This window comes from Pseudomonas poae (assembly GCF_001439785.1).
In the GTDB taxonomy this organism is placed as follows: Bacteria; Pseudomonadota; Gammaproteobacteria; order Pseudomonadales; family Pseudomonadaceae; genus Aquipseudomonas; species Aquipseudomonas poae.
The window spans coordinates 343,383-401,053 of record NZ_JYLI01000003.1 but is presented as its reverse complement, the minus strand read 5'-3'; the positions used below and the strand labels follow the sequence as shown (position 1 = coordinate 401,053).

The window sequence follows — 57,671 nt, the reverse complement described above, 5'->3', positions numbered from 1 at the left end:
CGTCAACCCTAGTAAGAATCAGTTTAAAGTCTACTCTAAGTCAGACAAAGTTCAATATCTAAAAATTTATGTAAAACAGGTATTGAATCCGGCAACCCCGGAGGAAAAAGAAGTTAACGTTTCGATTCTCAGCGGAAACGGAATTATAGCGTCGCCGCAAAAAATTATTTTGCCACCTGGAGGAGAGCATACTGTTCGGTTGCGCAGTCTTTCAAGTCCGAGCAAAGAACTACTGTATCGCGTGTATGTTGAACCTGTGGCCGCAAACTCGGATGACGCTCAGGTGACTACTGAGGATGGTGCCAGTGTGGGCATCAGCCTGACATGGGGAGTATTGGTTTACAGCAAACCACAAGATCCTGAAGTCAAACTAGGTGTAGACATTAAAAATAAGATTATCGAAAACACGGGTAATGTTCATGTATGGATTAAAGATATCTCAGTGTGTTCGGGAGCGACACAAAGCACTTGCAAAAAAACCATGATCGAAAAAAGTGTGTTCCCCGGACTGTCTCTGCAAATACCCAAAGAAACGACAGGCGTGAAGTCTATTGTTGTTAACTATCAAACTCAAGATTCCGACTTGAAATCACAACACTGGGATTTCTAGTCTGATCAGCGCCTGCCATTGCCTGCTAGAAAATGGTCATCTTAAATAGTTTATCCTAGGATAATGAGCATCATGAAGAAATCACTTCTGCTACTCCCGCTTACGCTTGTTGCATCTGGCTTGCTGGCATCCACAGCAAATGCATATGAAACAGACATAGTCGTCACTGCTGATGTAGATACCACGCTTGGATTTATGCAGGCCGATGGTAATGCGATTCCAAAAACATTGGAAATGAGCTACCTGCCAACAACGGGACTAAAAGACTATATTATTCGAACCAAACTATATACCAATGACACCTCAAAAAATCTGTTGATGCGTCTAGGCTCCAAGCCACAATTGGCTAACACCACCAACTCTTCCGCGCCTGTGGTACCACTCGCTGTCAGCTTCATGGGCACCCAGCTGGATGCTGCTAAGGACCTGACGATTAAGCCGAGTGATTTAATTTGGGATAATGATGGCGCCTCTCAAGCTCAAGATCTCAAAATAAGTCAAGCGACTCAGGGAAAACTGAGCGTTGCGGGCCGATACTCGGGCACCGTGAATTTAATTATTACTCAAGACGCATCGACGACTACGCCTTAAGTTAAATTTTAGTCTGTCAAAGCCCGTACTTATCGATTCATTAACGATAAGTACGGCACGCGCTAGACCGAAGAACATTAGCAGCGATGGAAAAATGCTACCTATATTAAATAGAAAGTATCACTATTTTAGTGCGCTGTTTTTGACGATTATACTAACTAACGCAAACGGCTCTGAACGTCCACCTAAAGACTTTGAGTTTTTAGCACAGACTCAAACAGTATCATTAGAAGCCTCCGTGCCCGGTAAAAAAATTGGCATGTTTTTGGCCGACGTCGATGCTGACTCGGTAACACTCGACGATCCCAAAGCCGTCCTTGATGCCATGCCACTTTCTAGTGCGATTACCAAAACTGAACGTCAGCAGTTGATGAGCCTTCTGAGCACTCCGCACAAACGTAACTCCCAACTGGCCTGCCAAGATAATATTCAAGTAAACGGATGTGGCTATATAAGCACTGATTCGGTGGCCTACATCTACGACGAAGCCAATCAAGCTATTTCTATATTTTTGAATCCAAAATGGCTTAACTTGAACGATGTCAGTGCGCAACCTCTATACTTTAAGCCTAATGAAGATCTTAAAAATGCATTGATTCATCGTCAAACAATTAACTATTCGGGCAACAGCGCCTATAAAAATTTGTCCATCAGCGGCATCGGCGCACTCGGCGTCGGCGAAAGGGGCTATGTTGGAACTGCTTGGCGCTACATCGGTACGCAATCGCCCCAACAACGCATCAGTAATACCTATCTCGACCAGTTTTACTACCGCTATGACATTAACAATAGCTACTACCTGCAAGCTGGGCGAATGGACCAGAGAAACCTTTCGAGCAATTTGGGTGGCTCTTTCGGCTTTTCCCTTTTACCCACAGGCAAGACGGATGGTATACGTTTTGGGACGACGCAGGCCTATGTGAATCAGGCAGCACAAAACAAAGGAACGCCAGTTAATCTGATTTTGACCGTCCCTTCGCGGGTGGATGTATATCGCGGCAACCAGTTGCTAAGCACTAACTATGTACAAGGTGGTCTACAGAACGTTGATACGACGCTTTATCCAGACGGCAGCTATATCTTAACCTTAAAGGTATTTGAAAACGGACTGCTCGCTCGTACCGAAACCCGACCTTTTTCCAAGACGGGTTCGTCCAGCGGAAAAGTAGGCTACTTTCAGTGGTTTGCCCAGGCCGGCATAGCCGAAGACCCAACCACTCAAAATCTTGATAGAGGCCGGACTCAAAAAAGCCCTTCCGCATTAGTTGGGGGAAAATTAAATACCGGTTTCAACACTGTAACCACTGTGGGTGTTGCACAGATACGTGACGTTAAGTATGCAGAAAACAAACTCGACTGGAGCCTGCCAACCCGCTTCGGCAACCTCAATGCTACGGCAAATTTTTTTTATGGTTCGGATGGCAGCCGTGGTGACACCCAACAAATTTACTGGAACGACGGTTTCAGCGCTAGCCTTTATCGTTACAATATCAGCAATCCACGCTGCGAAACAGATACTTACCTGAGCTGCTACCAATCTCTGAACGCGACGATAGGTACAGATCTTTTTAGTTGGAGCACCACCTTGGGGTATAGCGTTTCAAAAACACAGAATCGCCAGAGCAACCTGATCAGTGATCGAGACATCGCTATCCCTTTTAATCAAGCATCCGGTTCTTATACCAACGAATATGGATCTTCGATAAATCAATTTACTCATCACTCTGTGACGTTAAACTTCAGCAGAGCTTTCGTAAAAGATGACTGGATCTTCAATCCCAGCGTTTCGTTGTATCAGGCGCAAAACGGCCAGCTTCGCGATAACGGTGTGACCCTTACATTGAGTTTGTCTCATCGAGCTCGCGCTACCTCCAGCGGGCGTACCGACTTCCAGTCGGCGCAGATGACCACGAGTCAGAACAAGCAACAGACAGCCAAAGAAAACTATCAGCTCAGTCATGTCAGCAGTTGGGCCGATAGGGGTTACCGCGAGCTCGGTGCTAATCTTTCTACTAGCAACGACAACCAACGTAGCATTAACATCAATGGCCGCGCGGAAAGCGCCATGGGTCGATTCAGCGGTGCGGTGAGTCAATACCAATCGACGGCTCAAACGCGCACCGACGTAAGCGGCGCGTATTCCTCATCGTTTGCAGTCACCCCTCACCAATTCGTTTGGGGTACGGACAATGGGGGAAGCGATCCGATGGGCGGATTGATATTTGAAGCAGCGAGACAAAATGGATCTGATGAGCAACGCCTAGCAGTCGCAGATATTCAAATGCCGGGAATAACAAAAACGACGTTGTATGCCGGCCAAAAAACGTTTGTTCCTGTTGAGGGGTTTCAGAGTGTGCAGAGCCATGTCGAAGATTCTACATCGCGTACTGGTGACGGCATCGCAACCTTGGAGCAGGGCGCAGGCGATCTAAGTTGGTTTATGCAACCTGGGAAACTAGGGGTACGACAGCTGACGGCGACTACTCAGTATACCTATTTGGGACAGCTGATGCTCAATGGCGAAAATTTGCTGGCCGGTGGGTTCATTTTAAACGCAACTGTGCCAAACATAAATGACGACGGAAGTTTTGTAGGCGAGTTCACAGGGCAGCCTAAGCAGCTGTATGTTGTGAAGGAAAAGACACTATACCAATGCCCGGTTAGGGTTCTGAAAAGTCAAAATGGGTTAAGAATGCTAGGCAGCGTTGATTGTAAAATTATTACGGCCAATGATATTCCGGAAGAAATCAAGGCTCTACCTCGAGTTGTGAAGATACTAAAAAAATCTGACTTTTTAGCTAAGAACTAAACACTTACGAGTTGGGCAGGCTATAGAACATGAAAAACCTGCACTTCAGTTTTTTAGCCTGCCATAGATTTGCGAAGTATATCTGTTCCTAGCTTTGCATAATCGCTTATCGTGACGGATTTCACCACGCCATCGATCCTACAAAAATGCCACAAACGCTCCAGATAGATGAAGCCCACTATCTATCTAGTATCCAATCTGAAATTCAACGCCCCCCCCCACTTTGAATCAAACTACTCTTGGCGTTCTCCAATATTCGCGTTGTCCAGCGCAGCAGTCATAACTGCGACATGTTTCTAAATCGTGCGTGCAGCCAAAATAAGCTCATAAATTGGCGGAAAGCGTATTGCTTATCCACTAACGCGGCAACTGCAGTCGTGGCGATGCTGTGGCTATTTGGGGCTTGGAAAGACCGGTAGTCAATACGCGGTAAGCGTCAAGTCGGCTAAGGCCTTACGGGTCAAATGTCCATTCTCCTCTCTCTGGGTTATCAAAGTGAATGACGAAGACAAAGAGCACGGGTCGAACACGGAAACTTTGATATCTAGCCGGACCATCGCAGCCAGGCCATCAGCGGCCTTTCGGACGTCAACTGGCTTTGGATAAAAGGTAGAACTTTTCGACTTTGACGTCGGTTCGCATCATGGTAGATGGGTGCCAGACGCTATCGGCAGCAAGCATCCGGCATCAGCTGAATTCTTTGAATGTGGGGTTCATCAGCAATCGGCCTGAAACCGTAAACTAAGGTTTCAGGGAGACCGTTGAGACTAAAGCAGAGATTGACTTCGAGAGAACCGCCAAAGGCTTAACGCCTTATAAACTTGGAATGTTCCAGAATTTTCCGGGTTACAGATTAGGAGTTCTATACAAAAATGTACCTATCAGTGAGCTCTAAAAATCCAGAGCTATTGGTCGAAGGTAAAATTTATTTACTTTTATAAAATCATTGTGACAAGTGAACAGAGAATATTGAAATTATGAAGCCTAGTAGAAACCCCATTAAAATTAGCCTTTCTATATTACTATTTCTTTACTCCATCGCTTGTCTTGCCAAAGTATCTCCTCCAAGCATTCCAGTTACGAATAGGACGGACACTAAAACAACATCCATCTACAAAGACTTAGCTACTGACATCTCTATATGGAGTAACGTCTCCGGTGGAAAGGGCTCCATAAATAGCACCCCTCAACCGACTGATGACTACAACTATTATTCAAGGATGTCTTGGGCTTGCACTTCTTCGTCAGATAAAACTTTCGGCGCTTGCGCTACCGCCCCAGTTTGGGCCGCCGGTTCAACTGAAACCCCCATCGACATTGAGTTCACCGAAAAAAAGACCGGAATTAAGCAAGTACTCTCTCTCTCAGGGTATAATGTTAAGGCGAACTATAACGATATTCCAGTAATCGCAAGGAAAAACATATACGATGCGGTTGGTGGAGATGGTACCGCCCAATCTTTACTATCTATATACATATCAAAACAACAATTGGAAAAACTTCCGATAGGTGGAACATGGAAAGCTTCTCTAGTACTTAACCAGTGGCGCTGGGATCCAAATGTTAAGGTAGCTAAATGGACTGCTAATATCACACTTAACGTGATTGATCGCAATAACATTCAAATTTACTTACCAAATTACAACACCGCATCACCTACTGTAGATCTCAAATTGAAAAGCACGCCAGGGGCACATAATGATCCTACACTATCCGGAAACGTGAGTATTGATGCGTGCCTATATGATGGCTACAACGCACAAAGCAACCACTATTATATTATTATATCCGACCCGAACTCTAAAGACAAAGGATTTTACATAACGAATAAAATCATAAATCCCAATCCGAAATTTAGCAATACAATTCCTTATCAAGTTTGGGTTTCTACACCAGTTGAACCCTCTATTGCTTCAAAACAGGTTCTTTCGAATCAACCGTTCGTGCTTGCCAACGTTGCTCAATCAACGCCGCAGCTTGTGACACTTCCAAATGTGCCAAAACCGGTATATTGCACACCTTGGTTGATCAATCTGAAAACAGCCAATATTAAACAGAAAAATCAAGCTTCTGGTCGCTACCAAGGCTCACTGCACTTAAAATTCACAGTACCGTCAAGCAGTTTGTAGAAGATACATTCAGTAACCAAGTAAATCTAGAAGCCACTAATAATATTATTGACAATAATCGGCTAAATTAGCCAGTTGTTGAAGGAGTCCGTTATGATTTTTTTCAAACGGAACTACATTGGTCATGGAGCGATAAGAGCTATTTAAAACTTGTAGGAGTTGTTTCTTATGCTTAAGAAAAAATTAGATTCAGATTTCTCAGGCCACATTCCGGCTGCTAATGATATTATTTCTGCGCTCAAGCGCGGAGAATTTAAAGCTTATTATCAACCAAAAGTTGAATTAAACGGCCTTGAGCTTTCAGGCCTTGAGGTGCTGGCAAGATGGCAGCATCCTAGTTTTCATCTCTTGACTCCCGACCATTTTCTAAACGCTGTCAGAGTGGCAGGTCTATTAAATGAGTTAACACACTCATTAGTAGATCAAGCATTGGATACTCATAATATCTTGATGCGCTCTGGCATAGATGCTCCCATGGCACTGAATTTAGAGACCAGTCAGATCGGCGATAGCGATTTTATATGCGCACTCATTGCCCAAGTAAGTCGCAATACTATACGCGCCCAGCCATTAACAATCGAAATTACAGAGAACGGAAGGGAACCCTTAACATCAGCCCGCTTCATCGAAAATATGGCTAAGCTCACTACATCTGGGTGGCGTTTGTCAATCGACGACTTCGGTACTAAGTATTCGGCGCTGGAGCGTATATGCCAAATACGTTGTTCTGAAATAAAAATTGACCCATCTTTTACTCGCAACATGTTGACAAGCGCGCGCTACAAAAAAATTGTTAAATATATTATTGCCATTGGTAAATCGCTGCAGATGAACGTTGTTGCAGAGGGAATAGAAACGCTTCAACAACTTAATTTTCTACAGGAGTTTGGCTGCGATCAGGGTCAAGGTTTTCTCTTTTCGGCCGCTCTTTCGGCTGAAGATATCGAGCACTGGTGCTTGAAGTGGAATGGAGCACTTTTGCTTTAGCACCTATGAAGATGATGGTTAACTACTCTCACTGACTATTTTTTTTAAATCCTTAAGTATTACACGTACATCACTCAGAAAATTTGCAAGTTCAAAGGATATTACATCTCCCCCCCCTGCAAGCTCTCGTTCAATGAGCTCAGAGCGGCCGGCCAATTCCATTAGACGAAACATTTGCAGCCCGCCGCGCAAGCGGTGGAGTTGCTCCAGCAGCGTCTTCTGTTCCTTTGGCATTGAAAGGCTTTCAATATATGCGATATCTGCCTCAGTCGTATGGATAAATCCCTTGATCAGTTCTTTGAACTCAGGATTTTCATCCAATAAACTGAGCAGAGCCTGCCAGTCTGCGCTCTTTTTTTCTTTCTCGTTGAGTGGCAACTTTAAGAAAGTCTTTGAGTCTGGCAACCATCTCTTCAGAGCTTGACGTAAGGTGTCCAGACTCAGGGGTTTCAGCAAACACTCATCGATTCCTGCTGATGCACAGCGCTGCTTCTCCTCCACCAAGATACTGGCAGTCATTGCCAGAATCGGAAAATTCTTCTGATCTTGAAGTTTGCCTCGCAATTTTTCCGCAAGTGAATAACCATCCATCACGGGCATATAACAGTCGGTGATAACCATGCAGTGAACATTTTCATTGAACTGATGCAGCGCTTCGCTGCCGTTTGCAGCTATTTCACAATCGAACCCAAGCCGATCAAGTTGGCTTTTAATCAAAGCTTGGTTGGTGGGGTGGTCCTCGGCCACCAGTATCAATGGTCGATGAGAAGTCTCTGTGCGTGAACGTGAAGCGGTATTTCTGGTTCCAACACCAAGCAACTCTCTGCATACGTATACCACGCTGCCCCACATGAAGGGGTTGCTGCTCAGGCTGGGGTATCCAGAACCTGAGTCTCGCCATCCCGATAATATAGGGGTTGCCGTGACCTCGACGGCGAGCGTATTAGAAAAATATTGGATCTTCTCGGGGTTATCAAAGAAGTACAAGTCGCAGGGCTGTGCGGGTTGTATTTGTGTTGAGTGGACCGGGTTCAAACCCAGCGCCAATAAAAGACAAGTTAATTCTGCTCGATCCTCATCATCAGTCAGATCAATGCACACGCGCTTGCCCAGTAGCATTTTGAATTGACTATCGTCACTCGACGTACTGACCGGCAAAGCGACTGATACCCTCGTACCTACTCCTTCCTCACTGTCCAGTATCAGCTCCCCCCCCATCAAGCGCACTAGATGTTGACTGATCACTAGACCCAACCCGGTCCCACCATATCTTCGCGTTATGGATTCGTCGCCCTGTGTAAAGGGCTTGAAAATTCGCTCTCTTTGAGAACTAGTCATCCCCGGCCCGGTGTCATTTATCGAAATATCAAGATGTTGAGTATTGTCGCTGGAGCGAGTAACTACAACTTTTATCGAGACAGTTCCGACTGCTGTGAACTTTATAGCGTTGCTCAGAAGGTTTAGTATAATTTGACGAAGGCGCATATCGTCTACTTCTACACTGGTTGCAAGAGCAGGACTTATACTGACACGCACACGAAGCCCTTTAGCATGCGCTTGGTGCGCCATAATTCCCGTTACACTACTAATTAAGGCCCGAAGATCTGTCGGCTGTTTTTGAAGTTGAAGCTGGTTAAATTCAATCTTCGAAAGATCTAGCACATCGTTGAGCACGGTCATCAACGACTTTGCTGACTCATCAATCATCTGCATAATTTGCTGTTGATCGGGACTCATTGACTTAGAGTGCAGTAGCTCAAGAAGGCCGAGAATGCCATTCATGGGCGTACGTATCTCATGGCTCATCGTTGCGAGGAATTGAGACTTAGCGTGAGTTGCCTCTTCAGCGGCTTCCTTTGCCTGTGAGAGCTTCAACGATTTTTCCCTGGACTCCGTAACGTCCACCCACACGCCCTTCCATATTACCGAACCGCTAGAGGTTTTCTCGGGCACAGCGTCAACACGAATATGCATTTCACGGTCCACTGCCCGGCAACGAAAGAAAGTCCGCATCGGTTGTTCGCTTTCCGCCTTAGCTTCCATGTCTGACATTAATACAGGAAGATCCTCTGGCAGAACCGTGTCGAAAAGCACAGTCGAGTCGGCTAATACATCCTCGATTTTTTGTCCCAGAAGTCCTGCGAGATAAGAGAATACTGGTAGCTGACCGCGCTCTTGAGTCGCTTCAAAAACTCCCACGAAAAGATTGGTGGTAATTCTATTTAAGCGAGCCTCAAGTGACTTTGCTCGCTCATCAGCCTCCCGGATAAGCGTGATATCTACCAACGACACCATCACCCCAGCCAGCCCCTGATCCGCACGGTAGAAGGGCTTCATCCAGTAAAGCCAGGTACAAACCTCTCCTTGGCCGTTAGGGATAGAAAATTCGGAGTGGAAATTTTCACGCGTTCTCATCACTTGAGTTGCAAGTTCATCAATAGTTATTGACCAGTCACCCGGATAATGTTGTGTCTCTAAAGTTGTTCTGCCAAGCAGATCTTGTTTGTTGATTGCAAATGCCAACTCATAGGCGTGATTGATCAGCAAATAACGTTTATCTACGTCTTTCACAACAACTGGGTAAGGGTAGGTCTCGATCAACGCATCTCGGAGTTGCAACTGATCGCCGACAGAACGTTCCGCATCACAACGTTGATTGATTTCCTTGCGCAAGCGACGATAAAATACGAATAAAAGAATGCCGACGAAAAAGAAAACTGACACGGCAACCCAAAGCGTCTGTTTAATGGCAACCCAAGGAACACCCTTTTGCTGCGCAGTATAGAGCCACTTAGCACTCATGGCTTCGCGCTGCTTTTTTGGGATAGCGCGTAATGCTCGATTTATCAACGGTAGCAACTTCGTGTATCTGGACGTCACTCCTATATACAGATCACCTGGTATTTCTGCGGGAGCGACTATTTGCAGCACTCCGGAAAAGCGCTCGATCATCAGCGAATTGATGATCGAGAGGTTTCCTATGTAGGCAAACGCAGTGCCGTCCACAACTTGTTGCATAGCCTTGGAGGGCGAGTCTGCGACCTCGACAGTGCTGACTGGTAACAACGCTTTCAGTTGATCCCTCAAATATAGTGGGTCACTCACTACAAGCTTCTTGCCGTTTAGTTCAGCTAGGCGCGAGACTCGAAAACCGGTGGTAACAATGACGTTGCTAAATGAGAGCATGGGGCGGCTGTATAGCACTTGACCATGGTTACTTTCAGCATATGCAACCGGCAAAGCAATGTCACCTTGCCCTGAAGCCATTTTGAACAACATTTGTTTCCAACTCTTCGCGGGAACTAATTCTGTTTTCAATCCCAGCTTGGCAACAACCTCGCGCCAATATTCGCTTGCCAAACCGTCTTCTCGCCCTTGGGCATTAATAAAAGCTACCGGCCGCCAATCTGGATCGTATGCAACCTTTAGAACGGGCAGGCTAGCAAGGTAGCTCCGCTCCTCATCGCTTAAGAAAAATTCAGAAATAGATAACTCCCGACTCAACCAGCGGGATTTGAGCTGCGACAGAGTAGAAGGCGCAAGATTGTGCATAGCTTTGGTAATGAGTGCGAGGCGAAGCGATTCATCCTGCGCAGCGGCAAAATGCAAAGATGTCTCAAGATCCGGAATTGGCCGAGCAGCTAGTTGAAGAGATACTAAGCCGGCCATGTCAGGGTAAGCGACAGCCCCGTCCTCAACGATAACGTCTGCGCTTCCGGACTTTATCAATTTTAACGCATCCGCCAAGTTTAGCGTTTCTCGTGTAGGCGTATTAGGATGCAAAATCTTCAGCCAATCGGCTGCCGAATCATTTTTAACCGTCACAACCCGCAGCCTGAGCAAGCTCTCAACTGATGCACCGCTAACGGCTTTATCAAAGCCCAATATTAGTGCAGGCGTCTTAAAATAGGGCTGTGAGAAAGCTGCGCAGGATGCGCGGCGGCTGGTCATCGAAACGTCTGTAACGACGTCAATACTTTTCTGACAAAGTGCGTCATCCAGATCGCTTGTAGATGAAAACTTTTTAAACACCAAAGATACCTTTAGCTGCTTAGCTAATATCGTCAGAAGTTCATTTCCATAGTTAAAACTGGCGGGAGCTCTTACACTGCCTAGGCCACCATCAACGTAACCCACAATCCATTCTGGATTCTGTTGAAGGAAGTATTGTTCGGATATGCTAAGATCAAGGTCATCAGCCTTAATAGTTGCACTGTAAAATATTGAAAAAATTGTCAAAAATAAGACACTTAACACAGTAGCTGATACGAGCGAGAATGATTCGCGATATTCTTTATGCCGTACTAGCACACGAAAAATAGGAGTTGACATGCAGCTTAGAATCGTCATAGCGGATGACCACCCCATCATCTTGTTAGGAGCAAAAATTATAGTTGAAAAAAATGGTCTTGGACTGATTGTGGGCCAGGCAGAAAGCCCCGAAGAACTTGAGCTCATTTTAAATGATATACCTTGTGATTTACTATTAACCGACTTCGCCATGCCACATAGCCAGCGCGACGGACTGACCATGCTCAGGCGCCTCAAACGCCTCTACCCGCAACTAAAAATTATTGTGCTTACCTCAATACAAAATCCAAGTTTAATTCTAAGTATTCTAAACCTTGGAATTCTCGGAGTCGTAGAAAAAAACGCAAATCACGACGAGCTCATAGCGGCAATAAAAAATGCGGCTAAAAATCAACGCTACATAAGTCCCTATTTTCGTGAAGCCTTAGCTGATGTATCAATATTAAACTCCAACAACCCTAATATAAAGCTGGCAGCTAGAGAGCTAGAAGTCATCCGGCTTCTAGCAACCGGGCTGACGCCAACGCAAGTTGCTGAGAAACTTTCCAGAAGCATCAAGACTGTTAGTTGGACCAAGGTCTCAGCAAAGAAAAAACTAGGTATCACATCAGATGCTGATCTTTATCAGTATGCTCGTAATACTCATCTTAGCGTATAATTCAAAGCTTGCTGAAAAACCTTCTTTCTGCAGGAGGTTCCATTATGAGGAGAGACTTCTGATTTTTATATGTAGGAAGCTCAGCATATTTCGCTCATGGTGCCGACCTGAATTTATTGACTAGAATCCATTACCTTAACTTTTACAAGTATTATTATAAAAATTACCCAGGCTAAAAATAGTGTAATTGTATAGATAGTCCATCGCAAGCCCATGGTCCTATAATCCTGTAACCCCTTACCGAGCTTAACTATGGCCAGCTGAGAGCTTTAGGTCTACCAGAAAATTCTTGAACTTATCGATTATTTATCATAACGAAGAAGTATTAGTACGTTGAAAGATGTCCACGATGTAGACTTTCCGTCATGACTGAGTAGATGACAAATGAAAAAATTCACGAATATTAAACCCCTCATAGGAAACGATCCGGCATTTATATATTCTTTCAATGTCGTAGTTCTACTCACTTTTTATTCGCGTGAAAAAGCAACTCCAAAAGAAATCGCTATAACGTGCTTTCGAGCAAAATTGAAACGGCTTCGTCATCGCAAGTCCAATGTCGCACCATTAAACTTTACGCGCTCATCAGTGTTAACTCAGGTAAATGGTGGTGGTCGCCCTGACAGAGAACTTTCCGATAATAGAGACGTGATCACAATGCACAACTTGATCGAGCCGCATTGTGGCACTCCACTCTCGCACATAGTTTTTAAGACACGTTATCAGTTTTTCATCTTGGGAAGTTATTTACCTGCATGGATGAAACCGCCAGGAGTGAATTTAAGTGGCAGTCCGTAACGGCCACTCCATAACTTATCGTCGCCCTGCAGTCGCATTGCCTCATAATTAAAATACTCGATCGCTTCAGAGTTGGTCAGACTACGCTTAATTTCGCCAGCGGGAGGGGGCACTAAGTTCCTTGATACGGAAGTTGGGATGATCTGCAAACTTCCATTCTCATAAGCGATAGCATAGTTTCCGAAAGTGTCTGGGCCCACCGGTGCAATAGAATAATTTCCCGCTACAACAGCGTTTTGGGCGGAGCCTGCATAGCGCAGGGGCAGACCAGCGAGTTCGTTTGCATCTTCGCCTGCCACGAATCCGGCATAACGGACGCCGTTACCTCCCGAATAGGGGCGACCGCTCGGAGGCACAACCTGGTCGTTCGCCGTTATCTTCAAGGTAGCCGGGAGTATTGAAGCGACAACGCTGCCATTACTCGGGGCGATAAATTGATAGTTGCCCGCATCGGCTCCGGTCAGGCTGCCGAGGACGCTGACGGCTTTGCCTTGACCGACGTTCTTGTCGGCAAAAAGACCGCTGGTGGTGACGTTCAAGTCATCACCCGCCACGACAGTATTGCTGTCGAGACTGCCATGCACTGTGACGGTGGTGGTGCCGTCATAGACCTTGTTGTCAGCGGTAAATGCACCGCCAATCGTCCTTGGCGTGATGGCGGCGACAACGCTGCCATTACTCGGAGCGATAAATTGATAGTTGCCCGCATCGGCTCCGGTCAGTCTGCCGAGGACGCTGACGGCTTTGCCTTGACCGACGTTTTTGTCGGCGAAAAGACCGCTGGTGGTGACGTTCAAGTCATCACCAGCCACGACAGTATTGCTGTCGAGACCGCCATGCACAGTGGCGCTAGTGGTGCCGTCGTAGACCTTGTTGTCGGCGGTGAAGGCACCGCCAATCGTCCTTGGCGTGATGGCGGCGACAACGCTGCCATTACTCGGAGCGATAAATTGATAGTTGCCCGCATCGGCTCCGGTCAGGCTGCCGAGGACGCTGACGGCTTTGCCTTGACCGACGTTTTTGTCGGCAAAAAGACCGTTGGTGGTGACGCTCAAGTCATCACCCGCCACGACAGTATTGCTGTCGAGACCGCCATGCACAGTGGCGGTGCTGGTGCCGTCGTAGACCTTGTTGTCGGCGGTGAAGGCACCGCCAATCGTCCTTGGCGTGATGGCGGCGACAACGCTGCCATTACTCGGAGCGATAAATTGATAGTTGCCCGCATCGGCTCCGGTCAGACTGCCGAGGACGCTGACGGCTTTGCCTTGACCGACGTTTTTGTCGGCAAAAAGACCGTTGGTGGTGACGCTCAAGTCATCACCCGCCACGACAGTATTGCTGTCGAGACCGCCATGCACAGTGGCGGTGCTGGTGCCGTCGTAGACCTTGTTGTCGGCGGTGAAGGCACCGCCAATCGTCCTTGGCGTGATGGCGGCGACAACGCTGCCATTACTCGGAGCGATAAATTGATAGTTGCCCGCATCGGCTCCGGTCAGACTGCCGAGGACGCTGACGGCTTTGCCCTGACCGACGTTTTTGTCGGCAAAAAGGCCGTTGGTGGTGACGTTCAAGTCATCACCCGCCACGACAGTATTGCTGTCGAGACCGCCATGCACAGTGGCGCTAGTGGTGCCGTCGTAGACCTTGTTGTCGGCGGTGAATGCACCGCCAATCGTCCTTGGCGTGATGGCCGCGACAACATTACTTGGGGCAGTAAATTGATAGTTGCCTGCATCGGCTCCGGTCAGGCTGCCGAGGACGCTGACCGCTTTGCCTTGACCGACGTTTTTGTCGGCGAAAAGGCCGTTGGTGGTGACGCTCAAGTCATCACCCGCCACGACAGTGTTGCTGTCGAGACCGCCATGCACAGTGGCGCTAGTCGTGCCGTCGTAGACCTTGTTGTCGGCGGTGAATGCACCGCCAATCGTCCTTGGCGTGATGGCCGCGACAACATTACTTGGGGCAGTAAATTGATAGTTGCCTGCATCGGCTCCGGTCAGGCTGCCGAGGACGCTGACCGCTTTGCCTTGACCGACGTTTTTGTCGGCAAACAGACCGCTGGTGGTGACGCTCAAGTCATCACCCGCCACGACAGTGTTGCTGTCGAGACCGCCATGCACTGTGGCGGTGGTCGTGCCGTCGTAGACCTTGTTGTCAGCGGTAAATGCACCGCCAATCGCGCGTTGGGAGATGGTGTATGTCCCCTGGACATAACTGATGTCGTAGCCGAACTGATCGGAGTAGAGGCCACTCATGCTCAGGGCGTAGGCGCCGGCGTTACGGGCAGAGGTGCTAGCATAGGTCGGCGTGCCCAGGACCTGGGCACTGCTAGCTGATAGCGTAAAACCATTTCCGCTTACCGTTGCAGTGCTCCCATCGTAGACCCGGCCATTATCGTTCACTGTTGCATTCACTGGTTTGAGAAAGCTGCGCAGCAAAGGCGTCGTCTGCCCCTCGTATAGGCGCCAAGCCCTCCCGGTCCCGCCCGTAGCATCGATGTCCCAGTTCTGGAAAGTGCTGAGCGTGGTCAGCTCGCTCCGGCTCTTACCGATGCCGAAGCTGTTGTAATTGCTCGCATTATTAATGCCCGCGCCTGAGCTATCGGTGGTCGCGTAGAAGGAGTCGGTGATGGCATTGCCACTGTGCTGCCCGAGCAAACCGCCAACGAAGGTCCGATTACCGCGTAAGGCTGTTGCGCTGCCCAAGGCGTAACTTTGCTGCACTGTACCGACATTGTTTGCGACCAACCCGCCGGCATAGTTCGAATCGAGACCATCACTGGCGGATGCAGATCCCGTGGCGTAACTTCGATAGATGGTTCCCTGGGCATTGGTACCGACTAACCCTCCCGCGTATGCAGAATTTTTGCCCTCGGACGCGATGACTGACGCCGTGGAGTAGCTGCCGCTAATAGTGCCTCCTTGCACGATACCGTTCACCGTTGTGAAGGTGTTATTGCCTACCAATCCTCCAGCAAAATTCGCATCCGCGTTGGCGTCGCCAGTTGTAACGGAACCCGTGGAATAAGTGCTCTCGATACTCCCCAAATTGCGCGCGGCGAGGCTACCAGAAAAATTTTCATTGCCGCCGGAAGCCGAGAAAAAACCGTCAGTAAGGCCCAAGTGGGTAACATGAGCCCCGCTTCCTAAAGTGCCAAACAGCCCGGCCTCAGCATTGGTGCTTTGCGAGGAGGCATGGACCGAGACCTGAAGCTTATCGATCAGGTGACCGCCACCATCCAAAGAGCCTGTGAAAGGTCGATCGAAGTTGCCGATAGGCACAAATCCACTGCAAGAGGAATCACAGTTCCAGTTCTGGGTACCTACAGCCTGGATATCATTGGCCAGTTTGAAGTGGCTGCTCAGGAAACCTTGCATCCCCTGCACACCATAAACGTCGGTGAGCAGGTAAGGGTTGCTTGAACTTCCATCCCCCCCGTTCGCGCGCAGGAACGAGCCGCCATTCAAGCGAAAGTCATGGGCCTGAAATGTTGGTAAATTTGCACTGTTTTGAATCCAGGTTCCCCCCAGGAAGTTAAAGGTTCCCACATCAATCGCGGCGTTGACGTTAACGTTGCGCGCGATGCTCAGTGTCAGGCCGCCATTGACGGCGCTGATGGGCGCATTGATATTCAGGTCGCGCAACGTAAGCAGGCTCAGGGTAGTCGCGGCATTCCAGCTGATTGGCGCCTGGATATTCAGATCTCCAGGCTCGCTGCCTTGAGCGTCAGTTTGCAGAAGAATATTGGTGCTGGCCAGATTGGAGACGAGAGTGTCTGCACCAATGCCGCTGGTGGTTTGAGCTTGGCCACCCGCCGATACGGTGAAATCGGTGGGGTCGACAAGCCACTTGCCGGTCCGTCCCTTGGGCGCCTGAGTAGTGACTCGAGTCGCCGGTGCTATCTGTACCTGTGCACCACTCGTTTCGACGAAACCGCCGTTGCCACCGTTGATGGCGCTGGCATCCAGAGTGCCGGCCACCTCGGCACGCCCACCGTGCTCCAGATCGGCCAATAGCAGGATCTTGCCCTCGCGTTCCGCCACCGTGTGAGCCTGCAGCGTGCCAGTATTGCTCACCACTGCCGAGGCGAGCGCGTTGGCGCCCTGAGCATTGAGTACGATCTGTCCACCATCGGCGTAGATTGCACCGCCGTTACGGATGCTGGACTGCAACTCAGACGCACTGACGGCAATCTGCAGATGGCCGTCGGCACCCGCCGCGAAGCTGACTTCCTGACCGCCCGCGAGCACGACGTTGCCGTTATCGGCCGATATACTGCCGGTGTTGCCGACGGTTCGCCCCAGCAGTGCTACGGTGCCATTCCTGGCGCTGATGTGACCTTGGTTGACAACCTCGCCCTTGCTCTGGTCTGTGAGCACGAATCGGTCCCGCCCGGCCAGGAAGTCCTCGTTGGCAATATCCAGCGTCGAGGCGACCAGACCTCCCGTGTTGACTTGGGCGCTGGGGCCGAAGAGTACTCCTGCGCCGTTGACCAGATACACCCTGCCATTAGCGGAAAGGCTGCCCTGGATCAGCGATTGACCACCGCCGCCCGTGACACGATTAAGCGCTGTCGCATTCGCGCCTGGCTGGTTGAAGCGCACACGTGCGTTCTGACCTATGTCGAAGGATTGCCAGTCAAGGATGGCACGATCGGAATGCTGCTCGACAACCAGCTGATTACCCTGCTGCTGAAGCAATGCCTGGCCGCCGACGACCTTCCCGCCCGTTGGTAGCGTACCGGGCTCAAGCGCCACGCCAGGTGTGGACACCATCAACAGGCTTACCACCATCGCCAGGTGCACTGAATGGAGCGCTGGTTTTTGATAGGAGACGTTAACCCTGAAAGTCCACCTCAACCACGCCGCAGGTTCGCAGTTCAGTGCACGTGACGCCGCAGGCCAGGGAGTTGCAAGGGGGGCTTGTCGTTTCATGGTTATGTCCCGCGCAAAAGTCTGAGCAGTTGTGAGTCGATGAACCTAGAAGCTTTGACTGGCGGTGAGCCAGACACGCGGTCCGGTCGAGCCACCATCCTGGTCTTGATCGCTTCGGGTACCACCAGGATTGTTGCCCAGCGGCACCGCGAATATCCCATTGATGGCGAAACCATGCGCATGGGTCCAGGCAAGACCGACGCCGCTGGCATAAAGGGGGTAGGTGTTACGGCCGCTACCTGCAGTATCCCAGCCTCGCCAGGGAGTCTGATGTTGGCGTGTGACACCCGCATCAAAGAAGGCATAACCATCCAGGTTCGCAATACCCAGCATGGGTAGCAGGCTATGCAGTTCCAGTTGCATCAGGGCACCACTGTCGCCACTGCCCTCGTTGACCGGATACCCCCTCACGCCGTAGGGGCCACCCAGGCTGAACTGCTGCGACGAGGCAAGGTTATTGAAAGCGAGCTGACTGGCGAAGCGCCCTCTCAGATAGAGCGCCGGAGCCAGTACCTGATCGCGGCGAAGTTCGACCCCAAGCGCAGCGAAGCCGCCTTCAACGCCCGCGCTTTGGGCGTCCTGATCACGGTCCGCGGCGATCCGCAGCGCGGCGCGCCCGCCCTCCAGTGAGAGTCTTGCGGCGGTGACACCGCCACCGCCCCAACCATCCCTGGCGTCGCCGCGCAGTTCGAGCGTCGCCAGTTGAATATCTCGCCGGCGCAGGGTGACGTCAAAGGCCTCGTCTTCCAGGCGCGCATGGCTGACGTCCAGCGCCACCGTGATATTGCGTTCTGTGCTGCGCAACAATGGATAGCTCAGGCTCGCATACAGGGTGCGACTCTGGCCGCGTGCGTCCAAATCGGCAAACTCTTTACCCAGTTGGTAATGCAATTGACCATAGCCGACGCTGGCGCGCAGGCCGTCATAACCCACAGGCGCGCTGTAGGAAACGCTCTCATAATCGAGTCGCTCACTAAGAATCCCACTGATCTGCAGTTGATCACCGAAGCCGCTGGGATTGTCGAGTCTGACGGTGCCGAAGCCCTGCCCTCGCCCGGTGAAACGGTTGCCAAAGTTGTTGGCGCCGACGAGACCCGCGAATAAAGGCGTGTCGCTGATCTGCAACGCCAGATCACTGGTGCCCGGCGCCTGACCTGGGCGCAGCGTACCTTCAGCCCGAACTCCGGGTAGATCGTTGGCCAGCAATAGCCCGCGCTCAAGTTGTGACAGTGAGTACGGCTCATCAGCATTGAGATCTCGGCCCGCTAGAGTGGATACGAAATCTCTGCGGACACGACCTGTACCGGGTGCAACTTGCAGACGTCCAAAGCGCCCTTCAACGATGTTGATGCGCAGCGTACCGTCGCTGACATCCTGCGTAGGCAATTGCACTCTTACAAACCATCCGCGCTCGCGGTAGTAACCTACCAGTTGTTGTGCGGCAGTCTGCACCTCACTCAACGTCAAAGGACGATTAAGGTAAGGGTCGAGTTGAGATGCAAGCTCGGTAACCGGTATCAGTTTGGCGCCGACAATATCGACACGCCGAATAACAACCTTGGGCCCGCGGTGATCGGCGCCTGAAATGGGCGCCGGTGCGGCTGGCGACGGTGCAACGACCGGCCTCTGCAGGTTCTGGTCTATCTGGCGCTGAAGCTGGCCCGCGTCCGGCGCAACCTGGGCTTGAGCCGCTGAAGCACAGAAAAAAGCTCCGCCTAAAACTAAAAGCCTCAAGTGACTACAACCATAATGGAATATCGCTCGCATAATTTAGATCCGTTTGGAAAAATGCGTCACGTCCGAGATTCCAATCTATAGAGTTTGTAAATTTTATCTAGAAAATTAGAAACGCTACACAACCGTTCGTCACATGGCTGCCGACTACTCCCTCATTTTTTTACGTAAGTCTCCGCTTCGAAGACTGATGTTAAAAACCGTACTGTACGTGAAACCAGCTCTTCTGATGTGTCCACGCTATAGGCTAACCTCCACCTCTGACGGACGCTCGAATAGGGTGCGATGGAGTCGCTGTGAGGCTGGTTGGCAGCCACTCATTCGTTCCAAGAGAAGAAATATAGAAATAGTTAGATTATGTAACTGTCTAACTTATTGAGGAAAAATAGATATAACCACAACCGATTCTGCTCGTACTATACAGTACGTAAAACTCAGGAAGTCAAAGCCCTACGATTTGGTCAAGCTTCAAATACAACCATCTCTCGAAGAAAAACAACCAGGGGGGCGGGGTGTATTGCCCAGGCGTTTTTTGGATCGGCGCTTTAAACTTGGATTCCAGCCGGTCCAGCCAGAGAACTCCTGCGGCTAAAGCGCCTAGCACCAGAGCAATCGCACAATGCGACATTACTGACTTCCAGTATCTGAGAGATTCGCCGACCAGCGTATACATCGTTCTCGGGCCCTATTTATTTGTTAGAGTAGTGGCTCCGCTAATCAGTTCTTGGACTACGCTAAGGATAAGCATTGTGGTGAAGACTACCAAGAGATAATCCACAGCCCGGGTCGTCCAGATGCCCAGTTTCGGATTTAATATGCGCATTGATAACTTGGAATTAAATGACAATACGTACGCAGTCGAGCGCCGCGCCGCTAGGAATGAACTGCACCCTATGCACGCGTTAGCCTACTCGCGCGCAAAAACTTGGCGGCTGTTAAGTAATAACATTGAGATACACTTGACCTCATCGTCTGTTAACCAAAAAAATCAATACCAAACAATCATCTAATAAACTGCCCACTCTCAAGAACATACACCCTGAGTGACACCATGAAAAAATGTAAAAAAGGTTATACCCAACGAAATATTCATTTTAACCGTCACGCCCTTACAAACCGTTTGATTTCTTACGGCTTTGTAGAGTGCGCCTCGCTAGCCTATTTCATTCAGTACATCTGCGAAGATTCTCCAAAACTAAGCGATCTCATCTATATAAGCGAAAAGTTGAAAGAGTGCCTTAAAACGCATGACAACGGAAGCGCATGGTTTGACGACCTACGCGCAATGCAGTGCGAGATTGAAAATACTTATCTGACTCAACCTGCAGCATGAAAAAGGACAAACGAACTATAGTTTTATTCAACTAAAAGGCCCTAACAAATATGTTCGCTGAGTCCGACTTAGATCCATCCCAACCTAAACATCTCCCCAGGCATAGAGCCCCCTTACTGCCCCTAGCCAAATTAAATTTACTGAAAGCCATTCCATCTCCAACCTGACTTATATAGGGCGGAGTAGCTGCTTTAAAACCAATATCGCAAAATAAAAAAATTAAAAGAAATACTCTAATTACTCTAAGCACGCGCCTCATATCCCCCCTATTTATTTGATACGAGTTATACATTTAGCGCGAAAACCTCTACAAAATCTAAGTCCTGAAATCGCGTTCGAAACCGCTAAGTAGCAAGTCCATATTCGCAAATTCGATAGTAGGCAGAGGCGTATCAAAACCGTCCGCTTCACGCTTTTTAGTTAAGAGGCGCCTGAAGCAGTATTACAGAAGGAAGGTCGAAATAGCGCGATGCTGTAGACATTTTAAGCATACTTAAGATCTAGAAAGCGTTAAATTGACTCCTTAAGCGAGCACTTTTAAGCCTTATGAGTACATTTACGCAACCATTCGGCCGTCACTTAGCACATCTACCGCTCTATTGAGTCCTTAACACTTTATCGTGCTGCCACTTCAGCTCATGCCTTTCTAGTTAGAGAGTAAAAATAGGCTTCTACAAAATCATGACTTAACTTTACCTGACAAATGCACTGTAATCTGGCAGCTCAGAACTTATGACAATGATGCCCGGTTTTGGGCGCATATACTCCAAAAAAGGTACATCCACCACTTTTCTGTTCATTGCCAGAGAGGAAGCATTCCTGAACCATACTTGTCCGTCGTGGCGAATGACGATGCCAACATGCGAAACGTCAAGACCCTCAAGCGCAGAATAAACACCAACGTAATCGCCAGTTTTCAGACCATCCAATATTTTCTGATTAATGGAACTTCCAGGAATGTAATTTATTTTACGATGATGAATGCCTAAGCCATTAATATATTCACCACCACCCGGTTTTTCATTAAGTTGCTTGTCAGCAACCTTATAGTCAGGGCTTATAAATGGCGTTACGTCTCGACCGTTGTATGGAGCACTGGCAAACCAGTCAGAGAAAAAATGCCGACGACTGAGATAATCAACGGTACCTCCAATGTAGCGTACTCTTGCAAGACTATGTATGAAAGATTTCTGATCATGGCTTCGAGCAAGGGCCTCGACGTAATCTATAAATGTAAAGCAGTCCACATTGTTGAAATTCGCAACAAGAGCTTCAGTTGTATCAGAATCACCAATTAGCGTATTTTCCTGGTAAGGCGTCCCAAGAAGGCTAAACGATATGCGATTTATAAGCTCCCCATGCTTCTCGCCAGATAGTGGGATTAGCTCCGAGCGAATAATCCTATCTACTTTTTTCGCCGTGACTTCATCAATAATTTTTTTACATCTTTCTTTGTCAGTTTCAGCACACGCCGACAACCAAAAAAACGCCAACAAAAACATCCACTTATTTATATTCATTAGCACATAAGCTTAATTTGAAATCAGACGTTATGAGGAGGGGCGAGAAACACCCCCAATTAACCATACAACTAAAATACTATAAACTATTTTTTTCCCGACACGCTGCTAAGGCGAGGCCCATTTCGGCTAGGCGTTGCACCTGAATCCACAACATAGAAATATCGGCACTTTTCAATGCAGATACCGCCTCCAGCCCTTTAAAATAACCTCCAAGACGAATGATACTGATATCCCTCTCAAATCTGAACTGCAGAGATTTAAGCATGTCAATTAACGCCAACTTAGCTTCTGTAACAATCGGGACGTCAAGCCGACGGAAAACCTCAGAAACTATGCTATTAAGCTTATGATTGAAACGATGACACTCAGACTCATATAGCTTTCTTTGAGCTTTCCGTTTAGAAGAACGGCTTTCTTCGTCTAGGTAGATAGGAAATCTCCCAGCACCATCTGGAAACATAACGCTCATGCCGGATACATTTATTTGGCCAGACCAAGCTTGAGGCACCTCAAATAACCCATCGCATGAGCTAAAAATAATGCGACCTTGAACCGAGACCTCTGATCCATCATCGCTAGAAATCCAGCCAATATTATGATAATATATTTCTCCATTAATGATCCACACATCCTTAAGCATAGGATGATCTATCCTGTACCTAAGTCCCTTTTCCATTATTCCAGACATATATATGCTCCGGGCAATATTTATTTAACTCTCAGATAACTCAACAAAGCACCATCTCATTTCTTTGTATACCCCCTTGAAGCACTGAACTTTTCAGCTCGTCAAAAGATCAATCTCGACACAACCAGAAGAAACAATTAATAAAAACCATACACCCATCGGAGGCATTCAAATTTCAGCAAAAAAATCATCTAAATTTGCATCAATGAAAAACATTAAGAACAATTTCCCGCCCCCCCCCAACGCCCCTCATTAAAACTATTTGCACCTAAATGATTTTTTCGTTATCTTTTGTATCCTTCTATTTTGCATCAATGCTCGCTTGAAACAACCAGAAAATTCTGGTTACTCTAGAAGAGTCGTCCGCTAGCTGGAAATATGCGATTATGAGGAACCATATATCGAGTCGATGCAAAGGATAAGCAAAAACTAAAGCGCTTAACTACTCACAGCCCTATTGGAGATCTTGATGCACAAGAGCAGGCAAAAAATCACTAAGCCATCTTCACTTTAGTCGAATTGAAACTCCTAGCCAAACGCAAGAGCCTAGCCTATTACAACGCCCCATTTGCAAGCATCTAGCGGCCATAGCCGTTCTGCTCAGTACGTCATTAGCCATGGGCGCCGAAATACCGCCATCGGCATATAAAATGATCGCCCTACCTGAGGATGTTCAGTCTGAGGTGCTGTATGCAAAAGTTCTGCAGGAAAGCGTTACTTCGTACAGAAACCCCTTACATCTGGCAGCAAAGCCGAAGGCAGATTCGGCAAGCAGGATTTCGCCTATCTTGCGTCGTCGGACGAATATCGATGCCCTGCGGGGCAGTTACTAAGCAGGCGGTATTCGTCGATGGAAGACGGCATGTTATTGTATTGTTACTACTTCTCGGGCTGTCAGTCCTGCTCAATGCAAAAACAATGTACGACGTGTAAGGAGCGCCGTGTTAAGCGCTGGGAACATGAGGCAGTAAACGACGCGATGCAGGTTCGGCTGGAGCATGACCCGGAAAAGATGAAGGCTCGCCGCCAGACTGTGAAGCACCCTTTTGGGACGCTCAAATATTGGATGGGAAGCCAACAAAGATTTTGCCTAAATGAATCCCTCAAATGTGGGAGACAATGGTAACGGTGTGTGTCTGGGGAATTTAGAAGACGGTAGGCGAACTCTTGTTCGTCCCAATAGCAGCAACGGTCGGCCAACCATCGAAATACAACGACCTGACGGAAAATAGCCGGTGATCAGATGCATTACGACTAAAGGATGCTGACATGAATACACAAATATTCCGTCCATGGACTGCATTAGGCTTGCCTGCTTTAGGTAGAGTGTTGGCGCTGATTGAAAACTGACCCACCGGGGATGCGGACAAAAACTTGGACTGGTTATGCCGCTAAGCCCAGGCTTTCACGATACTCAATGGGACTGAGCGCGCCGAGGGAAATCTTTATACGTTTTTCGTTGTACCAGCGGATGTATGAATCCAAGGCCTGAATGAACTGCTCGATGCTCGTTGACTGCCAGTTGCCAGGATAGAACAGCTCCGTTTTCAGTCGGCCGAAGAAACCTTCACAAGCCACGTTGTCAGGTGAGCAGCCTTTGCGCGACATCGAACGAATCAGCTTCGCATCAGCGATGCGCGATAACCAGCCGGGCCAGCGGTAGTGAGCGCCACGATCGGAGTGAACAACAGGCCGTTTATCGTTGCTGGCCACCGTTTCGACAGCGGCATCCAGCATCGTGTTCACAAGCTCGGAGTCGGGACGCGTGCCGATCGACCAACTGATTACCTTCCCATCGAAGCAGTCGATCATGGGGGACAGGTACACCTTGCCTGCCGGGATCTGGAACTCCGAGATGTCGGTCAGCCATTTCTCATTCGGAGCTAGGGCCCTGAAGTCGCGGTTGAGGAGGTTTTCCGGCGCCGGACTGATTTCCCCGAGGTAGGAACCGTATCGACGCCGTTTCGGCTTGGCGACGACTAGGCACTCCTGCTTCATCAAGCGCTGCACCACCTTCTCTGAAAGGCGCACACGCTGCCTGCTCAACGAAGCACGCATCCGACGGTAGCCATAGCAACGATGATTGCGCTCGAATATGTCCGCCATGGCACGACGCACTTCGGTGTACTTTTCCGCGACCTGCATTCGGGCTCGATGATAGAAATAGGAGCTTCGGGCCAAGCCCAACGCGTCAAGCAGCTCTAGCAAGGAGTACCTCGGCCTTAGGGCATCAGCCAGCAATGTCTTCTCCCGATTGGTCAGGACTTGCCGGTTGATGCCCGTCTCTTTTTTTATGAGTTCATTCGCCCTCATCAGCAGGTCATGTTCAAGCTGCAAACGGCGAACATCGAGCTGGAGAGATTCGAGTTGCCGCTGCAACTCCTCTCGTTCCGGTGACGATGAGGGTTCAAGCCGACACTTCATGGATGGGGATACCTCTGGGCCGAGTAGCTGATTTTTCCAGTTGTAGAAGGTCGGCCTGCACACGCCCAGCTTTTGAGCCAGGGCTTTCGCACTTTCTTTTCGCGTGCACAGCGCGATGACCGCTGCCTGCTTCACCGCTGGCGGCCGGGCTAACCCGTCTGATCGACCGACAATACGCGTATGCAACTCGGGGTGCATTTCGTAAATCCAGGCACGCAACGAATCCCGCGCGGGGTAGCCCAACGCCTTGATGGTCGCGGCGATGTTGCGACCGTATTCGAGATAGTGCCCGATAGCCTTTTCCCTTTGGGCCAGAGAGTACTTCGACTTCGAGTTCTCGTAGCCACGCGGCAGGTCGAGGCATCGCTCATACTCTGCGTGCCAGCTCTTCAAAGAGTTCTTCGTCGGGTAGCCCAACTGACGAATAGTTGCCCCGGTTCGCTTGCCCAGTTTGATGTAGAGCTTGACCGCTCGGATACGGTCTTCGTATGAATACATGAACTACCTCCAGGTAGTCCAAGATTTCCGCCGCATCCCCAAGAGCCTCTACTGGGTCAGTTTTCGGTCAGCGGCAACATGCGATTAGTACATCCGCACAATGGGCAGTGACCGATCGATGCAAAAGGCAAATCGCCTTCTACCAGAACCGAAAGATTTCGAGCTTTCTTATAAAGCTTTTCAAACATTCGTACATGCTGAATCTGCAGCGAATATATTTGAGCTTTTAAATCAGCATTTTCATTTTTTAAATTACTGATACTGGCAACGGCTTGTTTCAGCCCCACTGAGCCGTTTGATAAACGACGGGAACTATCTAATTCAGCAATCAGCCCATCCAAGTGAAGCTGTTTGCTGCGAATCGTCTCTCTGGAAACGCCGGCATATTTCGCAAATGCCGCTTGTGTATACACCCATTTACGGCCACTCCCTGTGATTTCTCTACACCAATCGGCAAGAAGCGTACGAAGCTTATCCTCTAGTTTCTTTCCTCTATTCTGCTTGCGACCATGAGCTCTTGATTGTTCGTGATCAAAATCAGTTCTCATCGAGCCCTCCGAATTTATTCGCATAAACGGCCTGCTGGACATCGTTTACATTGAACAGAATTTTTTCAAAGTGTCCGAACTGAGGAGAGTGCTCACCACCCAAATTTTTTATATGGGAAATCATAAACTTTGCATTCTCAGCAATTTTCTCTAATTGCTGTTCGGCCTGACGATCCTCGATGTGAATCACGAGTTTCGAGCAACATTTACCAGTCTTGCCATCTACGAAACATGACAGATGATTCTGACATGGAGTTAGTACAACATTTAAAGAGCAACTTCCGTGAGGCATCCAACTCACGGTTTGAGTTGAAGCACTTAGATATTCTTCAGCTGCACTCTCACTACTCAAGCGTATTTTTTTAAATGTATCGGGAACTACACCAAACACTTTCCCTTCACGTATATCCTCACGCATTTGCGCCAGTCCGATAGACCTATCCTTAGCCAAAATTTGGTCATAGACAGCTGCATGTCTCGCTAACCTCCTCCCGGCAAGCATACTGGCCTGAATATCTGTCAACCCTCCTTTTAGGTAGATAGTCTGCATCCAATGACGAACATCATGCCACTTAAAGTTAGGAGTTAGCCCTGTCTTGGGATCAATAATTCCTCGGATTGAGAAAAGTGAAAACTCCCCTGTCATGGATGTGTTTAACCACTCTCTGAACATCCCATGAGTAATTAGTGAGTAATCGTTTAACCGAGTAACCTCAGTACTCAAGAGCGACCTAGGAACAATAAATAGGGCATGTTCCGGCTCCAAAATCGTCACACCATCGATAGCGACCACAGGTAAAATTATCTTTGAAAACTCATTTTCAAAGTAACTATCAAACTTCGGCAGGGGAATTTTTTGTCCCAGCAGCTGAGCCCTCAGCCCTTCATCTAAAATTTCACGAACAACCTCTTTGTAACCATACAAAGAATATTCTAACTTTCTCTCAAGAGCCTTAAGCGAGAGAGCTTTTGGATTAATTCTGACTTTCCGGCAATGGGATAAGTTGAACGGATCACAAAAAAAGCGCTCGCTCTGGTTAATTAGCAACACCTTACCCTGTGTTAAGGCTACTTGCTTATCATGCAGTTCCAAAAAGCTTTTGTAACTCAAACCACACTGTTCGGCTGCGCGGACTTTTGAGTACCGATTACATATCAAAAAATATTTAGGATCTATGAATTTTTTCTGGCTCTGACACCAAACCGAACTAGGGTCAAGCAAGTTATTTTCAATCACCCATTGTGAGACAGCTTTCTTCACATGATAGCGCAAAGCCGAGGGTTCCTTTACAATTCTACTCCAGTCCAAGGATTTGTCCTGCCGTAGCCTCTTCACTATTTCCCGACCCTCTTCAGTCGTCGACTTAAGAAACGTTAAGGATCGCTCTACAACCGGAAGTAACACTCGTGGAAATATCCTAAAATCTAGCAATCCACTCTTCTCTGAAAAAACCCGGAGCGCGCACATATCTTTATTAAGGCAGTCTACTGGCAAAGTAGCCAATTCATTGATACGCCCCTGAAGAACTACTTCCAACACAAAAGCGTTCAAATGAAATTTGTCTTTTAATGCAAGATCTTCCTCGCCTGCCAAGGAAAAAATTGATGCTACAACCTCATCCGAAATTTTCTTAGCTTTTCGCCCCTCATCAGTGCCTTCGCGTCCATACGAGGCTCGTCTTGGATCCGGCGCCACATATGAAATAGATGGGTCAAAATTACTGGAGTACCAATTTGCAAATGATTGAAGAACCCTATAATAAGTAGTGTAACCATCTTTCCGAGTTTCTTTCCAAAATTGTTCCACACGACTAAAGTCATCAGAATCCATACTTGAAACTTTACGATCGGCCAACATATAATCCAAACTTAAAAGCGCATAATAATAGGACATTATAGCCTCTAAGGAAATCGCACCTCGCTGACGCTTATCCAAAATGCAAAGCTTAACTAAAAACTTTAAATCCTCATTTTTATAATCTAAAAAAGTTAGAGATTTTGTGATAGCATTTCCAGGCCTGGAGCTCCACAAAATAAGCTCCCAATGGTCTTCAAGCATATCTTGCCCTGTGGGAAGAGTATAACGGAGCGAATCAAACATAACCTCAAGTGAGTCACCATACTCAACAGATGAGATAAATTTTTTAACCAGAACTATATCACTCACACCCTTCCCCTTTTTTTATTTCCTGAATAACTTGGGTGATCCCTGTATAAACACGTTCAAAGTCCTTTATTGACTTACTCCGATCATACCTTCCCTCAGCCGAACGCCATACATCTAGTTCACGTTGAACATAATCTAGCGCTTTTTTATGATCAGCCCCTCTCCATGCGATGAAATATCTACAACCATTATAACAACTAAAAAAAGGATGCTTACTGCACCCATTATTAGAGTTGCAACCACCTACAACCGCAGGAGTCTCCGAGACAGGTATCAATATCGGCGCACCTTGTTTCGTCCCAATTCGCCCAAGAAAGTAAGCTTCAAGCAATCCAGAAAAAATCCCACCTAGTTTCCTGTCAACCTTTTCAACTAGAGGACATAACTCAGAACCGATTGCATCTATATAGACGTAACACGACTCAGGACTGTCGTGTTCCAAAATGTACTGAATTTGCGGAGCCGGCATGCCTCTTAGTGCAAGTGCCGTAGCGCCTGAATGCCTTATCCGCCTAGGACTTAAATGGATAAAATCACCGGTACGAGAGCTAATGATATTTCGCTGTTCGACCCAGCGCTTAATGAAACCAGATAGATTATAGTTAGGTCTTCTAGGATTGGCATAAATACAAACTAGAAGACGGTTACAGGAAATTTGGTCTGCGTGAACGCTAGGTCTATTGCAAAACTTCTCGAGTTCGGCTGCAAGATCACAAGTAATCGGCCATTTTTCTGGTGGCCGGCCTAGTTGACGCTTTGCTTTGGGAATAGTCAGAAAATAGGAACTACTGCCGTCTGAAGTAAATACTGTCGTCAACGCATCGGCGGTCATCTCAAGAATTTGGCCAGGCCGCTTTAGCGTTTCAATGCAGATCCATAGCAAAATCCTGATGTAATGATCATTTTGGCTTTCTTCGGAAGCGGCAGAAGAAACTGCTAACCGCACAAGCTCGAATTCACCTGAGATCATGGCGCCATACCGGGGATGCCATGCCAAAAGATCTCTATAATTTTTACGACCGCTAGTGCACCTCCAGCCTCTCATCCTTTTGTAAATCGCTGTTTCCGCACCGCACAAAGAATTATTTTCGCAATATTTATAGAATCGAACAAGCTCCTTTCTGAATTCCCTATTGCTCTCTGCCACTGCAGAGTTCCATATTTCTGTCACCATGAACAATGTGAGAGAACCAAAATCCACCCAAGATCCTTGCCAACAAATAGACAAATCTCTCAATAAAAACTTAACAGCATCTATCGAACCAGGACCAGTACTTCGCAATCTATAGCGAAGCGATGCTTTTGCTGCATCGATAATCGAGCTTGGTAAAGAATAGCTTGAGAAATCGATTTGACAACCTTTTCTCCAAGTACAAAACCACACGTCTCCTGATACAGATATCTTTACAGGTAATACGTTATTAATCTTGCAAAAAAAATGAACGCAATTGGCCATTACACCACCTTCTCAAGATTCAGAGCCTGAAGACCTTGTTTTGCCCTTTCCCTGGTGACACGCTTTATATATAGCTCCAAAGAGCGCTCGCTGGCCCAACCTCCGAAATACACTAAATCTCGAATATTTTCTTTTGGAAGCTTGCTATTAAGTGCGTCTTCATACGCCCGATTAAAAAAAGAGTGACGATTACGATGCCAGCGTAGATGGACACCAGACTTCTTCGAAATATTCTCCGCTACCTTTTGAGCACCGGACAAAGAGAGTGCATTGGCGGTAGAATCATGAGCAATAAACACGTAATTATGGGGTAAAAATTGAGTCAAAATCTTTTCATTTTTTACAAGCCGCCATGCTCGCCGGTGTTGACTCAGGTATATATCCAAGATTTCTGGCAAGTCGCTATTAGCGTTTAAGTAACCCAATTCACGAGATTTTGTTTTTACTCTCGGTTGGTTTGGCGCTCGTGGATCTAGTTCAGTTCTATGATTTATTCGCACTATAGCGAGATACTTAAATCCCCCCTCTTCACAGATGTCTTCTAAACGTAAAGCCAGAATTTCCCCAATACGCAGTCCAAACTCCCATGCTAAACGCCAGAGAATATAATTTCGCAGCTCCAATGAAGTCATATCTCCAAACTCCTTCACACCACGAAGCGCGCTTTCCACCTTCTCATATTCTTTATCCGAAAGATCATCAAAATCTCTATCACTTTCTTCATGCTGGCGATATTCTCTCCAGACATCTAAATGAGCGGATATTTCAATACTTTTATCAAGCGCGCTAGCCATAGAGCACCGCCTAATAAAGTAGATAATTAAATCTCTACAATTATTTATAATCTGATTAAGATATTCCGCATCCAAACATTTACCCTTATGTCGTCTTTGACCTAACCACTCGCAAAATTGTTGAACACAAAAGTCATCAACTCCTGAAGCGCTAAACAAAGCGTGCTCTAAATCATAGCGGTGAGCGTCTGCCCAGCTATACAAATACGTAATATGACGCGCCTTTAGCCCAAACGTACCGCCCCTAGTACGATATTTCTGGGATAATCGAGCGATGTAAATAGAGGCGCTAATTGGAATAGTTAAATTTAATCGATGCATGACAATATACTGAACAGAGTCCTCAACAACAAATGAGCACAGCTTATAAACCAGGCCACTTTTCAACATAGCCCTGCTCCCTTCCCACCCTCGGATAGGCAACCGGCAGTTAAGTCATTTTTTGTAAGGCAACAGCCGACAGGCCATAGATATGAGAACAGGTTGAGCGCCGAGCAGCACCACATAGTTAATATGATGCTTTTCACATCCAATATATTTATCGGATGCCCATTCGGCAGCCACTCTTTCCTGCTATGAGAGAATGGTGACTCGTCAAAAATTGAGCTTGGCTTATTGCCTGCTATAGGGCGAGAATTTTTTTCAGTGCAATGCATGGCTGTGCTCCCGACATTTGGGTCGTTTGCACAGCCATGTCGTGTCACGCGAAACGCAGTAACACGAAGTCAGTAGCTGTGGGAAATCAGGCTTCGCTGGCCACATGCTTAAACTATCGCACCGCTGCTCAGAGCTCAACCCTCACAGATTCACTCACACCCAATCTGGAGGTATCTAGGCAGTTTCCATGGAAGAAAATCATGGATAAAGCCGAAGCTGACCGTCATGACAAAATGCTTGAACTCGCTGAGTTGCTGGCAGAAGTGTTGCAAAAAGCCGTGCCGTCCCTGAGCGAGCAGCAGGTGGAGGAAGCCGGCATCTACATGGCGAAGAATCGCGATGTGTTTGCCAAGGCGTTCAAGAGTCAGCCGGACGCGTTGTCCGAGCTGCTGAACGCAGCGGCGGAATAAAGCCCGAATTGAACAGGCCCTGAATCATTGATTCAGGGCCTTTTTAATGCCCGGTCAGCGGTAGAGCAGACGTTCGGCCAGTTCGTCGGCCACCCGTGCGGGTGAGCGTTTTTCGGCCTGGGCATGGGCGAAAATTTCGGTCAGGCGCGTGCCGATGTTGGACAGGTGTGCGGTAATGGTCGGCAATTGCGCGCCACTGTGCTTGAGGGCCACGTAGATCAGCCCCCCGGAGTTGATCACGTAGTCCGGTGCGTAGAGGATGCCGCGCCCTTCCAGTTGGTCGGCGATCTGCAGGTTGGTCAATTGTGCGCTGGCTGAACCGGCCACGGCGGCGCAGCGCAGTTGGGCGACGCTCTGGCGATTGAGCACGGCACCGACGCCGCAGGGCGCGAGGATATCGCAGGGGGTGCTAAGCAAGGCGTCGTTGGCGATGGGGTGCGCGCCGAGCTGTTCCATGGCCAGTTGCACCTTGCCGTGGTCGATGTCGCTGACCAGCAGTTCGGCGCCGGCGGCGTGCAGTTGTTCGGCCAGCGCGTAACCCACATTGCCCAGGCCCTGGATCGCCACGCGCAAGCCTTCAAGGTTGTCACTGCCCAAGCGAGCCATGGCCGTGGTGCGAATACCGGCGAACACGCCCATGGCCGCGTGGGGCGAGGGGTCGCCAGCGGCGCTGGTGCTGGTGACAAAACGGGTGTGCTGGGCGATGCAATCCATGTCGGCCACCGAGGTGCCGCTGTCGGTGGCGGTGATGTAGCGTCCGCCCAGTTGCTCGATGCAACGGCCAAAGGCTTCAAACAACGCAGCGCGGTTTTCCACGTGGGCAGGCCGCAGGATCACCGCCGTTGCGCCGCCCACCGGAAGCCCGGCCAGGGCCGCCTTGTAGCTCATGCCCTGGGCCAGGCGCGCAGCATCCGCCACGGCACTTTCGTCATCGGGATAGGCGAGGTAGCGACAGCCTCCCAAGGCCGGGCCGAAGCGGCTGTTGTGAATAGCGATGATCGCCTTGAGGCCGGTCACCGGGTCGGTGCTCAGGTGCAGCGATTCAAGGCGGGTACTGTTCATGAGAGCAAACATCGTCAAGCTCCCGGATCACGTCTGGTCGTGGGCCAAGTATAGGCTCGCGGCAAAAATTCGCTGAAGCGTGCTGGAATAAGCAGGCAGATTTCGTAGGCGTTCCGACATAAGCACGTAGGATATTTTTCAAGACACTGGACGTATATTCGCAGCAAGGCTAAAACGGGGCATCTGCCGGAGAATGCAATGACTCCCCGCCAAGCCTTTTTCGCCTGTCTGCAACGCTCGCCCCCGGCGCTGTTCGAAGCCGCGCTGTGGATTGCCGCCGAGCATGACGCGGCCGTGCAGCCGTCAGCCATCCTGCGTGATCTCGCCTTGCTGCAGCAACAGGTCGGCCTGGCCATGCCGACATTGCCAATGGATGAACTCGGCCAGCCGCTGCTGCGACGCATGAACGACCTGGGCTTCGCTCAGGACGACTTCACCCCTCTGCGCCCCGCCGCTGCCCTGTTGGACAAGGTACTGCAACGCAAGCGCGGGCAGCCACTGGCTATGGGGCTAATCGCGCTGGAACTGGCGCGGCGTCTGGAGATTCCCCTGCAGGGCGTGAATTTCCCTGGCCACTTCCTGCTGCGCGTGCCGGGGGCCGATCATCTGCTCGACCCCTGCGGCGGTCGACGCCTCTACCCCAACGACTGCCGCGAGCTGCTGCAACGTCAATACGGCCCCAACCTCGCGCTGAAATCCGAACACCTGCACACCGCCGAGCCGCGCTCGATCCTGCAACGGCTGTCACGTAACCTGCGGCAGTTGCACCTGTCCAACGATGATTACCTGGCCGCCCTGATCGACGCCGAACGCGTACTGGAACTGGGCAACGCCAGCGCCGCCGACTACCTGGCGCGGGCCAGCCTCTATCAGCGCCTGGACTGCCCCAACGCCGAGCGGTTTGACCTGGAACATGCGCTGCTGCTCAGCGAAGACCCGATCCAGCGTCTGCGCCTGGCCGAACGGCTGGGTCATCTGCCCCCCAACTCGGTCGTGCACTGAACACTTGCATTCCTATGGCAAGAGGGCCTGTTGTGGCGAGCAGGCTTGCTCTAATGCAAGTCAGTTAAGCGCAGATTCCCTGTGGCGAGCAGGCTTGTCCTGCGTTGGGCTGCGCAGCAGCCCCAAAACCAGGCGCTGAGCCGTATCAGGTACACCGCGGTTTGCTGGATTGGGGGCCGCTTCGCACCCCAACGCGGGGCAAGCCCGCTCGCCACAATAAGCTCGCTCGCCACAGAGTCTCCCGCATTTGAAACTAAGGCGCGTCAGCCTGACTGCCGGGATGTGCCCGGACAAACGCCGGATGCTGCGCCGCCAGCGCCGATACCCGCTGAATTCGCGGATACGCCTCCAACGACACCTTGAAGCGCTGCGCGGCATATACCTGCGGAATCAGAAACACATCCGCCAGCCCAGGCTGCTCGCCCAGACAATACCCTTCATCGCCAATCAACTGCTCCACCGCCGCCAATCCCTGGCTGACCCAATGGCCGATCCATTCCAGCAATTGCGCCTCATCGTGCCCCCACTGCCGCAGCAGGTTCTGGGTACTGGAGTTATGCAGCGGATGAATATCGCAGCCGATAATCGACGCCACCGCACGCGCGTGGGCACGGGTCGCCAGATTCGTGGACAGCAACGGCACCTGCGGATAGCGCTCCTCCAGGTACTCGATGATCGCCGGTGACTGAATCAGCAGTTCGCCGTCGTCCGTGCGCAACGCCGGGACGCGCCCTTGCGGGTTGATCGCAAGGTACTCGGGCTGATGGTTCGCACCGCCCGGCGGCACCAGCAGATTGATCGGCACCGCATTGAACGTCAGGCCTTTGAGCGCCAACGCGATACGCACCCGGTAGGACGAGGTCGAACGGTAGTAAGTATAAAGTTGCATCGCCCTGCCCTCTCAGCGCGCCGCGATCACAGTACCCCGGCATTCACCGAACCCGATGGACGCAAACCCGTCACGGCGGCAGCGCGCGCGCAGGATGATTTCATCACCGTCTTCGAGGAATTTGCGCACCTCACCATTCGGCAACTCGACCACCTGCTTGCCGCCTTCGGTCATCTCCAGCAGGCTGCCGAACTGCCCTGCCTGGGGCCCGGACAAGGTGCCTGAACCGAACAGGTCACCGGCCTGCAACTGGCAACCGTTGACACTGTGGTGTGCCACCAACTGCGCCACGGTCCAGTACATGTGCAGGCTGTTGCTCAGGGCCAGGCGATGCGCCGGCAGATCCTGCTCGCGCATCGCCTGGGTGAGCAGCAGCACTTCGAGTTCGATATCCAGCGCCCCGGCGGCTTGATCGCGGGTGTCCAGCAGGTAGGACAGCGGTTGTGGGTCGCCTTCAGGCCGTGGCGGCTGCGCCTTGCGGAATGGCTCCAGCGCTTCCACCGTCACCACCCAGGGCGAAATCGTGGTGATGAAGCTTTTCGACAAAAACGGCCCCAGCGGCTGGTACTCCCAGGCCTGAATATCCCGCGCCGACCAGTCGTTGAGCAGGCAGAAACCGCCGATATGCTCGGCCGCATCGCCAATGGCAATCGCGTCGCCCATGGCATTGCCCTGGCCGATCCAGATGCCCAGCTCCAGTTCGTAATCGAGCCGCGCACAGGGGCCGAAAACCGGTTCGCTGTGGCCTGCCGGCAAGGTCTGGCCTTTGGGGCGACGCACCTCGGTGCCCGACGGGCGAATGGTCGACGCACGGCCGTGATAGCCGATAGGCACATACTTGTAATTGGGCATCAGTGGGCTGTCGGGACGGAACAGTTTGCCGACGTTCTGCGCGTGTTCGATGCCGACGTAGAAGTCGGTGTAGTCGTTGATCCTGGCCGGCACGTGCATCTGACAGTCGGCGGCGCGATGCAGCACCTGGGCTTCACGCGCCTGCAGCGAGCTGCCTTCGGCCAGCAGCGCCAGCAGGCGTTCACGCAGCGCCACACGCGGGCCACGGCCGAGTTCGAAAAAGGCATTCAACTGGCCGCCAGCGGTGGCCTCGACCGCGCGGCGGGCCTGGCCTTCGAAAGCATCCAGGGCGGCGTGCAGATCGAGAATGCAGTCACCAATCGCCACGCCACTGCGCGGGGCAGAACCGTTGATGCTGAACACGCCCAGGGGCAGGTTTTGCAACGGGAAATCAGGGTGACCGTTGGCGGAGGCGACCCAGCTACGGGTGAGGGTTGGCTGCGTCATGGTTATCTCCGATTCGGGTTGAAGGTGGCGGGCAACGATGCCCAGCACGCGTCGTAAGAAGGTTGCAACTGCTCGCACTCAAGGGCGAACCGGGTGGGCCGCAGCACTTGGCTGGTCTCGAACATGAAGGCCATGGTGTTATCGATCTTGTGCGGCGCCAGGTCGGCATTGATCGCTTTGGTGCAGGTCTCGCCGTCCGGGCCATGGGCGCTCATGCAGCTGTGCAGCGATGCGCCGCCGGGCAGGAAGCCTTCAGCCTTGGCGTCATAGGCGCCCTGGATCAAGCCCATGTATTCGTTCATCAGGTTGCGGTGGAACCACGGCGGACGGAAGGTGTTTTCGGCCACCATCCAACGTGGCGGGAAGATCACGAAGTCGAGGTTGGCCAGGCCGTGAGTGCTGGTGGGCGAGGTCAGGACGGTAAAGATCGACGGGTCGGGGTGATCGAAACTCACGGTGCCCAGGGTGTTGAAGCGGCGCAGATCATATTTGTACGGCACGTTGTTGCCGTGCCAGGCCACCACGTTCAGCGGCGAATGGTCGAGTTCGCAGGCCCAGAGTTCGCCGAGGAACTTCTGCACCAGCGTTGTCGGTTTTTTCAGATCTTCGTAGTGCGCCACCGGGCTGAGAAAGTCGCGCGGGTTGGCCAGGCCATTACTGCCGATCGGGCCCAGGTCCGGCAGGCGCAGCGGCGCGCCATGGTTTTCGGCAACGTAGCCACGGGCCTGTGCGTCGAGCAGTTCGATACTGAATTTGAGCCCGCGCGGCAGCACGACGATCTCCAGCGGCGCAACCTCCAGCACCCCGAGCTCGGTGGCGATGCGCAGGCGGCCCTGCTCGGGAACGATCAGCAGTTCGCCATCGGCGTTGAAGAACACACGCTCCATCGAGCGGTTGGCACGGTAGGTATGGATGCTGATGCCTGAGGGCTGCTCCGACGCGGCATTGGCAACCATTCCCACAAGGCCGTCGATAAAGTCCGTCGGCTCATCCGGAATATCCAGCGGGTTCCAACGCAAGCGATTAGGCGTCACCGCACCCAGCGGCCCGCCGGCCAACTGCCGTTCCAGTTTGACGAACGCGGGGTGATTGGCCGACGGCTGAATGCGGTACAGCCAGGTGCGCCGGGCTTCGCTGCGCGCCACAGTAAAGGCGGTGCCGGAGAACAGCTCGGTGTACAGCCCGTAGGGCGCTTTTTGCGGGGAGTTCTGGCCGACGGGCAAGGCGCCGGGCAAGGCTTCGCTGGTGAATTGATTGCCGAAGCCCGACAGGTAGTCCAGGTGCATGGATCGTCCTCTGCAAGGAAGTTATTTTTATCGTAATCCAGTTACGCACAACGTAATTTGATCACTGTTGAGCGTCAAGCTATAAAGACGCCCACTCACCTCTCGGATTCTCGCCCCTCCATGGAAAAGCCCCGCGACACCGGTAAACAGAAAGTCCGCTCGGCCGAAGTGGGCACCGACATCCTCAAAGCCCTCGCCGAGCTGTCACCGGCCACTTCGCTGTCGCGCCTGGCCGAGCATGTGCAGATGCCGGCCAGCAAGGTGCACCGCTACCTCCAGGCGTTGATCGCCTCGGGGTTTGCCGAACAGAACGTCGCCACCAACCATTACGGCCTGGGCCGTGAAGCCCTGCGCGTGGGCCTCGCCGCGCTGGGCAGCATGGACGTGCTCAAGGTGGGTGCCCTGCCCCTGGCCGAACTGCGCGATGACCTGAACGAAACCTGCTTCCTGGCGGTATGGGGCAACCAGGGCGCGACCGTGGTGCAGATCGAACCGGCGGTGCGCGCGGTCACGGTGGTGACGCAACTGGGTTCGGTGCTGCCGCTGCTCAGCTCGTCCACCGGGCTGGTGTTCAGCGCCTACCTGCCTGCGCGGGAAACCGTGGACTTGCGCGAGCGTGAAATCCAGGCCGGCATCGCCCACGTACTGGCGGACGATCAGGCCTACGCCAGCACCTGCGCGCAGATCCGCAGCCGAGGCCTGCATTTTGTACATGGTTTGCTGATGCCCGGCGTGGATGCGTTGTCGGCGCCGGTGTTCGACGCGGTCGGGCAAGTGGCGGCGGTAATGACCGTGGTCGGCCCCACCTCGGTGTTCCATGCCGATGAAGACGGCCCAGCAGCGCAGCGCCTGCTGGCGGCAACCCGGGCCGTGAGTTGGCGCATGGGCTACCAGCCCTGAATCAGTCGTGCCACTGGCTCAGCGCCACGGCCAGGCGATTTTCCAGGGCGCGAATCGGCGCCGCATCGCTGACGTAGTTATTGCTGATCATCGAGAACACCAGGCGCCGCCCGCTGGCGTCGGTGATGTAGCCACTCAGTGACGACACCCCGGCCATCGAGCCGGTCTTGGCGTGCAGGTTGTTTTCGGCGGCGGTGCCCCGCAGGCGATAACGCAGGCTGCCGCCGGTGAGGCGGTCGGCATTACCGGCAATCGGCAAGGCGTTGTACCAGGCGTCGAACCAGGGCTGTTTTGCCGTCGCCAGCAGCACGTCCGTGAGGTTCTGCGAAGACACCAGATTACGCCGCGACAGCCCCGAACCATCGACCTGACTCAACGTTGCCGGGTCCAAACCCTGGCGCGTCATGAACGCCGCCACCGCCGCCACACCGGCCTGCGCGGTGCCCGCATTGGCGGTCTTGCGCCCCATGGCCTTGAGCAGCGCTTCGGACATGTTGTTGTTCGAGAGTTTGAGCAGTGGCGTGATCAGTTCCTGCAACGGCGCCGAGTGATGCTCGGCCAACAGCTTGGCCGTGGCGGGGCTCGCGCCACCGATCACACGCCGGCCCAACACCTCAATGCCCTGCTGCGCCAGAGCCTGTTCAAACAGATTGGCCACCAGTTGCGTCGGTTCCCACACACTGACCCACTGCCGGCTCTGCTTGCCCGGCGCCAGCGCGCCGCTCAGTTGCAACAGGTTGGTGCCGTGCTGGCGGGTGATGCCGTAGGTGTTGCCAGGCCCGCTGATGGCTCGATTGCTCAGCTGCACGTAATCGGTGGCGGGGCTGATCTCCACGCTCACCGGCTGCCCGACCGCCGCAGGTGCCTTGGCGGTGACCAGCAAGGTGCCTGCATCAAAATCGGCATTCGGTGACACCGTCAGCGCCGAAATCTGCGCGCCGTAGTAGGTGGACTCATCGTCCTGGGCCCAGTCGACGCCCAGGCGCTCGGCATCAAACCAGGTGTCGTCGAGCACCAGGTCACCCTGCACCTGGCGCACACCCAGGCGCGCCAATTGCGCGGCCAAGGCCTGGTAATCGGCGAACTGCAGCGTGGGATCGCCCAGGCCACGCAGGTACAGGTTGCCCGTCAGGCGATCACCCTGCTGCACGCCGTTGCTCAACAATTGCGTGGCAAAGCGGTACTGCGGCCCCAACACATCCATCGCCGCCGCCGTGGTGAGCAGCTTGAGATTGGACGCGGGAATCAGCCGTGTGCGCGGGTTGTGCTGGTACAGCGTGCTGCCGCTTTGGGCATCGCGCACCATCAGCGACACCGTGGCGCCGTTGAGCGCCGGGTCCGCCAGCAGTTGGTCCAGCGGTGCGGGGGACGTGTGCGAGACGCTCGCGCAACCGCCCACTAACAGGCTCAGGCCCGCCAGCAGCGTGAAGGGATGTAACCATCGTCCAAAAGACATCGCCAGTGTGTATCCGCAAAAAGTTGCGGCAACGCTACCAGCTCGCCTCCCTTGTGGCGAGCGGGCTTGCCCCGCGTTGGGGTGCGAAGCGCCCCCAATCCAGCAAAACGCGGCGTACCTGATACGGCTCAGCGCCTGGTTTTGGGGCTGCCGCGCAGCCCAACGCAGGACAAGCCTGCTCGCCACAGGGAATCTGCGCTTAACTGACGGCATTGGGCCAAGCCCGCTCGCCACAACAGTCAACCCGTCAGCCCTTTTCGCAGCAAACCCGCCCAGCGCTAGAACGCCAGCGTACTGGACACCGACACCTGCCGCGCATCGCCCAGCGACACAAACAGAAGGCTCGCCGCCGAGGTGTAGTAGGTGCGATCGAACAGGTTCTTCACGTTGAGCTGAAACTTGACCTTCTGCCCTTCGATCCGCGTGTCGTAGGTGGCGAACGCGTCGGCCACGGTGTAGCCCGGCAGATTGAAGCTGTTGTTCGCGTCGCCTTCGCGCTGGCCCACATAACGTGCGCCGGCACCCACGCGCAGGTCATCGCCGCCCATGAGGCTGCCGAAGTCGTACACCGCCGACAGTGAGCCGGTGTGCTTGGCCACGTTCTGCAGGCGCTTGCCTTCCAGGGCAGGGTCCTTGGTGACTTCGGCGTCGGTGTAGGCATAGCTGCCAATCAGGCTCCAGTTGTCGCTGAGCTGGCCGGTGGCGTCCAGTTCCAGGCCGCGCGAGCGCACTTGGCCGGCGACGCTGTAGACCGTATCCAGCCCGGTCCCCACCGACACCAGCACATTGCGCTTGTGGATATCGAACAACGCAGCGCTGGCGGTGATGCGCCCCGGAATATCCAGCTTGGCGCCCAGCTCCCAGGCCTTGGACTCTTCCGGCGTGAGGCTGCCGCTCAGGGTGCTGCCATCGGCCAGCGCCGCGATGGTGGAGTTGGGTTTGAACGACTCGGTGTAGCTGCCGTAGAACGACAGCTCATCGGTGTAGCGATACACCAGACCGGCACGCGGCACCCACTTCTGGCCGTTGCCGTCGGTATTGGCCTTGAACGGCACGCCTTTGCCGGCGTACTGGTCGTACATCTGGTAGCGCGCGCCGCCCACCAGAATCCACTGATCGGTCAGGTGGATGGCGTCCTGGAAGAACAGCGAGTCGCTGCGCAGCAGGTCGGTCTGGGCGCTGTCCGGGGCGCTGACGGTGGAGCCCGCCACTTCGTTGCCATACACCGGATTAACGTAGCTGAAGACACCGCGCGGCTTCTGCCGAATCAAGTCGGCGCGGTAGACCTTGCGGTACTCGTCATCCAGGCCGAACACCAGGTCATGTTGCAGGCCGCCGGCCCGCACCTTGCCTTCCAGGCTGGCGGTGGTGAAACGGTCGGTGGTGATCGCGCCCTGGGTGCCGTCCATGCTGCGGGTCAGGGTGCCGTTGGCGTTCACCGCGCTGACGCGCACTTGGCTGGCGTCGTAGGTCTCGCGGTTCCAGCTGTAGCCGAAGTGGGCTTTCCAGTCGTCGTTGAGGTCGTGGTCGACTTCCAGTCGGTACAGGTCGGAACGTCCTTGCATGTTGTTGAACGGCTCGTCCAGGCGACGGGTTGCGGGCAGGTTCAACGGGTGGTTGGTCTTGGGGTCAATGGCGGTGCCACGGTCGAACGGCGAGAGAAACTCTCGGTGCTCGTAGGCCAATACCACGTTGGTGGTGTCGCCGTACCAGGCCAGAGACGGCGCCACCAGCGTCTCGCGATGGGTGCCGAAGTTGCGCCAGTAGTCTTCGTCTTCGTGGTCGACGATCAAGCGGTAGGCCAGGCCCGAGTCACCGATGGGTCCGGTGGTGTCGAGGCTCCCGCCGCTGCCGTTCTTGCCGTCGCCGAAGGTCGAGCCGCGGGCGGTCAGGGAGGTGGACTGCACCAGCGCGGGCTTTTTGCTGACGATGTTGACCACACCGCCCGGGTCCTGGATGCCATACAGCAGCGACGACGGGCCCTTGAGCACTTCGACGCGCTCGGCGGTGGCGTTCAGCGCACGGCCCTGCACCACGGGCATGCCGTCCTGCATGATCGAGCCATTACGGTTGTCGCCAAAACCGCGCAGCATCACCGCATCCTGGGTGCTGCCGAGGGTGTTGGCCTGAGTAATCCCGCTGATATTGGCCAGGGCATCGTCGAGGTTGCGCGGGGTCTGGTCGCGCAGCACCTGGGCAGGCACCACGTTGACGGTCTGCGGGGTCTCCAGCAGCAAGCCCTGGGAACGCATCACCGAACTGGTGGGCGGCGGCTGATAGCTGTTGCTGTCCTGGGCAAGGCCGGCGCCACTGATGGTGGTGGCGCCGAGGTTGACCGCGCCACCAGTGGGCACGGGCTCCAGGGCCAGGGTACGGGCGTCGATCTGGCGGAAGGTAAAGCCGGAGTTGCCCAGCAGGCGTTGCAGCGCCTCGGTGGCGCTCATCTGCCCGCTGACCGCTGGCGCATTGAGGCCATAGGGCGCGTCGTCGGTGTAGATCACACTGAGCCCGGTCACCCGGCTGAAATCGCTCAGCGCCTGGGGCAGCGGTTTGGCTGCCAGGGCAAAGTTGGACCGCGCGCTCTGCTGCTCCTGCGCCTGCGCCACCGCCAGGGGCAGCAACGCCAGCCCCGAGACCGCCAATACCGAGGCTCCCAGCCACTGTTTAACCCAACTGCCCGCCGTCGACTTCATGCTCAAAGGAACCCGTATAGAAAAGCTGGTAATGCGAATAGCTCGCAGTTTCAAGCACTACACGGATGGGCAGCCGGTTTACCTCACATTTGTTTGCAACTATTTTTCAGTTATTGCGCCTGCAGGCGGAATCCCCAGCGCGGGAAATGCACATGCACGGTACCCGCGCGTTCATCCGTGCGGCGCAGAATCAGCGCTTCGCGCCCGGCAAACAGCAACTCGCCCGCTACCGGGTCGACGCCATAGTCTATCGCGCTGACGGTGACCGCCTGCCCGGCGTGGAAGCCATTCAAGTCCTCGAACACCTCGTCCGGCAGCGCGGCCGGCGTGGCATTGCGCGAAATGTCCAGCGCCTGTTCGGCAGTCATCGGCGTGGCAGTGCCGTGACCAAACTCAAGCACCCGCGCCAACCACGCAGTCACCACCGGATAAGCATCCACCAGCGGCGCGGTCACCGGCGTGGCCTTGAGAAACCACAGGCAATGGGCCAGGGCAAAGTCGGCAATCGAGGGTTGGCCGAACAGGAACTCCCCGGCGCCTGCGCGCAGTTGCTGCTCCAGACGCGCCATGATCGCCGGCCATTGGTGCTTGGCCAGTTCGGCTGGCAGCCTGCTCGCGGTGCCGCCACTGAACAGCGCGGCGCGGTCGGCGAGAAACGCCTTGACTGCATCCGGCGGCAATTTGCCGAAACGCACCGCCACTGACTCGGGCTGAAACACCAGGCTCACCGCATGGGCGAATACCACACTGTCGGCCCAGGTGGCGAAGGTTTGGGTGGTCATTTCCTGGCCGAGGGGGAACAGCGCCGGTGCTGCTTTTTCCTGCTCCAGACGGCGGGCGATCAGGGCCGTATCGCAGTAGATATCCGCGCCAATTTGCAGCACCGGAGTCTTGCGATAACCACCGGTCAGGGCGGTCAGGTCGGGCTTGGGCATCACCGGCGAGATCTGCACGGAATGCCACGACAAGCCCTTGAAACCCAGCAGCAGCCGCGCTTTTTCTGCGAAAGGGGACGTCGGGTAGTGGTGCAGGATGAGCTCAGACATGCGGGAGTCCACTTGATAAATGAACCCGCAGCTTAACGCGCAAGACGCATGACGGGAGTGATGACGCCTTATCAGTCGGATCAATGGGTATCAGGGCAAGGGCACGCCCTGCCTGCGCATATACGCCGCAAACAGTGAAACCGCAAAGTCCTGATAGCCGTGAGCGGTGCGGTAGATCATGCCCGTGGCAATTATCGTCGCTCGGGTTGGCCCGAGTGAAGGTTTCGCTCAGGTCAACGCACCACTGCCCGCCAGACATTCCTTGGCGCTCTTTTTCAGTTTTTTGATCAAGCGCTCCTGACGCAACGCCTCGCCCTTGCTCGCGCATTGCTCGGTATACACCAGCGCCACTGCGGGGCTGGACAGAAAAAAGCGCGCGCCCTTGCCGCTCTGGTGCATGGCAAAACGGCGCTGCGGGTCGTTGCTGATGCCGCAATAGAGTGAGCCATTGGCGGCGCGCACCAGGTAGACGAACCAGGGCTTGGCTTCAGGGGGTGTGGTCACGGGTCGATTCGTTTTACGCGCAAAGCGCCAAGCTTATCAACGACCGGCCTGGAATGCCTGCAAGCCTTTGCGCGCCTGGGCACGCACGGCGTTTTTCAGCGCCGGCGACCAGCCCAGTAGCCACCCCTTGAAGCCCAGGGCCTGGCGTGACCAACGCCACAGGTCAAAGTGGTCGTGGTGCTCGCAGATTTTGCCGTCGCGAAACACGAACCGCGCGCCAATGTCGTTGACCACGGTATTGCCGGTGGCGCTGAACAGGTAGGTCGCCACCCAATGCGCACTGCCGGTGGTGTCATCGCTGCGCACGTGGTCGAAGGTCAGGGAGAAATCCTTGGCCCGTGTGGTGAGCATGCGCCACATATCACCGGCATCGCGCCCGCGCAGTTCGCCGAAGGCAGGATCGCTGAATACCACGTCTTCGGTGTAGCAAGCCGCCATGGCTTCAGCATCCAGCCGTTGGAAGGCCTCGTAGAAACGGGTGATCAACGCGGTATGGGCATCACTCATGTGCAGCTCCCTGAAACGTTATGGTCGACAGGAGCGCACGATAATCCGCGCAACGCTGGAAAGCCACGGGCATTCGCCAGAGACGGTGACTAAGGCACCATCCCCACATCACGCGCATAGGCGAACAAGTCCACATCAGTGGAAATACACAAGCGGTGCATGGCGGTACTTTTCTGTTTGCTGATCGTGGAAATACTGCGATTGACCCGCGCGGCGATCTGGCTGACGGTCATGCCACTGGCGAGCATTCTGACCACTTCCTGCTCCTTGCCGGACAACTGCGGCGTGCGCGTCGGTTGCGCGAGGCCGGCCTGATCGAGCTGCAGGCGCAGGGACTCACTGACAAAAGTGCGTCCCTGCACCACGGTCTGCAGGGCCTGGGGCAACTCGCGCGCCGACGCACTCTTGGCCACCACGGCCCGCGCACCGTGGGACAGCGCGGTGCGCAGGGTGGCGACATTGGCGAACATGGTCACCACGATCACCGGCACCCGCGGGAACTGGCGATGCAACAGGCCCAGCAAACCGTAACCATCGGCCTGCTGATCGCCCGGCATCGCGAAGTCCGTCACGATCACATCACAGGGGGTCTTGTTCACCAGCGCCAGCAGCTCGTCCGGGCCGTTGGCCTCGCCCACGACTTTGCATTTACCACTCGCCTCAATCACGACTTTTTGCCCGACGCGGACAATAGGGTGATCGTCAGCAATAATTATGCGAAGCATTGGTTGTTTCCATGATGGCAATTAGTTAGTAGCAAAATATCCCGACTGGTTGTAGGCAACAACCACCAATAACTGAGTGAAATCTGTGCCAACCAATGTTTTAAGTGCCATCAGTTAATACCCACACAAATAAAAGAAATTACATACAGAAAAGTACTACATAACAGAGTAAGCAATTCCTACAACAACTAAGCCTTACAGGCTGCTCAAGTACTGTAGGTAATTTTCCACCTCACGAAAAAAAACCTGCAGTGCCAGCACATTGTCCGAAACACCGGACTGGTTGACCTGTTCGATCAGGCGCACGGCCTGTGACTCAAGACCGGTGTTGCCCAAAAACGCGATGCTGCCCATCAGACGGTGCAGACGCTGAGTGGTCAGCACTCCATCCAGGCAGACCAGAGCCTGCCCCAGGGTGGTCAAGTCATGCTGAGCTTCCTGAATCAGGTTCACGAGCAGTGGCTCTGCGATGTCCCAGGACCCGAATGTGGCAATCAAGCTGGCGCGCGTGGGCCGACTCACAGGCAGGCCCGAGGCGCAATGCGCGACCGCGCGCCCCCGGGCCTGGGGCGCCGACAACCAGTAGCGCAGCACTTCCCGCAGTTTGCCCAGGCCGACCGGCTTGACCAGCCAGCCGTCCATGCCACAAGCCAGGCAGCGCTGGATGTCCAGCGGCCCGGGGCTTGCGGTCAAGGCCAGCACGCAGCAGGCAGGACTGCCTGCGGCCCGTTCGCGGCGGCGCAGCTCACGGGTCATGGCGTACCCGTCCATCACCGGCATGCGACAGTCGGTAATGACCACGTCAAAAGGCTGCGCCACCATCGTGTCAAGCGCCTGTCGACCGTCGCAGCAACACTGGTGCGCAATACCCAGCTTTCCCAACAATGAGCTCAGCAACAGCCGGTAGGTGCCATGGTCGTCCACCACCAGTACGCGAGTACCGCGTTTATCCCATGGCATGGCCGCGTCGGACTCTGCCTGGCATGAACTCCCTTCTGGAAACGTGCCCGGCATAAGCCCTCTCTAGAGAGCGAACAGCTCAGCCGGCATGACGGTGGCCACACGCGAACCTTTCGCCCCAAGACGCTGTTTTGAACCTCAAAAATTGATGTTCAAAAAAATGTTCTTCGAGCCTTGAACATATCCGAACGAATGTAGCGCAGCGATACAACAACTACGAAAACCGCATAAAGCGTGGGCTATTTCATAAAGCAATACGACACCGCCTACTTGTCTTGTGAGACATCCGCTCAGTCTCGTATTAGTTGCATTCCCCCACAGCCTTTCTCTCACTAAATTGCGCGGTGCCCCATCAAGAGGGACACCGCTGACTACTTAAAGGCGGTCGCTACTACATCTGCCCCACTTAAAACGGACACCGGAGCCGCATCACATGAAAAAGCCGCTAGTTGCCTGCTCGACCATTCTTCTCAGCGCATGCCTGGGCAACGCCTTCGCCGCCAGCAACATCGACCTGAGCGTCAAAGGCCTGATCACGCCCAGCGCCTGCACACCGGGACTGCCCAACAACGGCGACGTGGATCTGGGCAAGATTTCGGCCAAGGACCTCAAGCAGGACACCTACACCTTGTTGCCCGAACGCACCTTGCAGATGAGCATCGATTGCGATGCCAGCACCTTGTTCGCCCTGCAGGGCACCGACAATCGCGCCTCGTCTTCCACCACCTCGACGGACTACGGCCTCGGCCTGATCGACAACACGCAAAAGATCGGCCGCTACAGTTTGCTGATGTCCAACTCCGTTGCCGATACCGTGACGGTCGCGGCGCTGGAGTCCTTCGACGGCGGCCTGACGTGGATGGAGCTCGACGGCGCCATCTGGCAACGCAAAAACCTTGCAGCCTTCGGGTCACGCACCAATGGCCAGTGGGCGCCGATTCCGATCAAAGCGCTGACGACTGACCTGATACTCAAGCCCCTCATTGCGCCTGCCAAGGACCTCAACCTGGCCAATGAAGTGCAGATCGACGGCTCCGCAACCCTTGAAGTGAAGTACCTGTAGGCCGTCGAGCCTTCGACAGCGCCCGCCAACCTGCATGCACCACCAAGCCTGACCCCGGAGAACCCATGAAATCCCCCCATACTCTGCTCGCCGCGCTTTTGCTTTTGAGTGCAGGCAGCGCCTTCGCAGCCTCCCCCGTGGACCTGAACGTGCAAGGGTCGATCACACCCAGTGCGTGCGAACCCGGACTCTCCAAAGGCGGCAACCTAGACCTTGGCAAACTGTCCGCCAAGGATCTGAACGTGGATACCGCCACGAATTTGCAACACCACATATTGCAACTGAACGTCAAATGCCAGGCGGCAACGCTCCTGGCGCTGGAACCCAGGGACAACCGCGCAGGTTCGGGCCACGATGAAACAGCAGAGCGTTTCGGCCTTGGCTTGGTCAACGGCAACGAAAAACTCGGCGATATGGCCCTGGCTTTAATGAATGCGACTGCCGACGGTGTAGCGTCGCGAACCATTACCTCCTGGAATAACGGCCTTACGTGGCATCCCAGCGTCTATTTCAGGCCTGCTGAAATCCTTTCGGTCGCGGTGGATACCGTCAACACGCCAACCCCGGTCCAGCAGTTGATTGCCGATTTCTACGTCATGCCACGGATTGCCCCCAGCAAAGACCTGACTCTGGACAACGAAGTCCCCATTGATGGCTCTGTCACCCTGACCGTCAAGTACCTCTGATACGCGGGCGGCCTCGCAGTCAACAGCGCGGCCGCCACAAACCGACACCACCCTCAAAAACAAGCCGCCGACATCATTGCCACCGTGTCATTCGTATTAGTTGTATTTCCGTCCTCCCGCCCCGGCGCTAAATTTCCTCCCGCGCGCCCAGCAGCGCTTTAACGACGGCCTTGGGCACCTGCACCAGGGTGGTTTCACCCATGGATTTTTCTCAACACCCAAGGACGTATACCTATGGACAGAGTCACCCTCGCTTTCCTGCTCGCGGCTTGCGCACCGGGCGTGTTCGCCGCCAGCACTGCCGACTTGAGCGTTTCCGGGGCGATTGTGCCCAGTTCCTGCACGCCCACCCTCACCAATGACGGGTTGATCGACCACGGCAAGATGACCGCCAAGGACTTGCAAGCCACCCGGCCCACGCTGCTGGCCCCTGCCGAGCTGCGCCTGGAAGTGCACTGCGACGGCGAGACTTTTTTCACCCTGACCACCATCGACAACCGCTCGGGCACCTCGGCCATCAACTGGCGCGACCACGGCCTGGGCCTGACCCCCAACGACGAAAAACTCGGCAGCGTGACGTTCACCCTGTTCGACCCGGTGGCCGATGAAAACGCAGTCAACGTGATCGTCTCGCGTAATGGCGGCAGCAGTTGGTCGGCATCGAACTACCTGGGCCACGAGGGGCTGACCTCGTTTGCCGCCATCGGCACCAACACCCCTATGGCCCTCAAAGACCTGAACGCGCGGCTGCGGGCGTTCTCGATCATCGTGCCGGCCAATGCGCTCACGCTCATCGATGAAGTGCCCGTTGATGGCCAGGCAACGCTGCAGCTCAAGTACTTATGAATCCGTTAACCCCTCTTCCCCTGTAGGAGCACCACCATGAAGTCCCTCAACACTCTGTTTGCCGCCTTGCTGCTTGCTGGCGCTGGCACCGCCGTCGCGGCCTCCAGCGTTGACTTGACCGTGCGCGGGCTGATCACCCCCAGCGCCTGTGAGCCCACCCTGCCCAATGGCGGAAACGTGGATATCGGCAAGATTTCCGCCAAGGATCTGAATACCGATAAACCGACATTTTTGCCCCATCAGGCGGTTCCACTGACCGTTACCTGTGACGCGGCAACCCTGATGGCACTGGAGCCGAAGGACAATCGCGCCGGCTCGGAGTACGAAAACGACGGCGGACTGTTCGGCCTGGGGCTAATCAATGAAAGCGAGAAGCTCGGCGGTATGGAACTGAGACTCTCGAATGCGACCGCCGATGGCGTTGCCTCGCGAACCATTGCATCGAGCAACAACGGCTCGACTTGGCGGGCCATGCCCTACTTTCAAAAGGGCGACATAATGTCGGTCACCACCACCGACATCAACACACCGACAGCCGTGCAAGTGATGACAGCGGACATGAGCATCCGTCCGATTATCGCCCCCGCCAGTAGCCTGACCCTGACCAACGAAGTGGTCATCGACGGCTCCGTCACCCTGACCGTCAAGTACCTCTAATGCACGGTTGCGCCATGCCGGTACGGCGTGGCGCGATTGCCACGGATGTCTCCTTCACTCACGGTTTCAAACCTGACCATGAACATCTTCTCGCGCCGTCTGCTGACGTTGTGCCTCTGCCTGCCCGCCACGCCCGCCCTGTGTGCTTCGTCCGTCGAAATGACGTTCACCGGGATCATCACGCCCAGCGCCTGCACGCCGTCTCTGTCTGCCGATGGCATCGTCGATCACGGACGGGTGCCAGCGCGCTCACTCAACCACTACGAATTCACCAAGCTGCCCACCCGCAACCTTGACCTGGAAGTGAGCTGCAACGAGCCGGTGCTGTTCGTGCTGGTGGGCGTGGACAACCGCGCCGCGTCGTCGGTTGGGCCAGGCTTTTATTACGGCCTGGGCAACAACATTCATGCACCGAGTGAACGCCTGGGCTCCGTCTCGCTGGCGATTCGCGAAGCCTTCGGCGACAACGTGCGCGCACTGGTGCTGGCGTCGAGCAACCAGGGCGAGACCTGGTTTCCCGAGTCCAATGCCTACCCGGACAACTTCATGGGCTTCGCCACGCCCGGCACGCTAGTGCCCGAACCCCATCGCCGGATCACCGCCACCTTGCAGATCGACACGTCGATCAATGCCGCCGCCTTCCTGACCCTCGACCAGGAGGTGCCGCTGGACGGCTCCATCGTGCTCGACCTGAGGTACCTCTAACCATGTTTCCCATTCCGCGTTTTGCCCTGCTCTCACGGCTGTTCAACCTTGTTCGCTATACCGGACTGTACCTCGCCGCTGTGGCCTTGACGTTGTGGGGCCCGACCCTGGTGCTGGCCGACGGCATGGTGCCGGACACCTCGGTGGTGATCGTCAACGAGGCCGACGGCGAAGCCTCGGTGTCCGTGACCAACACCGACTCAAAACTGGCGCTGCTGCACGTGACTCTCGAAGACATTCCGGAAGACACCGCGCCGCTGCTGTTTGTCACGCCGCCGCTGACGCGGGTCGAGCCATCCAGGAGCCAACTGATTCGCTTTATCCTGCAATCGTCGACGCCGCTGACCACCCAGCGGTTGAAACGCGTGATTTTCGAAGGCATGCCCCAGGGCCGCGCCGCCGCCGAGGCCGGCCATGCCCGAGTGGGCGTGACAGTGCGGCAGAACCTGCCGGTGATCCTGCATCCCAAAGGCCTGCCGCCCAACCGCACGCCCTGGACCGGGCTGACCTGGAGCCTGCAAAACGGCCAACTGAGCGTGCATAACCCAACGCCGTACGTGGTGCGCCTGGCACAGGAGTTGAGGCTGCTGCCAGGCAACGGTTCGGCGCTGCTGCCGCGTACCTATGTGCTGCCGGGTGAAACCCTGACAGTCACCGCCAGCCAGGCCCAGGCCAGCACCGTGCAATTGCAGCCGGCCACCGTTTACGGGTTTGCCGTGGGCCCCTACGAAGCACCGATCACCCTCTGATCACCGCGCCGCAGGGACGGGTTGCGGCGCCCTGACAATGAAGTGGCCTCCCATTGAAGGCCGCCGGGAGTCTGCCGCGTCAGGGAATGGCGTGGCGCTTCTCTCTTATGCGAGTACACCTTGTGAGCACAGCTAAGACTGACCGCGACGGCGCAGCCTTGCCCGGCGTTTCACCGCGCGCCATGCGCCGACTGCTGGCGGGCCTGGCGCTGAGCCTGGGCACCGCGGGGCCGAACGGCGACGCCCTGGCCGACAACAGCGCCGGTTCGTTCGACCCGCAAACCCTGTCCCAACGCGGCATCGACCCGCAACTGGCCAACCTGCTGTTGCAGGCCCCGCGCTTCACCGCAGGGCGTCACGCCCTCAACCTCAACGTCAACGGCCAGCGGCGTGGCCGAGTGGACGTGGTGTTCGACGACCAGGGCGCGCTGTGCTTCAACCAGGCGCTGCTGAACGCGGGCAACTTGCGCGTGCCAGACGCCAACGCCGACTGCCACGGATTTCTCGACGCCTACCCGCAAACGGTCATCGAACAAGACCCGGCCAGCCTCAGCCTGTCGCTGGTGGTGCCCACCGATGCGCTGCGTCCGGCCGTGCAGGACGTGTCCGGCTACCAGACCGGCGGGTTTGCCGGGCTGCTCAACTACGACCTCACCGGCCTGTACAACGAATACGGCGACGACAACAGCCGCTTCGGCTCGGCCAACACCGAGGTGGGCTTCAATGCCGGTGACTGGATCGTGCGCAGCCGCCAGGTGCGCACCTGGCAGGACAAGGTCTCGCGCACCACCCACCTGGACGCCTACGCCCAACGCACCTTTGCCGAACAACAGGCGGTGTTCCAGGCGGGTCAGCTCAATCTCTACAACCCGGTGCTGGCCGGCGCGCAAATCACCGGTGCCCAGGTGCTGACCGAAACCGCGCTGCAGGACCAGAACCAGGGCGCGACCATCACCGGCATCGCCAACAGCCCGGCCCAGGTGGAAGTGCGCCAGAACGGCACGCTGATTCATTCCACCGTGGTGCCCGCCGGGCCGTTTTCGCTGACGGACGTGCGACGCCTCAACGGACGTTCGGATGTGGAAGTCACGATCAGGGAAACCACAGGTGAAGAACGCCGCTTCACGGTGCCCGCCGCCATGCTCGGCCTGGGTTTGCCGGCGCCGGGCTATTCGGTGGCCGCTGGCCGTGTGCGCCAGGTGGGTCGCGGTGAAGGCGCCGAACCCTGGGTGGTCAGCGGCGGCTGGAGCGGCGCGCTGCATCCGCAGATCACGATTGGCGCCGGTGTACTGGCCGCTGAAGATTACCGCGCCAGCGGCCTGAACCTGGGATGGCTGCCGTGGCAGGACAGCCAGTTTCAAGTCTCGACCCAGCTCGCCCAGGCCACTCGCCAGGGTAACGAACGCGGCGTGCAAACCGATTTTTCGTGGTCCCAGCGCGTGTCCGAACGCTGGTCGATCACCACCGCCGGTTCCTGGCGCAGCCTGGGTTACCGCGACCTGGAAGACTCCACTTACACCACCACGACCCGTGAACAACAACGCTCACGCTATCGCGACCAGCAAAGCGCCACAGCGTCCTGGTCGCACCCGCTGCTGGGCGCGTTCAGTGCCGGGGTCTCGCGGTCTTCCAACTTTACCGGCGACAGCAGCAGCCGCGCATTGGCGTCGTGGGGCATCAGCGTTGGCCGCGTGTCGGTGTCGGCCAGCGCCGAGTGGCAAGTCGGCGGGCGCCAGCAGAGCGATGACAGCGTGTACGTGAACATCAGCGTGCCATTGGGCGAAAACCGCAGGGCCCGTGCCTGGACCCGTAATGCCGGCGGCGAACAGCGCATCGGCGCCGGGCTCAACGAACAGCTCAACGACCAGTTGAGCTACCGCGTGGGGGTGGAGCGCGACAGTCGCGACCGCGAGGTGGAATCGTCACTCGGCGTCTCGGCGCTGCCCTATTACAGCCAGCTGGACTTCAACTACACGCGCAACAACGCCGAGCGCTCCAGCTATCAGGGCGGCGCACGCGGTGGCGTGGTGCTGCACGGCGATGGCCTGACCTTCTCGCCTTACCCGGTGCGCGAAACCTTCGCGCTGATGTCGGTGGGCGATATGGCCGGCATCAAGGTCAGCACCCCCAGCGGCCCGGTGTGGACCGACTGGCAGGGCCAGGCCGTGGTGCCGCAACTGAGCGCGTATGGACGCAGCCCGGTGGAGGTGCAAACCCGTTCGCTGCCGCGCAATGCCGACATCAGCAATGGTCTGGCGGTGCTGTCCGCCGGGCGCGGCGCGGTGGATAAAGTCGAGTTCGGCGTGGCACTGACGCGCCGCGTTTTGCTCACCGTCAGCACCGCTGACGGCCGTCCGCTTGCGCGGGGAGCGGCCGTGAGTACCGACGACGGCGAATTCGTGACCCTGGTGCAGGAAGGCAGCCAGGTATTCCTGCCCGATGTACTCAACCGTCGCCCGCTGTGGATCAGCGCGCCGGGCCAGGCCCGTTGCCGCCTGGACTTCGCACTGCCCGAACGCGGCGACCCCGAGGTGTATTACGAAACCGCAGACGCGCGGTGCCAACCATGAGGACTCTCACCATGGGCATGAAACCTGCCTTGCTCGCCCTCGCCCTCCTGCAGGCTGCCAATGCCTGGGGCGCCGATGAGTGCCAGTTGCACCTGAGCGAACCGAGGGTGGATTTCGGCCTGATGAACCGCACGCTCGCACTCACGCCAGCCACCGAGCGTTCGTTGGGCGAACGGCGTTTGGGCCTGACCCTGAACTGTCCCAACCCCACCGACATGAGCCTGTTCTATCGCGCCATGGCAGCAGACCTTGAGCGCTTCGCGTTTACCCCTCGCGGCAGTTACAGCCTGCAGGTGAGCGATGCGCTGCTCGACGGTCAAGGCGTGGAATTGGGCCTGCTCGCCGGCAGCGGCCAGCCCCCGGTCCAGACCGCGACAAGCCTGCGCTGGCGTCCGGAACACGGCATCGTGCCGCTGCGCGCCGGGGTAGCCGCGGGGGGTCGCAGCCTGTCAGTGCAGATCCAGATCAGCGCCTGGGCCAGCGAAGCCGCCTCGCAGGTCAACGACGCTGTCACCTGGGACACCAACGGCGTGTTCGATGCAATAAACGCCGGCCGCTCGCGGGAACTGCGCCTGCAGGCACGCTTCGCCCCGGCGGCCTGCACGCCGAGCCTGTCCGGGGGCGGCACGGTGGACTTCGGCAAACTCTCGGTGATGGACCTGAACATGGACAAGGAGACCGCGCTGCCCGCACGTCCCTTGATCGTCAGCGTCGCCTGCGATGCGCCCAGCGCCTTCACCCTGCGCCTGGGGGACAACCGCCTCGGCTCGGCCACGGGGCCCGCGGACGACACTCTCTTCGGCCTGGGCCTGGACGTCCGGCAAAACAGGATTGGCCGCTACCGCCTGATGTTCGATCCCACGCGCACCACCGCCGACAGCTGGCCGCAGCTGTATCGCACCGACTCGGCCACGGGCACCTCGGCCTGGAGCAGCGCCAGCGCCCTTCCCTTGGCGATAGGCGCCAGCCGTTACCTGGGTTTCAGCACCAGCGCCGGCAGTACCAGCGGCCCCGTGCCGATCAAACAACTCAGCGCCACTGCGAGCCTGGAAGCGGTGATCGCACCGCTGGGTTCCCTGGACCTGGGCAGCGAGGTGCAGCTGGATGGCGCGGCCACCCTCGAACTTCACTACCCCTAGGAGCACCGCCATGACCCCCCTGCTATTTGCTGTATTGCCTTTGCTGGCAGGCACTGCGCACGCCGCCTCCAACGTCGACCTGAGCGTCAAGGGCCTGATCACGCCGATGGCCTGCACGCCGTTGCTGTCGAGCGGCGGGCGAGTGGACTTCGGCAAAATCTCGCGCAACGACCTCAACGAGGAGGTCGGCACACGTCTGCCCCTCAAGTCCCTGACCCTGACGGTCAGCTGCAATGCCCCCGGCCGCTTCGCCCTGCGCATGCGCGATAACCGCGACGGCACGGCGCATGTCAACAGCGAAATTTTCTACGGCCTGGGGTTGGACACCAGCGGTAACAAGATCGGCGTGTACTCGGTGAGCGTTGACCCGAAACAAACCGTTGTCGACGACATGAGCGTGGTGTACGGCACCGAGTCCACTACCGGCGGGGTCGCCTGGCGCACCGCCAACCTCAACCCCATCGACATTGGCTCACGCAGCCTGTTGGGGTTCACCGACCTGGTGGGCAGCGTTGCCGGGCCGTCGGCCATCCGCAGCCTGACCAGCACGCTGACGCTGGAAGCCACGCTCAACGCGCGCAAAAACCTCGATCTGAGCGTGGAGACGCTGATGGACGGGTCGGCCACTCTTGAAGTGGTTTACCTGTAGATTCAGCGCCGCGCGCTGCCGGCCCCCACGTACAGTGCGCGGCCGGCGCCGAGGCCGGCGATGATGGCGGCCACGCCGATCACGCCGAACACCCAGCCGACCGCACTCCAGCCGCCGGTGACGTCGTGGATCACACCCACGGCCAACGGCCCCATTGACGCCAGGGTGTAGCCGATACCCTGGGCCATGCCCGACAAGCTGGCCGCCACGTGGGCGTCCCGCGAGCGCAACACGATCAGGGTCAGCGCCAGACTGAACGTACCGCCCTGCCCCAGGCCGAGCAAAACCGCCCAGCCCCAGAGGCCGTCGATCGGCGCGTACAGGCAGCCGAACAGCCCGCCGAGCGTCATGACCATCACCACCACGATTGCCAGGCGCTGATCCTTGCCACGCGTGGCCAGCCACGGCGCGGTCAGTGCACTGAGCAGTTGCACAATGATGGAACCGGACAGCGCCAAACCCGCGTCTGTGGCGCTAAGGCCCCGCCCCATCAGGATCGATGGCATCCAGCCAAACACGATGTACGACAGCGACGATTGCAGGCCCATGTACAAGGTCACTTGCCAGGCCAGCGGGTCGCGCAGCAGGCCCTTGACCCGCGCGGCGACCTGGTGGGTCGCGTGTTTGCGCCCGGCCTGAGGCAGCCAGCACAACGCTGCGAACAGCGCCGGCAGCATCCAGAAACCCAGGCCGAGCGACCAGTCGTCTGCAAAGTAATGGCTCAACGGCACCGTCGCCCCTGCCGCCAACGCCGCGCCGAGGCACAGCGCCATGGTGTACACGCCGGTCATCGCGCCGGCCTGCCTGGCGAAGTCGCGCTTGACGATGCCCGGCAACAACACGCCGATAACGCCGATGCTCGCCCCGGCGAGCAGGCTGCCACTAAACAGGCCCACTTCACCGAACGCACTGCGCAGGGTGATACCGGCGGCCAGCATCAGCAAAACGCCCAGCACCACGCGCTCGGCGCCAAACCGCCGCGCCAGGATCGGTGCCAGCGGCGCGAACAGGCCCAGGCACAACACCGGCAAGGTGGTCAGCAACCCGGCCCGAGCCGCCGATAACCCCAGGCTATCGGACACCTGGCTGAGCAGCGGTGCGAGGCTCGACAACGCCGGGCGCAGATTCAGCGCCACCAGGATCAGGCCCAGCAGCAACAGCCACGGGCGAGTCACAGGCGCGGGCGCCTGTTGCACCGCATCGTCGTCGGCTTCGGCGTCAATCAGGAGTGCTTCCAGGTCGGGTGTGCGTTGGGCTTGAGGGCTCATGGATCAACTGTAGGAAAAGAAAAAACAAGGTCTGACAGGTGCGTGGCGCAAATGACCGAGCAACTGGCGAATAGCCCTACAGCCTACAGGCAAAAATAAACCCGGCACCAGGCCGGGTTTATTCATTCAACCATCGATCAATGCAGAATCTGGCTCAAGAACAACTTGGTCCGATCGTTCTGCGGGTTGTCGAAGAAGTCGTTCGGCGCCGCCTGTTCCACGATTTCGCCCTTGTCCATGAAGATCACGCGGTTGGCCACGGTGCGCGCAAACCCCATTTCGTGGGTTACGCACAACATGGTCATGCCGTCTTCGGCCAGGCCGATCATAGTGTCCAGCACCTCTTTGACCATTTCCGGGTCGAGGGCCGAGGTCGGTTCGTCGAACAGCATGATCTTGGGTTTCATGCACAGCGCGCGGGCAATCGCCACACGCTGTTGCTGGCCGCCGGACAGTTGCCCCGGAAACTTGTGCGCCTGCTCCGGAATGCGCACGCGCTCCAGGTAGTGCATGGCGATTTCCTCGGCCTTGCGCTTGGGCATCTTGCGCACCCACATCGGCGCCAGCGTGCAGTTCTGCAGGATGGTCAGGTGCGGGAACAGGTTGAAGTGCTGGAACACCATGCCCACTTCACGGCGGATCGCTTCGATCTGCTTGAGGTCGTTGGTCAGTTCCACGCCATCGACCACGATGCGGCCCTGCTGGTGCTCTTCCAGACGGTTGAGGCAGCGGATGGTGGTGGACTTGCCCGAACCCGACGGGCCGCACAGCACGATACGCTCGCCCTGCTTGACGTTGAGGTTGATGTCTTTCAACACGTGGAACTGGCCGTACCACTTGTTGACGCCCTGCATCTGGATAATGCCTTCAGGGCTCACAGGCTGTTTGATCGCTTCGCTCATCACATCAACTCCTAACGCTTGTGGCCTGTGTCGAGCTTGTGTTCCAAAT

43 protein-coding genes and 1 pseudogene (2 of these 44 cut by a window edge) are annotated in these 57,671 nt (G+C 54.8%); 20 read left to right on the top strand and 24 right to left on the bottom strand.

Features of this window, described 5'->3' with window-relative positions:
• The 5 genes from TU75_RS05490 to TU75_RS05475 form a co-directional block, all read left to right on the top strand.
• Window positions 1-610, top strand: partial view of a hypothetical protein gene (locus TU75_RS05490; RefSeq protein WP_169794343.1) — the 3' portion only. The gene continues 8 nt to the left of window position 1, outside the view; the window shows 610 of its 618 coding nt (coding positions 9-618); its start codon lies beyond the left edge, outside the window; its stop codon occupies window positions 608-610.
• Window positions 611-682: 72 nt separating this feature from the next.
• Entirely contained in the window at window positions 683-1,201 is a 519-nt protein-coding gene (locus tag TU75_RS05485) for a CS1 type fimbrial major subunit (protein ID WP_060548389.1), read from the top strand.
• A gap of 94 nt (window positions 1,202-1,295) precedes the next feature.
• Window positions 1,296-4,010, top strand: coding sequence for a TcfC E-set like domain-containing protein (locus TU75_RS05480; RefSeq protein ID WP_060548388.1), 2,715 nt, complete (start codon window positions 1,296-1,298; stop codon window positions 4,008-4,010).
• 977 nt (window positions 4,011-4,987) lie between these two features.
• Window positions 4,988-6,139, top strand: coding sequence for a CblD like pilus biogenesis initiator family protein (locus TU75_RS26265; protein ID WP_082630303.1), 1,152 nt, complete (start codon window positions 4,988-4,990; stop codon window positions 6,137-6,139).
• 168 nt (window positions 6,140-6,307) lie between these two features.
• Window positions 6,308-7,126 (top strand): EAL domain-containing protein, encoded by an 819-nt coding sequence (locus TU75_RS05475; protein WP_082630301.1) that lies wholly within the window; start codon window positions 6,308-6,310, stop codon window positions 7,124-7,126.
• An 18-nt stretch (window positions 7,127-7,144) separates the two neighbouring features.
• On the opposite strand, the gene TU75_RS05470 is transcribed toward TU75_RS05475, so the two are convergent.
• Window positions 7,145-11,458, bottom strand: coding sequence for an ATP-binding protein (locus tag TU75_RS05470; protein ID WP_082630299.1), 4,314 nt, complete (start codon window positions 11,456-11,458; stop codon window positions 7,145-7,147).
• Here TU75_RS05470 and TU75_RS05465 point away from each other — a divergent pair.
• Window positions 11,457-12,095 (top strand): response regulator, encoded by a 639-nt coding sequence (locus TU75_RS05465; protein ID WP_060548387.1) that lies wholly within the window; start codon window positions 11,457-11,459, stop codon window positions 12,093-12,095. The genes TU75_RS05470 and TU75_RS05465 overlap by 2 nt on opposite strands.
• Window positions 12,096-12,838: 743 nt before the next feature.
• Here TU75_RS05465 and TU75_RS05460 read toward each other — a convergent pair.
• Entirely contained in the window at window positions 12,839-17,827 is a 4,989-nt protein-coding gene (locus TU75_RS05460; RefSeq protein WP_082630297.1) for a beta strand repeat-containing protein, read from the bottom strand.
• Between the two features lie 45 nt (window positions 17,828-17,872).
• Window positions 17,873-19,594: a ShlB/FhaC/HecB family hemolysin secretion/activation protein gene (locus TU75_RS05455; protein ID WP_082630295.1), complete on the bottom strand. Its 1,722-nt coding sequence runs from the start codon at window positions 19,592-19,594 to the stop codon at window positions 17,873-17,875.
• A gap of 1,018 nt (window positions 19,595-20,612) precedes the next feature.
• Here TU75_RS05455 and TU75_RS27290 point away from each other — a divergent pair.
• Entirely contained in the window at window positions 20,613-20,894 is a 282-nt protein-coding gene (locus tag TU75_RS27290; RefSeq protein WP_141719107.1) for a hypothetical protein, read from the top strand.
• Window positions 20,895-21,586: 692 nt separating this feature from the next.
• Here the strand turns inward: TU75_RS27290 and TU75_RS05440 are convergent.
• Window positions 21,587-22,414, bottom strand: coding sequence for a DUF1460 domain-containing protein (locus tag TU75_RS05440; RefSeq protein ID WP_060548382.1), 828 nt, complete (start codon window positions 22,412-22,414; stop codon window positions 21,587-21,589).
• 79 nt (window positions 22,415-22,493) lie between these two features.
• On the bottom strand, window positions 22,494-23,057 hold the full coding sequence (locus TU75_RS05435) for a hypothetical protein (protein WP_141719108.1): 564 nt from the start codon (window positions 23,055-23,057) through the stop codon (window positions 22,494-22,496).
• Between the two features lie 751 nt (window positions 23,058-23,808).
• Here TU75_RS05435 and TU75_RS26260 point away from each other — a divergent pair.
• Window positions 23,809-24,180 (top strand): annotated as a pseudogene (locus tag TU75_RS26260) (IS5/IS1182 family transposase); the annotation flags it as partial.
• Between the two features lie 308 nt (window positions 24,181-24,488).
• On the opposite strand, the gene TU75_RS05430 reads toward TU75_RS26260, so the two are convergent.
• The 5 genes from TU75_RS05430 to TU75_RS26250 are packed head-to-tail and all read right to left on the bottom strand — an operon-like array spanning window position 24,489 to window position 31,382.
• Window positions 24,489-26,027 carry an IS3 family transposase gene (locus tag TU75_RS05430; protein WP_060548380.1) on the bottom strand — a complete coding sequence of 513 codons (1,539 nt, stop codon included), beginning with the start codon at window positions 26,025-26,027 and terminating at the stop codon, window positions 24,489-24,491.
• A 56-nt stretch (window positions 26,028-26,083) separates the two neighbouring features.
• Window positions 26,084-26,575, bottom strand: coding sequence for a hypothetical protein (locus TU75_RS27285; protein ID WP_141719109.1), 492 nt, complete (start codon window positions 26,573-26,575; stop codon window positions 26,084-26,086).
• Entirely contained in the window at window positions 26,565-28,742 is a 2,178-nt protein-coding gene (locus tag TU75_RS05425) for a hypothetical protein (RefSeq protein ID WP_141719110.1), read from the bottom strand. Before TU75_RS05425 ends, TU75_RS27285 begins: the two co-directional genes overlap by 11 nt.
• The gene (locus TU75_RS26255; RefSeq protein ID WP_082630293.1) at window positions 28,735-30,198 is read right to left on the bottom strand and encodes a tyrosine-type recombinase/integrase; all 1,464 of its coding nucleotides are present in this window, start codon (window positions 30,196-30,198) and stop codon (window positions 28,735-28,737) included. Before TU75_RS26255 ends, TU75_RS05425 begins: the two co-directional genes overlap by 8 nt.
• Window positions 30,198-31,382 (bottom strand): site-specific integrase, encoded by a 1,185-nt coding sequence (locus TU75_RS26250; protein WP_082630291.1) that lies wholly within the window; start codon window positions 31,380-31,382, stop codon window positions 30,198-30,200. Before TU75_RS26250 ends, TU75_RS26255 begins: the two co-directional genes overlap by 1 nt.
• Window positions 31,383-31,849: 467 nt before the next feature.
• On the opposite strand from TU75_RS26250, the gene TU75_RS05415 reads away from it, so the two are divergent.
• On the top strand, window positions 31,850-32,059 hold the full coding sequence (locus TU75_RS05415) for a YebG family protein (RefSeq protein WP_015371240.1): 210 nt from the start codon (window positions 31,850-31,852) through the stop codon (window positions 32,057-32,059).
• Between the two features lie 54 nt (window positions 32,060-32,113).
• On the opposite strand, the gene TU75_RS05410 is transcribed toward TU75_RS05415, so the two are convergent.
• On the bottom strand, window positions 32,114-33,133 hold the full coding sequence (locus TU75_RS05410; protein WP_060548377.1) for a Glu/Leu/Phe/Val dehydrogenase family protein: 1,020 nt from the start codon (window positions 33,131-33,133) through the stop codon (window positions 32,114-32,116).
• A gap of 186 nt (window positions 33,134-33,319) precedes the next feature.
• On the opposite strand from TU75_RS05410, the gene TU75_RS05405 reads away from it, so the two are divergent.
• Window positions 33,320-34,123: a SirB1 family protein gene (locus tag TU75_RS05405; protein ID WP_060548376.1), complete on the top strand. Its 804-nt coding sequence runs from the start codon at window positions 33,320-33,322 to the stop codon at window positions 34,121-34,123.
• A gap of 253 nt (window positions 34,124-34,376) precedes the next feature.
• On the opposite strand, the gene maiA is transcribed toward TU75_RS05405, so the two are convergent.
• From maiA to hmgA, 3 genes are read right to left on the bottom strand one after another with little or no spacing between them, the layout of a single operon-like run.
• The gene (gene maiA, locus TU75_RS05400; protein ID WP_003234183.1) at window positions 34,377-35,012 is read right to left on the bottom strand and encodes a maleylacetoacetate isomerase; all 636 of its coding nucleotides are present in this window, start codon (window positions 35,010-35,012) and stop codon (window positions 34,377-34,379) included.
• Between the two features lie 12 nt (window positions 35,013-35,024).
• Window positions 35,025-36,311, bottom strand: coding sequence for a fumarylacetoacetase (gene fahA / locus TU75_RS05395; protein ID WP_003234185.1), 1,287 nt, complete (start codon window positions 36,309-36,311; stop codon window positions 35,025-35,027).
• A 2-nt stretch (window positions 36,312-36,313) separates the two neighbouring features.
• The gene (gene hmgA, locus TU75_RS05390; RefSeq protein ID WP_060548375.1) at window positions 36,314-37,597 is read right to left on the bottom strand and encodes a homogentisate 1,2-dioxygenase; all 1,284 of its coding nucleotides are present in this window, start codon (window positions 37,595-37,597) and stop codon (window positions 36,314-36,316) included.
• 120 nt (window positions 37,598-37,717) lie between these two features.
• Here hmgA and TU75_RS05385 point away from each other — a divergent pair, with 120 nt between their 5' ends.
• Window positions 37,718-38,497: an IclR family transcriptional regulator gene (locus TU75_RS05385; protein ID WP_003234188.1), complete on the top strand. Its 780-nt coding sequence runs from the start codon at window positions 37,718-37,720 to the stop codon at window positions 38,495-38,497.
• A 1-nt stretch (window position 38,498) separates the two neighbouring features.
• Here TU75_RS05385 and dacB read toward each other — a convergent pair whose 3' ends face one another.
• The 7 genes from dacB to TU75_RS05350 form a co-directional block, all read right to left on the bottom strand.
• Window positions 38,499-39,953: a D-alanyl-D-alanine carboxypeptidase/D-alanyl-D-alanine endopeptidase gene (dacB, locus tag TU75_RS05380; protein WP_060548374.1), complete on the bottom strand. Its 1,455-nt coding sequence runs from the start codon at window positions 39,951-39,953 to the stop codon at window positions 38,499-38,501.
• A 278-nt stretch (window positions 39,954-40,231) separates the two neighbouring features.
• On the bottom strand, window positions 40,232-42,646 hold the full coding sequence (locus tag TU75_RS05375) for a TonB-dependent siderophore receptor (protein WP_060548373.1): 2,415 nt from the start codon (window positions 42,644-42,646) through the stop codon (window positions 40,232-40,234).
• Window positions 42,647-42,756: 110 nt separating this feature from the next.
• Window positions 42,757-43,692 (bottom strand): glutathione S-transferase family protein, encoded by a 936-nt coding sequence (locus TU75_RS05370; protein WP_060548372.1) that lies wholly within the window; start codon window positions 43,690-43,692, stop codon window positions 42,757-42,759.
• A 228-nt stretch (window positions 43,693-43,920) separates the two neighbouring features.
• Window positions 43,921-44,196 (bottom strand): GIY-YIG nuclease family protein, encoded by a 276-nt coding sequence (locus TU75_RS05365; protein ID WP_003234198.1) that lies wholly within the window; start codon window positions 44,194-44,196, stop codon window positions 43,921-43,923.
• 36 nt (window positions 44,197-44,232) lie between these two features.
• On the bottom strand, window positions 44,233-44,703 hold the full coding sequence (locus tag TU75_RS05360; RefSeq protein ID WP_060548371.1) for a nuclear transport factor 2 family protein: 471 nt from the start codon (window positions 44,701-44,703) through the stop codon (window positions 44,233-44,235).
• Window positions 44,704-44,792: 89 nt separating this feature from the next.
• On the bottom strand, window positions 44,793-45,428 hold the full coding sequence (locus tag TU75_RS05355; protein ID WP_004371863.1) for a response regulator: 636 nt from the start codon (window positions 45,426-45,428) through the stop codon (window positions 44,793-44,795).
• A 195-nt stretch (window positions 45,429-45,623) separates the two neighbouring features.
• Entirely contained in the window at window positions 45,624-46,388 is a 765-nt protein-coding gene (locus TU75_RS05350; protein WP_060548370.1) for a response regulator, read from the bottom strand.
• A gap of 433 nt (window positions 46,389-46,821) precedes the next feature.
• On the opposite strand from TU75_RS05350, the gene TU75_RS05345 reads away from it, so the two are divergent.
• From TU75_RS05345 to TU75_RS05305, 9 genes are all read left to right on the top strand, one after another.
• Window positions 46,822-47,451: a DUF1120 domain-containing protein gene (locus tag TU75_RS05345; RefSeq protein ID WP_060548369.1), complete on the top strand. Its 630-nt coding sequence runs from the start codon at window positions 46,822-46,824 to the stop codon at window positions 47,449-47,451.
• A gap of 65 nt (window positions 47,452-47,516) precedes the next feature.
• A complete protein-coding gene (locus TU75_RS05340) occupies window positions 47,517-48,137 on the top strand; it encodes a DUF1120 domain-containing protein (protein WP_060548368.1) in 621 nt (206 codons plus the stop codon).
• Window positions 48,138-48,371: 234 nt separating this feature from the next.
• Entirely contained in the window at window positions 48,372-48,983 is a 612-nt protein-coding gene (locus tag TU75_RS05335) for a DUF1120 domain-containing protein (RefSeq protein ID WP_060548367.1), read from the top strand.
• A 36-nt stretch (window positions 48,984-49,019) separates the two neighbouring features.
• Complete coding sequence (locus tag TU75_RS05330; RefSeq protein ID WP_060548366.1) at window positions 49,020-49,640, top strand: DUF1120 domain-containing protein; 621 nt, start codon at window positions 49,020-49,022, stop codon at window positions 49,638-49,640.
• Between the two features lie 78 nt (window positions 49,641-49,718).
• Window positions 49,719-50,345 (top strand): DUF1120 domain-containing protein, encoded by a 627-nt coding sequence (locus TU75_RS05325; RefSeq protein WP_004371875.1) that lies wholly within the window; start codon window positions 49,719-49,721, stop codon window positions 50,343-50,345.
• 2 nt (window positions 50,346-50,347) lie between these two features.
• The gene (locus TU75_RS05320; RefSeq protein WP_173664750.1) at window positions 50,348-51,094 is read left to right on the top strand and encodes a fimbria/pilus chaperone family protein; all 747 of its coding nucleotides are present in this window, start codon (window positions 50,348-50,350) and stop codon (window positions 51,092-51,094) included.
• 122 nt (window positions 51,095-51,216) lie between these two features.
• Complete coding sequence (locus tag TU75_RS05315) at window positions 51,217-53,664, top strand: fimbria/pilus outer membrane usher protein (RefSeq protein WP_269457882.1); 2,448 nt, start codon at window positions 51,217-51,219, stop codon at window positions 53,662-53,664.
• Between the two features lie 11 nt (window positions 53,665-53,675).
• On the top strand, window positions 53,676-54,803 hold the full coding sequence (locus TU75_RS05310; RefSeq protein WP_060548364.1) for a DUF1120 domain-containing protein: 1,128 nt from the start codon (window positions 53,676-53,678) through the stop codon (window positions 54,801-54,803).
• 10 nt (window positions 54,804-54,813) lie between these two features.
• On the top strand, window positions 54,814-55,452 hold the full coding sequence (locus tag TU75_RS05305) for a DUF1120 domain-containing protein (protein WP_060548363.1): 639 nt from the start codon (window positions 54,814-54,816) through the stop codon (window positions 55,450-55,452).
• Between the two features lie 2 nt (window positions 55,453-55,454).
• On the opposite strand, the gene TU75_RS05300 is transcribed toward TU75_RS05305, so the two are convergent.
• The 3 genes from TU75_RS05300 to TU75_RS05290 form a co-directional block, all read right to left on the bottom strand.
• Window positions 55,455-56,720: a CynX/NimT family MFS transporter gene (locus TU75_RS05300; protein ID WP_060548362.1), complete on the bottom strand. Its 1,266-nt coding sequence runs from the start codon at window positions 56,718-56,720 to the stop codon at window positions 55,455-55,457.
• 137 nt (window positions 56,721-56,857) lie between these two features.
• Window positions 56,858-57,622 (bottom strand): amino acid ABC transporter ATP-binding protein, encoded by a 765-nt coding sequence (locus TU75_RS05295; RefSeq protein ID WP_003171943.1) that lies wholly within the window; start codon window positions 57,620-57,622, stop codon window positions 56,858-56,860.
• Between the two features lie 11 nt (window positions 57,623-57,633).
• Window positions 57,634-57,671, bottom strand: partial view of an amino acid ABC transporter permease gene (locus TU75_RS05290; protein ID WP_004371888.1) — the final stretch only. It continues 1,060 nt past the right edge of the window; the window shows 38 of its 1,098 coding nt (coding positions 1,061-1,098); the start codon falls outside the window, past its right edge; its stop codon occupies window positions 57,634-57,636.

Bases quoted from the DNA above. Each gene is read 5' to 3' on its own strand.
- TU75_RS05355 (WP_004371863.1), bottom strand. From the start codon at position 45,428: ATGCTTCGCATAATTATTGCTGACGATCACCCTATTGTCCGCGTCGGG.
- TU75_RS05430 (WP_060548380.1), bottom strand. From the start codon at position 26,027: ATGTATTCATACGAAGACCGTATCCGAGCGGTCAAGCTCTACATCAAA.
- TU75_RS05465 (WP_060548387.1), top strand. From the start codon at position 11,457: ATGCAGCTTAGAATCGTCATAGCGGATGACCACCCCATCATCTTGTTA.
- TU75_RS05375 (WP_060548373.1), bottom strand. From the start codon at position 42,646: ATGAAGTCGACGGCGGGCAGTTGGGTTAAACAGTGGCTGGGAGCCTCG.
- TU75_RS05460 (WP_082630297.1), bottom strand. From the start codon at position 17,827: ATGAAACGACAAGCCCCCCTTGCAACTCCCTGGCCTGCGGCGTCACGT.
- maiA (WP_003234183.1), bottom strand. From the start codon at position 35,012: ATGCAACTTTATACTTACTACCGTTCGACCTCGTCCTACCGGGTGCGT.
- TU75_RS05415 (WP_015371240.1), top strand. From the start codon at position 31,850: ATGGATAAAGCCGAAGCTGACCGTCATGACAAAATGCTTGAACTCGCT.
- fahA (WP_003234185.1), bottom strand. From the start codon at position 36,311: ATGACGCAGCCAACCCTCACCCGTAGCTGGGTCGCCTCCGCCAACGGT.
- TU75_RS26255 (WP_082630293.1), bottom strand. From the start codon at position 30,198: ATGGCCAATTGCGTTCATTTTTTTTGCAAGATTAATAACGTATTACCT.
- TU75_RS05405 (WP_060548376.1), top strand. From the start codon at position 33,320: ATGACTCCCCGCCAAGCCTTTTTCGCCTGTCTGCAACGCTCGCCCCCG.
- TU75_RS05385 (WP_003234188.1), top strand. From the start codon at position 37,718: ATGGAAAAGCCCCGCGACACCGGTAAACAGAAAGTCCGCTCGGCCGAA.
- TU75_RS05340 (WP_060548368.1), top strand. From the start codon at position 47,517: ATGAAATCCCCCCATACTCTGCTCGCCGCGCTTTTGCTTTTGAGTGCA.
- TU75_RS27285 (WP_141719109.1), bottom strand. From the start codon at position 26,575: ATGAGAACTGATTTTGATCACGAACAATCAAGAGCTCATGGTCGCAAG.
- TU75_RS05325 (WP_004371875.1), top strand. From the start codon at position 49,719: ATGAACATCTTCTCGCGCCGTCTGCTGACGTTGTGCCTCTGCCTGCCC.
- TU75_RS05350 (WP_060548370.1), bottom strand. From the start codon at position 46,388: ATGCCATGGGATAAACGCGGTACTCGCGTACTGGTGGTGGACGACCAT.
- TU75_RS05300 (WP_060548362.1), bottom strand. From the start codon at position 56,720: ATGAGCCCTCAAGCCCAACGCACACCCGACCTGGAAGCACTCCTGATT.
- TU75_RS05320 (WP_173664750.1), top strand. From the start codon at position 50,348: ATGTTTCCCATTCCGCGTTTTGCCCTGCTCTCACGGCTGTTCAACCTT.
- TU75_RS26250 (WP_082630291.1), bottom strand. From the start codon at position 31,382: ATGTTGAAAAGTGGCCTGGTTTATAAGCTGTGCTCATTTGTTGTTGAG.
- TU75_RS05485 (WP_060548389.1), top strand. From the start codon at position 683: ATGAAGAAATCACTTCTGCTACTCCCGCTTACGCTTGTTGCATCTGGC.
- TU75_RS05335 (WP_060548367.1), top strand. From the start codon at position 48,372: ATGGACAGAGTCACCCTCGCTTTCCTGCTCGCGGCTTGCGCACCGGGC.
- TU75_RS05305 (WP_060548363.1), top strand. From the start codon at position 54,814: ATGACCCCCCTGCTATTTGCTGTATTGCCTTTGCTGGCAGGCACTGCG.
- TU75_RS05455 (WP_082630295.1), bottom strand. From the start codon at position 19,594: ATGCGAGCGATATTCCATTATGGTTGTAGTCACTTGAGGCTTTTAGTT.
- TU75_RS05470 (WP_082630299.1), bottom strand. From the start codon at position 11,458: ATGTCAACTCCTATTTTTCGTGTGCTAGTACGGCATAAAGAATATCGC.
- TU75_RS05360 (WP_060548371.1), bottom strand. From the start codon at position 44,703: ATGAGTGATGCCCATACCGCGTTGATCACCCGTTTCTACGAGGCCTTC.
- TU75_RS27290 (WP_141719107.1), top strand. From the start codon at position 20,613: ATGAAAAAATGTAAAAAAGGTTATACCCAACGAAATATTCATTTTAAC.
- TU75_RS05475 (WP_082630301.1), top strand. From the start codon at position 6,308: ATGCTTAAGAAAAAATTAGATTCAGATTTCTCAGGCCACATTCCGGCT.
- dacB (WP_060548374.1), bottom strand. From the start codon at position 39,953: ATGTCTTTTGGACGATGGTTACATCCCTTCACGCTGCTGGCGGGCCTG.
- TU75_RS05330 (WP_060548366.1), top strand. From the start codon at position 49,020: ATGAAGTCCCTCAACACTCTGTTTGCCGCCTTGCTGCTTGCTGGCGCT.
- TU75_RS26265 (WP_082630303.1), top strand. From the start codon at position 4,988: ATGAAGCCTAGTAGAAACCCCATTAAAATTAGCCTTTCTATATTACTA.
- TU75_RS05440 (WP_060548382.1), bottom strand. From the start codon at position 22,414: ATGAATATAAATAAGTGGATGTTTTTGTTGGCGTTTTTTTGGTTGTCG.
- TU75_RS05410 (WP_060548377.1), bottom strand. From the start codon at position 33,133: ATGTTTGCTCTCATGAACAGTACCCGCCTTGAATCGCTGCACCTGAGC.
- TU75_RS05435 (WP_141719108.1), bottom strand. From the start codon at position 23,057: ATGCTTAAGGATGTGTGGATCATTAATGGAGAAATATATTATCATAAT.
- hmgA (WP_060548375.1), bottom strand. From the start codon at position 37,597: ATGCACCTGGACTACCTGTCGGGCTTCGGCAATCAATTCACCAGCGAA.
- TU75_RS05345 (WP_060548369.1), top strand. From the start codon at position 46,822: ATGAAAAAGCCGCTAGTTGCCTGCTCGACCATTCTTCTCAGCGCATGC.
- TU75_RS05480 (WP_060548388.1), top strand. From the start codon at position 1,296: ATGCTACCTATATTAAATAGAAAGTATCACTATTTTAGTGCGCTGTTT.
- TU75_RS05295 (WP_003171943.1), bottom strand. From the start codon at position 57,622: ATGAGCGAAGCGATCAAACAGCCTGTGAGCCCTGAAGGCATTATCCAG.
- TU75_RS05370 (WP_060548372.1), bottom strand. From the start codon at position 43,692: ATGTCTGAGCTCATCCTGCACCACTACCCGACGTCCCCTTTCGCAGAA.
- TU75_RS05310 (WP_060548364.1), top strand. From the start codon at position 53,676: ATGGGCATGAAACCTGCCTTGCTCGCCCTCGCCCTCCTGCAGGCTGCC.